The organism is Paenisporosarcina sp. (assembly GCF_057785155.1).
The window spans coordinates 1-57,671 of record NZ_JBYNRN010000023.1 but is presented as its reverse complement, the minus strand read 5'-3'; the positions used below and the strand labels follow the sequence as shown (position 1 = coordinate 57,671).

The following is a 57,671-nucleotide window of genomic DNA, read 5'->3' as shown; positions in this document are numbered from 1 at the left end:
TCAATTTAACAAAATATTCTGTAAGATAGAATAAAAGAGATGAGGTCTTCACAATGAATCTTAAGTTAAGTGAAATTATGATGAGAGAATACGATGGAAATAAAAAAACGTATAAAAAAGAATTAAAAGCACTCCAATATGAAATGTTAAACCTTCAACAGCATTTATTCAACCAAAAAGTGGGTTTAATCATCGTTTTCGAAGGAATGGACGCTGCTGGGAAAGGCGGAGCCATAAAACGTGTGACTGAACGGCTAGATCCAAGGGGATTATTTGTTCATCCGATTGCAGCACCTCAACCTCATGAAAAAAGATTTCATTATTTACATCGATTTTGGAGAAAGTTGCCTCAACATGGTCAAATCGGTATTTTCGACCGTTCGTGGTATGGAAGAGTTCTAGTAGAACGAATTGAAGAATATGCGACAAAAGCCGAATGGCAACGTTCATATCAAGAAATAAATGACTTTGAAAAATTATTAACGGATGAATCGTATATTATGGTCAAATGCTGGATGCAAATTTCGGAAGAAGAACAATTATCTCGATTTACCGAGAGACAAGATGATCCTTATAAACAATGGAAACTAACGGAAGAAGATTGGAGAAATAGAGAGAAATGGTCTTTATACATTGAAGCAGCACAAGACATGCTTGAAAAAACGCACACAAACCATGCTCCATGGATAGTGGTTGGTGGAAATGATAAAAATTATGCACGCATTTACGTGTTAAAAGCAATCATACAGCATATTATGCAAGTGTGTGCGAATCGAGACATACCGTATAGTCCTTACCAAGAAGATGTTTCGCAAGGCGAAGAAGCATGATATAATGACGTAGTATTTTCGGAAAATTTAGAAAGACATGGGGGATAATAAATTGACGACAAAAACGTATGCAGAAGTATGGGATTTAGATGTATTTTTCAAGGGAGGAAGTAGTTCTCCTGAACTTCGCGCTCATTTAGATACACTTAAAACTAAATTAGAATCGTTCGAGGAGCAATTGTCTTCGTTTTCAGTGCCCCAAAGTGGTTCTGAAGCAGAAAAGATTGTCTCTATAATTGATGGAATTAAACAAGTCGCAGAAAACTTAACTCAAGCAGGGGCAGTAGTAGGCTGTTATTTAGCACAAGATACAACAGATTCTCAAGCTAAATTACTTCAAGGTGAAATCGGTTCAATAGGTGCACGTTTTTCTTCTTCAATGCTAATTGTTCAACAACAGCTTTCTAAAACAGCTGATTCTGTTTGGGCTGAATTAATGAAGTCAGAAGAGCTAAATGAATTCTCATTCGTATTGAATGAATGGCGAGATGAAGCGAAGGAATTATTGTCTGAAAAAGAAGAAGACATGATTACAGCACTTGGTGTGGATGGGTATCATGGTTGGGGTCAGATGTATGATCTTTTAGTTGGAGAAGTAAAAGTTCGTGTGACTGTTGATGGAGAAGAAAAAGAATTCTCTGTTGGTCAAGCTAGCAACTTAAGTTCTCATTCAGATCCAGTAGTACGAAAAGAATCGTTTGAAGCGTTAGAAAATGCTTGGACAGAAAAAGAGGATTTCTTTGCTAAAACGTTAAATCATATGGCAGGCTTCCGATTAGCTGTTTATAAAAAACGCGGTTGGGATTCGGTTTTAAAAGAGCCTTTACATACAAACCGTATGAAACAAGAAACATTAGATGCAATGTGGGGAGCAATCTCTGCAAATAAAGGACCTTTTGTTAAGTATCTAAAACGTAAAGCGGAAATTTTAGGAACTGAACAAATGAATTGGCATGATTTAGACGCACCAGTTACGGCTTCAACTGAAAAGGTTTCATTCCAAGAAGGTGCTGAATTCATCTTAAAACACTTCGGTAAATTTGGTCCGGAATTAGAAGCATTTTCACGAAAAGCTTTTGAAGATGAATGGATTGAAGCCGAAGACCGTCCTAATAAACGCCCAGGTGGATTCTGTACAGGAATGCCACTATCTCAACAATCTCGCATATTCATGACATATAGCGGGACGATGTCCAATGTCGCAACTTTAGCGCATGAACTTGGTCATGCTTATCATTCGTATGCACTTCGCCCAGTACATTGGATGAATCGCAGATACGCTATGGGTGTTGCAGAAACAGCTTCAACTTTTGCAGAAATGATTGTGGCAGATGCTGCAGTTAAAGAAGCTAAGTCTGCGGATGAGAAACTAGCTTTGTTAGAGGACAAGATTCAACGCAGTGTGGCATTCTTCATGAACATTCATGCTCGATTCCTTTTTGAAACAAGATTTTACGAAGAACGCAAAAATGGCTTTGTTCCAGCAAATCGCTTGAACGAATTGATGGAAGAGGCACAACGTGAAGCTTTTGGTGACGGACTTGGAGAAGTTCACCCACACTTCTGGGCATCTAAACTGCATTTCTATATCACAAGTGTTCCATTCTACAACTTCCCATACACATTTGGGTATTTATTCAGTTTAAGTATTTATGCAAAAGCAATTGAAGAAGGAAGTAGTTTTGAAGAAAAATACATTGCTTTACTTCGTGATACAGCCATTATGTCTGTTGAAGATTTAGCAATGAAACATTTAGGTGAAGATATTACTCAACATGCTTTCTGGGAAAAAGGAATTGCTTTATGTGTTCAAGATGTTGAAGAGTTTTTAGAGCTTACTTCATCTAAAGGATGATGATTGATGATTTTATTAGAAGGAAAGACTTGTTATTTAAGGACGCTTTATGAAGAAGATGCTTGGGTATTTGCCAATCTAGTTCATAGAAACCGGGAATATTGGTCCGTTTTTGAACCTAGACATCAAGACTCTTATTTTACAGAAGCTGTCCAAAGAGAAAAAATTCGTGAATCTTTGCATCATATGAAAAATAAACGCGAATATAGTTTCGGTATTTTTGATCAGTTCACTAGTGAACTACTTGGTCATATTTCCATGTATAGCGTCAAGAGATTACCATTTTCTAGTGCATTTATCGGTTACTCTATCGATGAGAAACATGCTGGGAAAGGTATCTCTTCTGAGGCTGTCCAACTTGTCGTCAAATATGGAATGGAATCACTCCAACTCCATCGGATTGAAGCGTATGTATCACCAAGAAATGTTGGATCAATTCGTGTTTTAGAAAAAGCGAAAATGCAACAAGAAGGGTTGCTACGTAAGTTGTTATTTATTAATGGGGTCTGGGAAGATCATTATCTTTATGCAATTATTGAAGATGATTATTGAAAGGGTAAGACCGCTTGGCGGAAATATCGGAAAACGATAAAAAACTGGTTTCTCACTTGAGAAGCCAGTTTTTTTGTCGATTTCCCGGGAAATAAATCGAATCTAAGGGTACATTGTGTACAGATTGAAAAATATATCATATACTATATTCATTAAAACCAATAAGAAAAGTAGGGATTAAAATGAACACTATTCCAAAACCTCTTGTACTAGCAAATCAGTGGACTATTGTCCTTGCTGTCGTAATAGCACTCCTAACACAGAACGCATGGATTTTATTCGTACCACTAGTTTCATGTGTTTTAAGTGTTTTTGTTGGGATTCACCCAGTTATGCTGATCGTAAAGAAATTCTTAAGAAAACCTTTAAATGAATATATACAAGAAGACAAAGATCAATTGAAATTTAATCAGTGGATGGCTATTTCATTTTTAGCGATTGCAGTTATTAGCTATATGTTCAACATGATGACAATCTTTAATATTGCGACTATCATGGTTGGCATCGCTGCAATGGTTGCTATTCTTGGATTCTGTATCGGCTGCTTCATTCGCTTCCAATATCAACAATGGCAGTACAAACGGAAAAAAATTGCATGAAAAAATCGCTTAACCGATAAATTGGTTAAGCGATTTTTTAAATTCTCATATTTGACTATTCATTTCCGTCAACAACAACGTCCAACTTTCCAGTTGCCGGATCAATGACCAATCCATGAACAGGAACATCTTTGACCATTAATGGATGATTTACTACCATGTCAACGCTATTTTTTACGGCTTCTTGTACTTCATTAAAACCTCGAAGCCAATCATCTAATTTGACCCCGGAATACTTAAGCATTTGAATCGTTTCCTCAGAAATACCTCGATTCACCATCTTTTGCATCATTTTTTCTGGATCTATTGCACTCATTCCACAATCGTAATGACCAATTATGTATATCTCATCAGCTTGGAGCTCATACACAGCGACAAGCAGGCTACGCATAATGCCGCCAAAAGGATGATTGATGACTGCACCTGCACTTTTGACCATTTTAACATCACCATTTTTTAAATTCATGGCCTTCGGTAGTAGTTCCACTAATCGTGTATCCATACAAGTTAGGATGACGAGACGTTTATCAGGGAATTTTGTTGTAATAAACGGCTCATACTCTTTATCAGTTACAAATGTTTCATTGTGAATTAAAATTTCGTTTAATAAGGACATATATATACTCCTCCTTTTTTAAGTTCCTCTTTATTGTAATTGATTTCACGTACTACTTGCTACTCTCACGTCACAGATAAGTCACACCTATTTGTCGAATAGGGGGTTATTGATTGAGGCATAGAACTTCCTTAATTAAAATAAAGACATAGTCAAACTGAGGTGAAGGTATTGAATGATCAATTAAAACAAAAAGCGATGACTTTTCTAACTCAATATATAAATGAAAACAATATATCACAGGAAGTTTTTAAAGAGAGACAAAATGCAATCCTTTCTTCTATAGAAAATACAGGTACATATGAACTTAATATGGAAGAACTAAGTTATGGTGCAAAGCTCGCTTGGCGAAATAGCACGAAATGTATCGGTCGTCTATTTTGGGAAACGCTTGATGTATTTGATGCGAGAGATGTAAATTCAGAAAAAGATGTGGAGCGTCATTTGTTACATCATATTAAACACGCCACAAATAACGGCAAAATAAAATCTACGATTACGATTTTTCCTGCACTTCATGAAAGTGAAATACAAAAGGTGAAAATATGGAGTCAGCAATTAATACGATATGCAGGCTATGAAAATAATAGTGGATTAAAAATAGGAGACCCAGCATCTATTCCATTAACGAAAGTAGCTCAAAGGTTGGGCTGGGAGGGGAAGGATGATCATTTCGATATTCTTCCTATTATTTATCAGTGGAATGAACAACCTCCAATAAAGATTGATATTCCTAAGGAATCACTTTTGGAAGTATCAATCGTACATCCCTATGAAAAGAATTGGGATGAATTACAGTTGAAATGGTATGCAGTTCCTATTATTGCCGACCGTTTACTTGAAATTGGTGGATTGTATTATCCTGCACCTTTTAATGGGTGGTATATGGAGACGGAGATTGCAGCAAGAAATTTAGTGGATCCTTATCGTTATAACCGATTGCGAGAAGTAGCCGCAATATTAGGAATGGACACATCTAGTACTACCACATATTGGCGGGATCGAGCATTAGTTGAATTACAACATGCGGTCTATCATTCGTTTAAAAAAGCTGGAGTACAAATGGTGGATCATTATACGGCTGCACAGCAATTTCAAACTTTTAGAGAGAAAGAAGAGAATAAGGAGCGAGAGGTAAGAGGAGACTGGACGTGGCTTATACCACCAGTATCACCTGCACTGACACCGATCTTTCATCAAAAAATTAATTCTGAAGAACTTTCACCAAATTTTGTACCACAGGTTAAACCAGATTTGCTCAAAAAAATAAGCGGGATGAATGAATCATCCCGCGGTAAAAGTTGCCCGTTTCATGTTTGATTAACGGGTAACTTTTTGTATTTTATCCATCATTACTAAAGATCGACCAGTACCGATTGCTACCGATTCCAAAGGATTTGGAGCTAAATGTACAGGTACAGATATTTCATTCGATAACCATTCTTGCATGCCTTTTAATAATGCGCCACCACCAGTTAAAACCACACCTTGGTCGACGATATCACCAGATAGTTCTGGAGGACAGCTTTCAAGAGTAGCACGGATGGCTTCTAAGATAGAAAGTAATGATTCTTTTAACGTTTCTTGAATTTGATCAGAACTAATTGAAATCGTTTTTGGCAGACCAGTCATCACGTCACGTCCACGAACTTCAAGAATTTCAGTCTTGTGAGGAATAAGTGCATATCCAATTTCCATTTTAATGCGTTCAGCAGTACGTTCGCCAATTAACACATTGAACTGTTTACGCACATATTGAATGATATCTTCATCCATGCGATCTCCAGCAACTTTCACTGTGTTGGAAGATACAACACCTCCAAATGAAATGATGCCTACTTCAGTTGTGCCCCCGCCAATATCAACTATGACACTAGCAATTGGTTCACTGACAGGTAAATCTGCACCAATAGCTGCAGCCACAGGTTCTTCTATCAAATGAACCTCTTTTGCACCACTATTTTTCACAGCGTCATGAATCGCACGGCGTTCAACTGAAGTAGCTCCTGAAGGTGTACAAACCATCACATTCGGTTTACGTACGGAACTTCCTAGTTTTTTTCCTACTTTTTTCATTACTAGTTTTAACATTTCGGTTGTGATGTCAAAATCAGCAATTACGCCGTCTTTCATAGGTCGGATCACTGTAATCGAACCTGGTGTTTTTCCAATCATGCTCTTAGCTTCTTCCCCAAAAGCGATAACGTGTTTCGTTTTCGTATCTACCGCTACTACGGAAGGTTCATTTAATATAATGCCTTTATTTTTTGTATATACAAGGATATTTGCAGTACCTAAGTCAATTCCTATATCAAGTCCAGAAAACATTTAGACTCCCCCTTAAACAGTTTGCTACATAAGTATAGAGGATATTAGGTATAATGCCATATGGTACTTACTGGGAAATATCATTTATTTCAAGCGTTTATAGGTCAATTGAAATAGATATTGTGAAATAATTAAGTCGCACTAACTATTTTGTTATATGACTGTTACTTCACTGACTAACAAATGTAATGAAAACGTTAAGTAATAACAAAAAAACAATCGCCCCTAGGGACGATTGCTTAAAAACGAGTTTCAGGTTTTGGATCTATTATTTCTGCATCACGAGATACCATTGCTTTTGTAAGATAATGCATAATTGTAACTCCAGTAACTCCTATTGCAATCATAAATCCAATGACGATGATAATTCCGAAAGTCAAATGAATTCTCCTTTCTACTTAACCAAGTATTTATTACTTAAAAGTATACATGATTAAGAGAAAGAACGATAGAGAAAGAAATTGGATTCTTTGGCAACGATTAAAATGCCCAGTTTCCTTGTTTGAATACTGCTTCTTTTGTTCCGTCTTCCAAGATTCCGTCAATATCCATTGATTCAGAACCAATCATGAAGTCTACATGTGTAATACTTTGGTTTAAACCATGTTCTGCTAGTTCTTCTTGAGACATTTTTTTGCCGCCTTCAAGACAGAAAGCATACGCACTACCAATCGCTAAATGGTTAGATGCATTTTCGTCATAAAGTGTGTTGTAGAACAACAGGCCAGATTCAGAAATCGGCGACTTATGAGGTACTAATGCTACTTCTCCAAGATATTTAGCGCCTTCATCAGTTGCAACAAGTTGCTCTAAAACTTCTTGACCTTCTTTCGCTTTTACACTAACAATTCGACCATTTTCAAACGTGATTTTGAAGTCTTCGATTAAATTACCGCCGTAGCTTAAAGGCTTCGTGCTTGAAACATAACCATTTACACCTGTTTTCAATGGAACTGTAAATACTTCCTCAGTTGGCATGTTTGCCATGAAAGCATCGCCTTTTTCATTGATACTTCCTGCACCACACCATAGATGACCTTTAGGCAATTCGATTGTTAAATCAGTGCCAGGAGCTGTGTAATGTAATTTGTGGTATTTCTTTTCATTTAAATAATCAACTTTTGTATGCAATGTTGCATCATGGTCAGTCCAAGCTTGGATTGGAGATTCGACATCTGCACGAACCGCTTTAAAGATTGCTTCCCAAAGAGCAGGGATTTGTTCTTCAGTTGGAAGCGAAGGGAATACCTTAGCAGCCCAAGCTACTGATGGAGCTGCTACCACAGTCCAGCTGATTTTATCAGATTGTACATATTGACGGTATTTCGACAACGCAGTACCTGATGCTTTTTGGAATGCAGAAATGCGAGAAGATTCAATCCCTTTTAGTAAGTCAGGACTTTGCGACATGATGCTCATAAATGCAGCACCGCCATCAGCTAACGTCATACGTTCTTGAACTTTCCATTCTGGGAACTCAGAAAAAACTTCTTCAGGTGCTAATTCAAAGCGAGTGCGAGTGATCACATCATCAGACCAATCAACATATACATTTTTAGCACCAACTTCATAAGCCGTTTTAACCAATAAGCGAACGAATTTTGGATTATCGATTGTTGCAGCAATATATAAGTTTTGACCAGGTTGAATATTTACGCCAACTTTAACTGCTAACTCAGCGTAGTTCGTTAATTTTTCATTAAAATTTGTCATTCAGTAAAAACTCCTTTTCGATCAGTCTACTTCTATAGTAGCAATTTTCTAAGGAGTAAATCAATTGTAAAATTCGTATGTCGAAATAAATAAGAGAATGTTGTTTTTTTTGCCTACTTTACTTCAAAAAAATGCTTAGAATCCGAAATAAGTAGAAGAAAGAGAATTTTGGGGGTACAGAAATGGATTTATCATCAGTTGTTGGACTTATTTTGGCATTTATAGCCTTACTTGCAGGGATGATTTTTAAAGGAGCAGGACTACATGTATTAATAAACCCTGCGGCTTTCTTAATTATAATTGTTGGAACAGTAGCGGCAGTTACAATTGCCTTTCCTATGAATGAATTAAAGCGAGTTCCAAAATTATTCAAACTAATATTTAAAGAACAGAAACTACAATCAGACGGTGAAATCATTCAACTATTTTCTCAATGGGCTGATTTAGCAAGAAGAGAAGGGTTATTAGCTTTGGAGGGCAAAGCTGGTGATGTAGATGACCTGTTTTTAAAAAATGGTCTTACGCTTGCAATTGATGGACAAAATGCGGATTATATCCGAGACGTTTTAACTGAAGAAGTAGAAGCAATGGAAGAACGTCATTTAAGTGGTGCACTTATATTTACTCAAGCGGGTACATACGCTCCAACCTTAGGGGTATTAGGAGCGGTTATTGGTTTAATCGCGGCATTAAAAGATTTAAATGACATCGATAAACTTGGATACGCCATCTCAGCTGCTTTTGTGGCAACATTGCTAGGAATTTTCACTGGATATGTGCTATGGCATCCATTTGCAAATAAATTAAAACGCAAATCAAAACAAGAAGTACGTCAAAAAATGATGATGATTGAAGGGATTCTTTCGGTTTTAGAGGGAGAAGCTCCACGTGTTATTGAACAAAAGCTTTCTTCTTACTTATCTTTGGAAGAACGACAAAAAATAATGGGCGAAAGCGGGGCGGATGGCCTTGGCAAGGAAGCATAAGAAACATCGGCATGAAGAACATATAGATGAATCTTGGCTAATTCCCTACGCAGATTTATTGACACTGTTATTAGCATTATTTATCGTGTTATTTGCTTCGAGTACAGTAGATGTTCAGAAGCTTGAAAACTTATCCGTTGTATTTAATGAAATTTTTGATGGTGGTATGGGTGTTATGGAAAACCCATCACCAGCTCCACTGCCTATTCCAGAGGCTCCAAATGAGTCAGATCAAGAAAGTTCAGCATTCATTGAAGATCAAAAATCACTCGAAGAAATTCAAAATAGAGTCGATGAGTATATTGCAGTCAACGAACTTGAGAGTCAATTAGCTACTGAGTTAACAGACGAAGGTTTACTATTAACCATTCGTGACAGTGTTTTATTTGACCCTGGTAGCGCAAATATCAAATCCGAATATAGTCAAATTGCTGAAGAAATAGCAACTTTGTTAGAATTCGATCCTCCAAGAAGCATCATCGTTACAGGACACACTGATAATATTCCAATGAATACATCAGAGTTTGCTTCCAACTGGGAACTAAGTGTTATGCGTGCTGTGAACTTTTTGAAAATGGTTGTTGAAAATCCAGATTTAAATCCATTGCTATTTAGCGCAAAAGGATATGGAGAATTTAAACCGATCGCATCAAATGACACAGCTGAAGGTAGAGCACAAAATAGACGTGTTGAAGTTTTGATTCAACCATTAGTATTGAAAGATGGAACTGAGTCGAATACAAATTAATAAATAATATTCAAAATAAACACGGGGCTGTTCCAAGAGTCCCATCATAGAAACAGGTAGAGAAAAATATGAATTTTTCTCTACCTGTTTTTTGATGATTGTATTAATGGGAGAGGTTGGATTTTAATAAAAATATATAAGTACGACTGATTTACTCCTGCCATGCTTTTATAATATCCCCCGTCTTAGTTGGATATTTATGTTAAAATTATCATGAGATTGTAAAGGAATATGGTTAAAATAACCCAGCAGGATAGTTCAATTAATCATGAGATTTTTAGGGGGATTTTTTATGAATATAGTTAATATGTCAATTGTAATATCTATTGTAGTATCCATTGTTGGATTATTAGCTCTTTATGGAGTTATCGAAGCAGCAGTTAGAAATGGAATTAACAGTTCAATTATCGGGCAATTTCTTGAAAAAAAGAATGAAATTGAAGAAGATAAAAAATCTTTTCTAGATGATGATTTAGATAACAAGAATTAACGCCATCTTCCACCAACTTCTTCAACTAACGGTGCAGGTTAGTGAAAGATGTAATTTTAAAAGAGAATTGGGGAGAATCAGATGTTGCCAGATGGAATTGTTTTAGTAGCAAGTGTGTCAATTTTTAATGACGATAAAGTCCTGATTATAAAGGAGAATAAACCTACTGCAATTGAGAAGTGGAACTTTCCAAGTGGTCATGTCGAAAACGGTGAGGACATTCTTTATTCAGCTAAGAGGGAAGTTAAAGAGGAAACAGGGTTTGATGTAAAACTAATTGGTACTACTGGTGTATATAATTTTGTTAGTAATACAAACAATCAAGTTATTTTATTTCATTTTGTTGGTGAGGTTACAGGAGGTTCTCTAAATCTCGAAGAAGATATAATTTCTGACAGCAAGTGGATAAAAGTAAATGAACTTGTAACATTTGAAAATAATGACTTACGAGAACCCAGTGTAATGAAACAAATAATTAATAACTTACTACAAGACAGAATATACCCAATTAGCGTGTATAATGAGCAACTAATTTGAATCGCCGTTGTTCAACTCCCATGAAAGAACGTAATATTCTTTCATTATCTGTGGTGTAGATATTATTTTTGAGATACATGGATGGCTAACGGGTGCTTTACTTGAAGAAGGATATAGGTTTGTGTTTGTGGAATTCTTTTTGAATAGAGACAGGGGGTATTTTAAATGTCAGACATAATAAAAAATCAAAAATGTATTATTCGAACAGTAGAATTAGAAGATGCTGAAGCACTTATAGAAATATCAGCTTCCGTTATTTCTGAAGGAGATTATTTTATCGTAGTATCTGAGGAATTAGAAAAAATGTCAATTGAACAAGAAAAGGAACAAATTCAAAAGATAATAAATAATGATAAAGAAACTTTAATTGTTGCTGAAATAAATGATGTCGTTGTAGGATCAATAGTATTTCGATCTAATAACAAAAAAAGATTATCTCATACTGGTTCAATTTCAATGTCTTTAAGTAGAGACTATAGAGGTGCTGGAATCGGGAAAATTCTTCTGCAAACATTACTGGATTGGGCTAAAAAACACCCTCTTATTGAAAAGGTAAGTTTAGGGGTATTCGCCACTAATCATAGAGCGATATCTTTATACAAGAGCGTGGGTTTTATTGAGGAAGGACGTTTAATAAAAGAATATAAGATAGATGAAGATAAATATGTAGATGATATTCTTATGTATAAGTGCGTTAAATAATGTTTTGTTTATACTTATTTGGTATTTAATTATTGGGATTAAATTTCACTAACGGGTGCTTTACTTCATTAAGAAGTAAAGCTTTTTTCTATTTCAATAAAAGCAACGAATCAGTAGAATTAGAAGGGTTTTTTAGGGTGAATGTGGAATTAGTTAATATATGTAAAATTTTTTAGAATGAATAAATATGATGAAGATCTAAACTGCCCTAAGATTACAGTGGAAATTGCGGAGTATATACAGAACTTTTCATCTACAATGAAGGGATTGAGTGAAATGGAAGAATCGCTGAAAGCTGCTTTGGAGATGCGCCGGGACGGAGATTTATTTGGGTCAAACAAGCTTCTCATAGAACTTGTTTTACAGAACCCGGATCATGCGATACTACATTATGAGTGCGCGTGCAGCTACGATGTTTTGGCACAAGAAGAGGAAGCGATCCCTTTTTACGGTCGAGCACTCGAACTCGGTCTGTCCGATAAGGAAGCAGTAAATGCCTATACCCAGCTCGGTTCGCTATACCGGCTGCATGGCCGGCTCATGGAATCCGAAAACGTTTTAATGACAGGGATGATGCGGTTTTGGGATGTCGGTCTTCTTAAAATCTTCTACGCATTTACCATGTATGACCTGGGGAAGCCAGGAGAGGCAATGAGTTGGATGACACACGCTATTCTGGATGCCGCGGTAGATCAAGAAATCTTCTTGAACCACCGGGTAATTAGTTATCTTGGAAGCAATCTGGATGTTCAGAATATCATGAAAAGTCCTATCACATGGGTTAATAGTGGAAGCAAGACTTTAGAAAACGAGAAGAGCATTGTAGAAAAAGTGGAGGCAGTTTTAAAGGTTTTTGAACCGACGTATTTCCACGGAGCGTGGGTATTCGAGTTTGATCGCTATGACCTGCATTTTACGGACCTAGACGATGAAACCCGACGAGCGGCAGTCGCTGCTTTCGCAATTATGGTCGGTATATGGGAGACTGAGAGCGCCCTTTCGTTCATGCCACAGCATGAACGGAAGTACTCAGGTGACTACGATCCGGGCGAACCTCATTTCGAGCTTAATGGCTACATCAGCTCCTTTTATTCGAATTATAAAACCGTTCAGCAAGAGTTCCCAGTAATGACGGCATATATCATTGGTTGTTTGGACGCTATTGATAAAAAGAGTAAGATCGGGTTGGAACAAAAATTCCCTGAAATTGATTCAATCCTATTTAGACAATTCCGGGAAGAGATACTTCTGCCAAGTCGGCAAATAAAGAAAAAACTTCCTCCGTTCGAAGATTTCCTCGAGGAAATTGGATGGAACCTTTCATACAGAGCATGGTAATGGATTTCTCAAGGAAGAGTGCTCCAAATCGGAACTCTGGACGAAATCCGAGTGGCGATCATCAGGATGATTAGCAGCCCTTTTTCTTATTGAACTAACGCTGCAGTTTAGTTCAATAAGATGAAACCTTGTTTAGTTGATTTTCGACTGAAGAACATTGGAGGAATTAAATGAAAAAAGTTTATTTATTTTTAGCTGTATTCTTTATTTCCTTTTTATTGATTGCTTGTAATGAGCAGACAGTTAAAGAACACAAAGAAAATATCACTAAAGGAAACCCTACCGTTGCAGATATATTATTAGATAATACGGGTGCAGATATTTTACTGTTAAATGGAATCGTATATAAAAATGCGGTGGATATTGCCTGGGTTAACGAAGAGGACCTAACTTTAGGCAAAGAAGTAGCAGTAATTAAGAAACAAACTAAAGATGCGGAAGAATTTACGGATGGTGTTGCCACCAAACTAAACGTTGGAACTAAAATATACGAATCCGTTGGAAATGGAAATATCTATATTGCAGTTGTTAAGGGTAAAGAAATTCGTTATTTAGGTTTAATTGAAGGCTAATCCTTCCTTCACTAACGGGTGCGTTGATCTAAGAAGGATTAACGCTTTTTTTGTTGAACTTATTTAAATAACGCAGCAGGTTAGTTCAATTAGAGGTATTAAGCACATAACATTTATTGGGGGAAATGCTTTGAAAAAATTACTGAATTGGAGTTATTTTTGGGTTTTATTTGTCGGCATCTTAATAGGGTATTTTGGGATACCTATGCTAACTCGTTTATACTTTCTCATATTTAACTAACGAAGCAAGTTAGTAAGTTAGTTCAATAAGAACTAACCTTATTTTGAACAGAATAAAACAGTGAAAATAGATTGGATATGGGGGTATTAATATTGGATGAAATGGAAACAAAAATTCAAAGAAGTATAAAGAAAAAAAGAATTTTAAATTTTATAATTGTTGGTTTTATTTTGATTGGGACCTTATTTTATTTTATTAAGTTGCCAGTAAATATGGCAGGTTGGTTTGTACCCTTCAAAGTAGAAATACCTAACTATATTCCATTGAATGTTGACAATAGTTACGTTAAAGTAGTTGGTATTAATAGGGTTAAGATAGTGTATGAAAATCTAGACGAATCTTTAACTACCTGGGCAACAAGCGAAATTGGTTGGAATAATGTATCTAGTTGGGACGAAAAAATAACCTTGGAAAATGGTACAACAGCATATTATAACGTTAAAGATGATGTACAAATGATTAGTTGGCGAATGGACAAAGTAGAGTATGCAATTGATTACACAGGAGATAAGTCGTTACCTAAAGATGAATTGATTAAAGTAGCTTCTTCTATAAAAGAGAAAGTTAAAAAACAGTAAAATCTTCGTTCTTTTTTAACTAACGGGTGCTTTACTTGAAGATCATTGAGCTGCTTAGACAGCTCTTTTCTTATTGAACTAACGCAGCAGTTTAGTTCAATAAACAGGTAGAACCTGAAGGTATATCGAAGTAGTTAATGGAATGGAAGTGATTTTTTGAAAAATGGTTGGATTTCGATAGTTAGTGGCTTAATTATAGGTTTGATAATTTCACACTTTACACTTGAATATAACGGGTTGACTATTATTCATATGAATAAAGATGGTGAAGTTAAAAAAACTATAAACGATTTAGATTTTAACCTTATAACAAATTCCTTTTTAATAGTTGTGGCTTCAATTATTGTGATTTCAATACTTCTAAATATACTTGATAAATATAGAAACAATAAAATTCCTTATTAAGCTAACGAAGCAGGTTAGTTAAACAAAGATTGTAAAAAAATCTATTATTGGAAAAAGTAATAGGTAAATCGGGAGGTAAATAAATGGAAAATTCATTGCAAATGAGAACAGAGGCTACTTATTCGTTGAACTTTTTGGTATATCTCCAAAATATATTTCTTAATCAAAATCAGAGTAAAGAAGAGTTCAAATTCCCATACATACCAATTAAGTATATCTTTCAGGAGGATTTTGAATTTTGTTTTAAAAAGTTATGGGATGAAGTATCACTAAGAATTTCTGAACATCCTATGAATGATATAAAAATTTTCAATGAAGAGAAGGATTTATTTTATCAAAGATTATTCAAAGAAAGTGACGATAATCTAACGGGTTATACTGAAATATATCAATCTTATAAAATTTGGTGGGACAGCTTTGCTGGACGTTTTCCAGTAGAAAGGTCTATTGATGATGTAGGACAAAAATTATATATCGAATTGACGAATTCACTGGTACAAAAAGAAATTGCACCTCAAAAAGAATTGAATATTAGTTTAATTTATGATGAATGTCTATTAGCTAATTTAGATGTCTCTTCTTATTTTGCAGTTTTTTCTACAAAAGATTTTTTTGTTAATTACAAAGAGATGGTTCCTAAATTACTTAAACATTTTTAAATTAACTGGAGCTTAAGTTAATGATCATTGGGCTGCGTAGTCAGCTCTTTTTCTTACTGAACTAAAGCAACAGTTTTGTTTAAGAAGGATTAGACGAACAACCATAAACAATCATTATTGACTAAGGAGGAAAACGCTATGTTCTTAGGGGATATCATTTATCAATTTATCATTTTCGGTGGTTTGGCAATAATTTTAGTTGTTCTAGGTTATTTGTTTTTTAAAAAGACTAAGAAAAACTAATAATTTTCTTACTAACGGGTGCTTTACTTCAAGAAGAGGTAAGGGCTTTTGCATGTTGAACTAACGCAGCAGTTTAGTTTAATTAAAGGTATTAAGCACATAAAGAAATGCTTTGAAAAGTTTACTGAAATGGAGTAATTTTTGGGTGTTATTTGTCGGTATCTTAATAGGATATTTTGGGATACCTATGCTAACTCGTTTATACTTTTTCATATTTAACTAACAGGGCAGTTTAGTTGAACAAGAAATAAAAACTAATGAAAATTGGATGTGTAAAAGTGAAGAGACCTATAGGCGTTTCATTGATAAGTTATTTTTATATTTTTGGTGCAATTGTTTTATTATTTTCAGCTATTTTTTATAGTGCTGATGCTAATCCTATTGGTATAGGCTGAAAGGTTTGGACTGCCGAATGTACCTGAACGATTGATGTTAGTAATTGTAGCTTTATTCTCATTGGGAATGGTCTATGGTTATATAAGATTGAAAAAATGGGGTTTTTGGACAATGATAATCTATTCTGTTCTTTTTGGAATAGTCAGTTCTCTACTTATAACTAATCAATCACATCAACCATATTTAGGGAACTTAATTTGGTCAATTATCGCATTAGCTTATACAATTTATGTAAAAAAAGAATTTTTCAAAACAAACTTTTAACATTAGATAAAAACATATTACTCCTTCTTCCACTAAAGGGTGCTTTAGTAATAATAGACACTTAAAAACTTGAGCTTAGTATCTTTGATTTCATATCGGGGAGCAAAGCGAGTGCCAGAATAGGTTTGAAAAAAGAGGCTATCCCAAAAAGTCATCATCGATGACCTTTTCGGACAGCTTTTTTGTTTATTCAAAATTCAATTCAGTTCATGCGTAGCTTCATTCAAACCGTCAGCAATGCTTGCTACTTGTGCAGAAGCACTTGAAATTTCCGCTATTACCGAACTGAAAGAATCAATTTCTTTTTCAATCAAATTATTTTGTTCTTTATTCAGAAGCATAGATTTGATAATTTCTTTAAAAGCTTGATTTGTTTCGTTCATAATAGTAGATCCATTTTGAATGATTTCCTCCACTTCATAGACAGAAGCTGAAACATTACTTACTTGAATGTTTGTTTCAGTAATCAATTTGGATACATCTAATATAGATTTTTTTGTTAGGTCTGATAACTTACGTATCTCATTTGCAACTACACTAAATCCTTTTCCATACTCCCCAGCTCGGGCAGATTCAATGGAAGCATTTAAAGCTAAGAGATTCGTTTGCTCGGAAATGGACTTAATAATAGAAATGACTTCAAAAATCTGCTTTGATATTCGTTCTAACTCATTAGAGTTTAGGATGATTTTCTCCACACTTTTTTTAGTGAAGTCTAAACTTTCCTGAGATTTTTGTAAGTGAATCATCCCATTATTTGAATAGGTTTCAGCTTTGATAGATAATTCCGAACCGTGTTTGGCTAAATTTACAATAGCAACAGATTGACCTGTCAAATATTCAATGGAAGCACTGGTTTCTTCAGCAATTGCAGCAAGTTCTTCAGCAGTAGTTCCAACTTGTTTAATTTTATTTCTTTTTTCTTCTTGAAGTCTACGATGATTTTCCATCTCTTCCTCATAGGCTTCTAAAACTAATTGCTGTTCTAAATTCAATAATTTACTCACTGATTTGATTGAGTTAACGAAATCCACTCTATTCTCAATTTGTCTATCGAAAAGATCTACCAAAGAATTTAATAGGTTTTGAAAAGCACTAATATACCATTTCGTATTTAAGCCAACTTTTACGTGCACATGAGCAATTTTAATTCTCTTTCCAATAAATTCTTCATCAATGATACCTGTGAAGAGTTCTAGTATATGTTTTTTAAAGGTCATTTTTAGCTTGTCCACAGAACTAAATGTATCAATAATAAGTTGCAAATTAGGTTGTTTTGTAATGTTTTCATAAAACTGATCTACAATGAAATTGATATGATCTGTAACAATTGGCTCTAGCTCTTTTATAAAGGTTAAATCTAATGCAGTAAGAGAAATAACATCTGTTTGTCTAGCCAATTCACTTCCTGGAGGAATGTCAAAATGAATTTGATTAGCTAAACTTTTCTCAGTTAAAGTTTGATGTTTTTTCGACTTCATTATAAACAACATTTAATTTTACCCCCAGGTAATCAATTTTCTATTGCTTTATTTAAGATGGAATCAGGAAATGGTGAATTTAAAACATCCTCAAACAAATGGAAATCTCTTTTGTTTAATAAAAGTTCAGTAATAGTCTCAACATCTTTAGGATCTAAATAATAATAGCCTTGCATGAAGTCACAACCTATTTCATTTAAAAAGAGGTGTTGGGAATTCTCTTCAACGCCCTTAGCTGTTACACATACCTCTAAATCATGCGCGAGGTTAACAATCGATTGTATGATTTTACGGCTTTTTGGATTTTTATCAATTTCTTGAATGAACTTTTGATCCATTTTTATCAAATCAATTGGAAACTCTGATAAATAATAAAGGGATGAGGGTCCAGTTCCAAAGTTATCAATTGAGATTTTAACGCCAATTTCCTTCAACTGTTTTAATTTAACTGCCGTTTCCTCAGGACTATGCATGAATAGACTTTCCGTAATTTCAAGCTCCAAGAATTGAGGTTCAACTTCATATTCTGTAAGAAGCTTTGCTAAATTTTGAACTAAATCATCTTGCTGAAAATGACTTTTCGATAAATTTACAGCAATTGCTATAGGGGGTAACCCCATATCTAACCACTTACGGAGCTGCTCGATTGCAGCTTTTAATACCCGATCACCTATGGTAGTATTTAAGCCATTTTCCTCTGCAATGGAAATGAATTCTTCTGGCTGAATAAGTTGTCCATCATGTGTTTGCATTCGAATTAAGGCTTCTAATCCTTGAATCCCACTTGATGGTTGAATTTTCGGCTGATAATGCAAGACAAATTCATTATTTTCAATAGCTTGTCTAAGGATCGAATTAAATTCCCAGCGTTGAAGTGATTGATTTCGTAAGTGAAATTCGAAGATCTGATAATCATTTTTAGTGTTGTGTTTCGCACAATACATAGCTAAATCAGCGTTTTTTATAAGTTCTTCAGCTTCAAACCCATGCAATGGAGCATACGCAGCTCCAACGCTCATTGTGACAAAAAACTCTTTTTGCTGTATTAAAAATGGCTTTTTAATATGATTCACTAATTCAGAACAACGTGAATCTAACGCATACTTCGAATCAATTGTTGGGATAGCTAATACAAACTCATCGCCCCCTAAACGAGCGAGGGTTTCACCAGGTTTTACGAGTTCTTGCAGGCGCATTGAAACCATTTTTAAAAATTCATCACCAGTTTGATGGCCTAATGTATCATTAATCATTTTAAAATTGTCCAGGTCAAATAATATAACAGTTGGCATTTGCAAATCAGTGCGGTCCGATAACATTCGAGTTAGTCTCTCGTTAAGAAGTCTACGGTTTGCCAAGCCTGTTAATGAATCGTGGTAAGCCATATGCGTAATCTTCTGTTCCACGTGTTTCCTTTGTGTGATATCGGTCCGAATCGCCACATACTGATAAGGTTTCCCGTGCTCATTTAGGAAAGGCACAATGGTCGTGTCTACCCAATACGATTCTCCGTTTCGATTTCGATTCTTTAATTCACCACGCCAAACCTTGCCGCAACTAATCGTATCCCACATTTCTTTGAAGAACTGTTTGGAATGATGTCCTGAGCTCGTAAAACTGTGTTTTTTACCAATTAAAACTTCACGAGAATAGCCAGAAATTTTGCAGAATGTTTCATTGGCATAAACGATTTCGCCATTCACATCCGTAATTGTTACTAAGGTGGATTCATCAAGTGCGAATTTTAAATCTGCTAAATGTCTTAACGTTTCTTTCAGTCGAGTTTCCGTTTTTCTTTGCATCGTTATATTTTGAGAAATACCACTAATTCGATTTTGAGTGATATGTGTTTCATGAATTGTCACAAGTACATGAATAATGGATGCTTTTGAATCAATTAGTTTGTATTCAAAGCTATCGATGTATTCGGTGACGGCGGCATGGAGTAAGTGGTGAAATCGATGCATTTTTCCTTGATCCTCGGGATGAACATAGCGTTCAATATAATCGGATAGAAAGAATTTATCGCTAATTTCACCCACTTGATACCCCATCATTTCAATATGTTCTGCACTTAAATTTAATATTCCAGTATCCAGTTCTAGTTCCCACACGCCCAATTTCGCCAGTTTTAATGCGGTTGAATATTTAGTCTCACTCATTGTTAAAGGAGCTGTTTCACTGATTGGTGATTGAATATCCATTTTCTTAAAATACCTCATCCCAGAGTTTTATGAATATAGTAATATTACCTATTATTTTCCGATAATGATGTGATAAAAGTCACAAATACGGCACTTTAAGTCAATTTATAAGTAAGAGGGAGGCTTCTAGAAAATCCTTATGGGATTCACCCAAATGAATGATTTGAATATGATGAATGGATAAGATAGGAGGGAACTCAAGACGTGAATCCGTTCAATTGTTGGTATACTTCTTGCTTTAGTTTGCAAGATCTTGGCTTACAAAATGAAATGCGATTGCTTTGGGAACAACATGTTTACTGGACTAAATCAGCTGTTCAAGCTTTAATTTTGAATTCGCCGAATAAAGAACAAGTACTCAATAGGTTGTTACGAAATGCAACCGATATGGGTACGATTTTAATTCCTTATTACGGAAAAGTGAGAGCAGATGAATATAGTGCTCTAATAAAGACTCATTTAACCATTGCGGCTGATTTGGTAGGTGCTGCAATTAAAGGCGATAATGAAGAGTTTGAAAAACTCAATAAAAAATGGCTACAAAACGCTGCGGATATCGCTCATTTTTGGAGTGCTATTAATCCATTTCTCTCACAAAGTGAAACCGAAGAAATGTTCATCAATCATTTAGATTTATTGAAAGCTGAAGTCGTCTACTTATTGCAAAAAGATTATACAGCTGCAATTGACTTATTTGATGAGATTGAAATTCAAGCCCTTCACATGGCAGATGAATTTTCATTAGCCATGATTAAACAGTTTTCGTATCCAGCCTATTATATGTAGACAAAAACCTTCCTTGTGAAGGTTTTTTAATTGGCATTTAAAAGAGATCGTATTGCGATATGCGAAATTAAATCTCTGTAACGCCACTAGTTACTTTAAACGCTAGATTATGAGTGATTACCGCTAATCTAACACTTGAACTCGCCATATTGACTAGCGATTCGCCCATATTATGTCACTATGCTTACCAGCAAAGCACTGATAAGTTTTGGATTCATGGCCAAGAGGAACTATATAGAGAGGGAGGGATTTGCGTGAAAACGGATGTGTTTATAACAGGTGGTGGAATTGGTGGACTCACTCTTGCTTTAAAGTTAGTTAAGGCAGGAATTGATGTCGTGATGGTGGAGAAATTACCGGGAAAGCAACCCGTTTATAAAGGGGAGTTATTACAACCCAAAAGCATGCAAATTTTCGATGGACTACAAGTATTTGAAGAGGTCACTTCTCAAGGGCAAATCATTGAAGTTCTCGATTTAATCGAGCTTTCTAAAACCCTTAAGGTAAAAGACCAATCATTTATGGATTATACGGTTATTCCGGGCAAGTACAATGCTGCCTACATGATTCATCATGAAGTGTTAAAGGGGATTATTCGAACGAAGGCTGAAAGCTATTCTAATTTCCATTACTTTAGTGGATCTTCTTGTAAATCCATTGACGGTAAGGTTGCGACTGTTCAAAAAGGGAAAGAACAATTTGACGTCGAAGCCTCATTTTTCATTGGAGCTGAAGGACGAGCTTCCGTAACTAGACAAGCAATGGGCCTTAAAGTTGAGCCGATAAAATACAATCATCATTTTATAACTGTTACCTTTCCAAGACCTACAAACTTTGTAGGAGGACAAATTTTCTCGAGTTATAACCGATTCTTAGGGTTATTTCCATTGCCGAATGATGAAGTACGTTCGGTTTATTTAATTCCAGCAGGGGATTACAAAAAAATTAAAGAAAAACCAATTGATCATTTTCACAAACTATATACAGAGCTTGCACCTTCGATCGATGGATACGTACAAAAATTAGTGGATTGGTCTAAAATTCAATTGATGATCCCGATTATGTATCATGCTGATACGTATGTAAGTGGCAACATGGCGATTATCGGAGATGCCGCACATGCTGTACACCCAATGGCTGGAGAAGGGATGAATATGGCTATTCAAGATGCTGATATTCTAGGTGAGTTACTGGTAGACATGTATAAACAACAAAAGTTAAATCCGGAAAATTTAAATCAATATGAAGCGGTTCGAAAAGAGCGCGCCGATTATTTAATCCAATTAAGTCATTTGTCTGCACTGGCTTATTCATTTCCATTTCAACCTGTAAGTTGGTTGCGAAGTAAAACGTTTGAGCGCATGGAGGAAGATCCGGTTCTTCATTTTAAACAAATGTTAAATGTTTCAGGTCTTGGTATGTGGAAAGAATCGGTTAGAGACCGTTTCATACAAGGCGGTATGATGCCAACTAGAAAGAAAGAGTTACCTAAAGAACAAAAGGAAATGAAACTTTTTACTGCAGAGGATGATTACCCATGGAAATGGCGTGGGCTCCGCTAGCACATCGGAAGGTTTATGTGAATCTGCTAACGTGTATGTAAATAGTAGAGATAAAAATGGGAGGAATTACGAATGATTGATGTTATGAAAATGCTTAGAGCGCGTATGTGGATGAAGCGAAATGTCCCATTTTTATATTCTTGGCATGCCTATGTAGGATATGAACTAGATTTATTTAAAGCGTTTGAACGAGGAGTTTCGATTGAAGACGTTGCTGATGCCTATCAAATTGATGAACAACTACTCAAACAATGGGTGAATGTCGGAGTGTCTATTGGACATTTAAAGGCAATGAGTCGTTCACGGTATCGCACAGGATCCATGTGGAAGTTGCCACGTCCAAAAGGTGAATCATCTTCAGGTGTTATATTAAAAGAAATGATGGAATTACATATACCGAGTCTACTTAATTATCCAGATATGATGAGAGAAAAAAAGAGAAATCATTTCGACTCCGATAAACATGCAGATACAGTTGCAAAAACGAGTCGTTTACTTGAGGTCATTGCACTTCCAAAAATGGCTAAGTTATTGAAACTAAACGAAGAACAACATGTTTTAGATATTGGGTGCGGTGAAGGTGGTTACATCAAACGACTGGCAGAACGTTTTCCAAAGTCTCATTTTCTTGGAATTGAAGTGAGTGAGACCGTGGCAAAAACTGCACAAAAAATGACTGAGTCGTTAGATAATGTGGAAATTGAACAAGCTGATTTATGGGAGTATGAACCGAATAAAAAGTTTGATACTATTTTCATGAACAATATTATTCATTATATTCCTGGGGAACAACGACAGGATTTATTTAATCGATTAAGTGAATGGTTGAAGGATGACGGCGTATTATCGGTCGTGACACCAATATCAGGTGGACAAAGTAATCCGCCATTTGTAGCAGCCTTTGATAGCTTTTTTCACTCCTTTGAAAATCTTCATTCATTACCAGAAAAAGAAGAGCTTGCTGAATGGGGAGAAAAAGCGGCATTAACCAACCTTGGCATTCAAACAGTTATTCGTGAAGGTAGCTGGTATATTGTGCAATACAAAAAAACCTCTAGTAACTAAACTAGAGGTTTTGGTATGTAGACATTTATGTTGATTTCCATTGTGGCGGACGCTTTCCGCAGGAGTCTTCAGAAATAGCCCACCACATTCCTACTAAATAGCATGCAGATTTATGTTTACAGAAGAGAATAGAGATGCAAATTTGATGTGCATAAATGATTGTTTAAGTAAGTATCTATTTAATTTCGTCTTTTATAACTTTCTACATGTTGAATATGAACACATTTGTAGGTGGAAATGATATTTGAAAAGTCTATATCCTTATATTATGTTTACTTTCAGATTTACTTGCATTCCTGTTGATTGGAATGGAGACGGCGACTCCGGCGGAATCAGCAAGAACTGAAGACCCTGGACTGAGCGCATGCGAGGGAAGCGGCTGAAGTCTTGCCCGCGGAAAGCGTCCGTCGTAATGAAAATCAACATTTTCTATCTGTCTACAAACTAAAACCTCTAGCCATTAAACTAGAGGTTTGTCTGTATAAATTATTTTCGTAATGAGCCAATTTCTGAAGCAATAGCTTGCATTTCACTTGGGCTGAAGGACTCGCGCTTCATAACCATTGTATATAAATAATGTAAATCTTCATAAGCTGACTCATCAAATGATTCGGCTCTCATAGCATCAACATTAACCATGCGAAGTTTTTCTTTTATTTGTTCAATCATGTATTCCACATTTTCTTGTGATGGTTGTGTTAAATTCATTTTTAATTCCTGCCTTTCAAACGGTATAGTTAATCATTTCATGATGAGCATAGAAAGTCAAATTGATGAGTACCATTGTTTTAATATGTACATACTTGGGTATATTAAAACACAATTGATTTTTACAAATAGGAGGTAATTTTTATGAAGGAAAGCATGTTAGTTAAAGGAATTTTATTTGGTGCAGTAGCAGGAGCGGGAATTAGTTTATTAGATCGTACTACACGTGAAGATGTGAAATACAGACTTAATAATTTATCATCAGATATTAAATATTATTCACAAAACCGTGAGGATTTTAAATTAAAATTACAAGAAAAAGCAGATAAAATACAATCTGTGTACAATCAATTTTCTCGTGACGCTCAATACCTATCAGGTAAAGTGGACGAGCTAAAAACACTATCTCCACAAGTTAAGACGTTAGTGACAGATACAAAAGAAGCTTTTGTGCATTCGAAAGAGGAGTACAAAACAATCGTGAAGGAAGAGGAAGAGTTCACTATGCCTGTTTTACCAGAGCATGTGTATGAAGAAAAAAATTCTCTATAGAAGGGATTTGGTTCCATGGAGAACGAAGACCAACCAATTAAACCAAGAGGAAGTCAAAAATCGAGTTCCTCTTTTAATTTTTTTAGTAAGCTAAAAATGATGCAATTTAAAAAGAAGAAGACAGATCCTGATTATCCTTTTGATGTTACCTCATCGAAAGGATTCTTTAAGGAATTACTTGCACGTATTCAACATGTTGATGTCACTGCACTTGGTGCGCAACTGGCCTTTTTCTTTTTACTTTCATTATTTCCTTTATTAATTTTTATGGTGACATTACTACCATATCTAAATCTACAAGAAGATCAGTTATTTAATATATTGCGTACATATGCTCCGGGAGAAGTATATACCTTAATTGATGGGACGTTAGATGAAGTTCTGTCAGATCGCAATGGGGGATTACTTTCAGTGGGTATTATAGCGACGATTTGGTCAGCATCAAATGGGATGAATGCTTTAATCAAATCTTTAAATCGGTCATATGATTTAGATGAAACAAGACCCTTCTTTATTGCAAGAGGGATCTCGGTAATTTTCACGTTATTACTTATTGTATTATTTGTAGTTGCACTCGCATTGCCGATATTTGGGGAACAGATTGGTACCTTCCTGTTTTCTTACTTAGGGTATGAGCAAGGATTCTTAGGTGTTTGGAATCAAGTTCGTTGGACGATTCCCCCAGTGATGATCTTTATTGTCTTTATGTTGCTTTACTGGATTGCACCGAATCGAAAATTGTACTTGAAGAGTGTCATTCCAGGTGCAATTTTTGCTACTGTAGGATGGATTGTTGTTTCTCTTGGTTTTTCTTTGTATGTTAGTAGCTTTGCTAATTATTCTGCTACTTATGGAAGTATCGGAGGAATTATTGTCTTGATGATGTGGTTGTATTTCTCAGGGACGATCTTGATGGTTGGTGGACAAATAAATGCAGTGATGCAAGAACGTAAAGAAAAAATAGCTATGAAAAAAGCAGGGGCCGTCATATGACAGCTCCTGCTTTTATACGTTTCGTTGAAGAAGTCTTAATCCATTCAATATAACAAGAATCGTACTACCTTCATGACCGAGTACTCCTAATGGCAAATTAATCACTTGGAAGAAATTACTTATGATTAATAAAACAATAACGGCAATAGAAAAAATGATGTTTTGCTTAACAATGCGATTCATTTTTCGAGATAAACGAATTGCAAAAGCAATGCGAGATAAATCATTTTTCATAAGAACCACATCAGCAGTTTCAAGTGCGACATCTGTACCGCCGCCCATTGCAATACCTGTGGTTGCAGTTGCAAGGGCTGGTGCATCATTAATGCCATCTCCAACCATGCCGACCGTACCGTATTTTTCTAAAAAACCTTTCAAGTGAATGACTTTTGTTTCCGGTAAACACTCTGCAAAATACGCATCTACGCCTGCTTCTTCCGCTATTGCTTTTGCTGTTCTTTCATTATCACCAGTGAGCATAATGGTGGTAATGCCTAATTTTTTCAACTCTTCAATTGCGACTTTAGATTCTTCGCGTACCGTATCCTTCATAGCTACAAGTGCGACAATTTCATTTTCATTGGCCATGAAAATAACGGTTTTACCTTCGTCTTCGAGAGATTGAGCAACCCCGTTGTTGAAGAGTTTTGCCTTTTCTTCTCCGACAAATTTTGGTTTACCTACTTTCCATTCAATCCCATCAATGGTTGCTTTAATTCCCCAACCGGCGATGTCTTCTATTTCAATCGATTGTTTAATAATTGTTCCTTGTAATTTAGAATATTGGACAATTGATTGGGCAAGAGGATGATTCGACTGTGCTTCAATGCTTGCTAGAAGACTGAGCACTTCACTTTCTGCATAACCTTCTGACACGAGGAAGTCGGTCACTTCGGGTTTGCCTTTAGTTAATGTACCTGTTTTATCAAGTGCGATTGCTTTCATATCCCCGACATTCTCTAAGTGAACCCCGCCTTTGAATAAAATCCCGCTCCGAGCTCCGTTCGATATTGCTGACAATGTTGCAGGCATGACGGAAGCTACTAAAGCACAAGGTGATGCTACTACAAGAAGCACCATTGCTCTGTAAAAAGTCGTGGTCCAGTCCCATCCAAATAGGAAGTGGGGGAGAAATAGCATAACCCCGACTGTGAATAAAACAATTTTCACATAGCGACTTTCGAATCGTTCGATGAATTGTTGCGACGGTGATTTTTCACTTTGTGCAGATTGAACTAAATCGATAATCTTTTGAAATAAGGACTCTGAATTCGGTTTGGTCATTTTGATGGTTAAGGAACCATTCATATTCACGGTACCTGCAAAAAGCTCGCTACCGGTTTGTTTTGTTACTGGGACAGATTCTCCGCTAATAGCAGCTTCATCAACATTTGAATGTCCTGTCATTACTATGCTATCAACAGGAATTCTTTCTCCAGGTTTAACGTAAAGAATATCTCCAACCTGCAAGTCTTTAACAAGCACTCTTTGAGATTGTCCAGAGGCATCCATTAACCAGGCTTCTTCGGGTTGTAATTTCATTAAAGCTGATATTTCACGCTGGCTTTTATTCATCGTATACGTTTCGAGGGCACCACTTAAGGCGAAAATAAATATGAGAATAGCGCCTTCTACCCAATAACCAATAATAGAAGATCCAATGGCAGCAAGAATCATCAGCAATTCCACATTTAGTTCTTTTTTGTGAATAGTAGCTTCAATTCCTTCTTTTGCTTTTGCGTAACCGCCTATAAAAAATGCAAGGAGAAAAAGAGTAATGGAAATTGCACTATCCCCATTTTTACCAAACAACCATGCGATGACAATTAAAACACCAGATAGAAGGGCTGCAATCAATTCAATATGCGGCAAAATTCTAGTGATAAAGAAAGACTGATTTTGTTGTTGAATGGCTTCCATGTGGCACCTCCTGATAATGATAGTCAATATCATATGTCCCATAATGTACGAAAAGCTGGCATTCCCCTAGGGAATACCAGCATTTTAAATGACAATTATTAGATTAGAATGATTATAACATAGAAATGTTTTCAAAGACAATAGCGTGAATTATTTATAGACGCGTTCGCTATATTGCGCTAATTTTTCAAGTGAAGATTTATCTACATCCGCGTGCAAACTATTTCCGTGAGAGTCCATTGTTACGACAGCGGTGAAATCTTCCACTCTTAAATGCCACATTGCTTCAGGAATCCCGAATTGCATAAGGTCTACTCCTTCAACGCCTTTAATGCAATCAGCATAGTACTGAGCTGCACCACCAATCGCATTTAAGTAAACGCCGCCATGTTCATTTAACGCCGCCAAAGTTTTTGGTCCCATGCCGCCTTTACCCATAACTGCACGAATCCCGAATTTCTTCATAATATCACCTTGGTAAGGCTCTTCACGAATCGATGTAGTAGGTCCAGCTGCTTTAATCTGCCAGTTACCTTCATCATCTTTCATAACAACAGGACCACAGTGATAAATAATTTGGCCGTTAAGGTCAAGAGGAGCATCATGATCTGACAAATATTTATGAATGGCATCGCGACCTGTGTACATCATGCCACTAATTTTAACAACATCACCAACTTGCAATTGACGAATTTCTTCTTCTGTAATTGGTGCACGAAGTTCAACAATTCGTGTTGCCGCTTCTTCAGCAGATTGGTCGGCTCCTTGATCTTTAAACTCAATTTTTTCTCCGTCTTGATAGTGCCATTCATTAATTTCACCAGTTGTTGGATTAATGTTGATTGCTAAACGACGATATGCCCAGCAATTATACGCAACTGAAACGAAGAAGCTAGCAGGAATACGATGCATGACACCAATTTTACAGCCAAGTAAAGTTGCTTCTCCACCGAATCCCATCGTGCCGATTCCAAGTGTATTTGCTTTTTCAACAATGTAATTTTCTAGTTCTGCTAATTGTGGATGTGGGTTAACATCTTCAACAGAGCGGAAAAGTTGTTCTTTCGCTAAATCATAACCTGATGCGCGATCTCCACCAATTCCAACGCCTATGAAGCCTGCAGAACATCCTTGTCCTTGCGCTTGATAGACAGAGTGAAGAATACACTTTCTAATTCCATCTAAGTCTCGACCAGCGCGTCCGATTCCTTCAAGTTCGGCAGGAAGACTATACTGTATATTTTTATTCTCACAGCCGCCACCTTTTAAGATGAGCTTCATTTCAATATAATCTTTTTCCCACTGTTCGAATTTCACAACTGGAACACCTTCTCCTAGGTTATCACCACTGTTTTCACCAGTTAAAGAATCCACAGCATTTGGGCGAAGTTTTGCATTTTTCGTAGCCGTTACGATAGCACGACGAATAGCCGCTTTAATTTCTAATTGATTCACACCTACAGGCGTTTTAATTTTAAATGTAGGCATTCCTGTATCTTGGCAAATGGGTGATACATTGTCATCAGCCATTTGTATATTATTTGTGATTGTATCTAAACTCATAGCCGCACGTGTGCCAGCATTTTCTGCAGCTTTCGCATTGCGTACTGCGCGACGGACATCTTTAGGTAAATTTGTTGATGTTTCTGTAATTAAATCATATATGCTTTTTTCTAGTGTTTCTAAGTACATGGTTTTGCCCCTCTCAATCATTCTCCAAATTGTTTTCATCATCTATTATACGCCTAAATAATCTTTTAAAAAAGGATAGGGGATGATAGATTAGTTGGCTATTGTAAATTAAACAATACGGACTGTTTTTATAGAGATCAATTCGTGCATCTCCACGCAAAGTCTAGAATTCCCCAGTTAAGATACAGGGATATAAAAAGGGGCTGTCCCTAAGTCACCAAATGACTTTTGAGACAACCACTTTGTTTTTTTATTTTGGACTGTTTTTAAATTGTTCCATTTTATCTTCTAAATCATCCATCATTGAAATTAGACGATCGATATCTTCCAATTTCGTTGTTTCTGGTTCGATTGAATCAAGCACTTCTAAAAAAATGTTCAAACGCTCTTTAAGATAAGTGACTTGTTGTTCTTTATCAGTAATTGATTTGCCCATTTTAAAACACCTCGCTTATTGTTTTCCATACTAGCGGATTTTTAATTCTTTATCAACTTCAGGTAGGACTTTAGAAATATTTTAATATTTAATGTATTTAGAATATTTACAAAATTCAATTAAGATGTTAAGGTTAACTTACTTCAACAAGAGAGGGGAGGCCGTAGTGAAAAGTCGAAACCATTCAAAAGTTTAAAAGGAGGGGGTTCGAACATTTCACCGGCACTATAAGCCGTGAATCGATATATGGATACTCAATTAGATAACAGCGATATTTAGAAGGCTCAGCCAACATCTGAAATCAGATATGGTCTGAGCCTTTGCTAATGGAATTACATAATCTCAAACGTTTCGTGTACGTCGATTGATTGGTCAACAGAACGAACCATCGAACAATTCTTCGTTGTTAAATTCATGGCCTTTTGTAATTTGCTTTGTTCGAGATTCGATCCTTTTAATTTAAAATGAATATGAACTTTTTCAAGTCGATTTGCTATTTCTTCATTTCTTACGACTTCTTTTACTTCGATTTCCATTTCCTCAATCGGCATCCTCATTTTCTCGCAAACTTTTTTTAATACGCCTCCACTACAACTAACCAATGATGAAACCAATAATTGATAAGGTCTAAAACCATAAGTTTCATTTGAAGAAATCGTAAGCTTTCCAAATTCAAGGTTTGTCTCAAAACCGTGTTCTGTCATGATATATTTCAACTTGTATTCCTCCCTTATGTTAAAATTGTATCGAATCTTAAAGGAATTGAACACGATTTTAACTTGAATAGAGGAGAGCATCATGAAGCAATTTACACCATCAGAAAAAAGAAGGTTTTGGATTTTAGTTACCATTGTGTCCATTTCCGGATTTTCACAAGGAATGTTACTTCCGCTCATATCAATTATTTTCGAACAGGATGGACTTTCTGCATCGTTAAACGGATTAAATGCAACAGGCTTATACATAGGAACGCTTTTAGTTTCCCCATTCATGGAACAGCCACTTCGTCGATTTGGTTATAAACCAATCATCATGATTGGTGGAATATTAGTATTTATGTCATTGCTTCTATTCCCATTATGGAAAAGTGTGATTTTTTGGTTTGTGCTTCGACTGTTTATTGGAATTGGAGACCATTTACTTCATTTTTCAACTCAAACTTGGATAACGAGTTTTTCGTCTAAAGAACGTTTAGGCCGAAACATTGCCCTTTATGGGCTGTCATTTGGAATTGGTTTTGCAGCTGGCCCATTATTTGTTCCGCTAATAAATATTTTTGAAGGCTTACCATTCATCGTTTCCGGTGTTTTATGTTTGTCAGCGTGGTCACTTGTTTTCTTACTTGATAATGATTTTCCTGGACATATGCATGAAACTTCTACGATGAGGGGGACATGGGCAAGGTTTGGCGCAACGATTGGATTTGCATGGGTAGCCTTTATTCCTCCGTTTAGTTACGGTTTTTTAGAGTCTAGTTTGCATGCCATTTTTCCTGTTTACGCCTTACGCAATCAGCTGGATGTAGGAAGTGTTTCGATTATTTTAGCTGCCTTTTCAACTGGAGGAATATTGTCTCAGTTACCACTTGGAGCATTAAGTGATCGAATCGGAAGGAAGAAAGTGGTGCTTCTTTCGTTATTCGGTGGTGCTTTTTCATTTAGTGCAGCTGCTGTGTTGGAAAATAACAGCTTGGCACTTATTGCGGCATTTCTAATAGCTGGCTTGTTTGTCGGATCTACTTTCTCTTTAGGGATTTCTTATATGGCTGATTTGACACCAAAGGCTTTATTACCCTCTGGAAATCTTTTATGCGGTATTTTCTTTAGTATTGGGAGTTTAACTGGGCCATTTATGGGAGGCGTCTTTTTAGAGTTCTTTAACCAGTTTAGTTTTTTATGGCTCATTTCTTTTGTGTTATTTGTCTTTAGTTTAATCAGTCTGATTACGCCAAAAAAACAGCAGATACTTTCGAGTTAGTCTCGAAGTAATCTGCTACTTTTTTATAACTCCTTAGCATTAAACGTATCACCGTCTTCAATCGTGCCTGATTCATATCCTTTTTTAAACCATCTCATACGTTGCTCAGACGTACCATGTGTGAAGCTTTCCGGTACGACATACCCTTGAGATTTCTTTTGAATATTGTCGTCACCAACTGCACTTGCTGCGGTAATTGCTTCTTCAACATCACCTGCTTCAAGATAACCTTGTCCTTCAGCGTACCTTGCAAAAACACCTGCATAGTAATCTGCTTGTAATTCTAATCTGACTAGGTATTGATTGAACTCTTCTTCACTTACTTGATTCCGCATGGCCATTACTTCTTTGTTTGTCCCTAGTAATGTTTGAACGTGATGTCCAACTTCATGCGCAATGACATAAGCCATTGCAAAATCACCAGGTGCTTCAAATTTTTGTCTTAATTCATCGTAAAAACTTAAGTCAATATATAGCTTGTAATCTCCTGGGCAATAAAACGGTCCTACTGCTGAACCGGCTGTACCACATGCAGATTCGACTTGGTTTGTATAAAGAACCATAACAGGCTCTTGGTATTCTTTGCCTTGCTCTTCAAAAAGTTCTGTCCAAACAGTTTCTGTATCAGCGAGAACAACTGAAACGAAATCGGCGAGTTCTTTTTCTTGTTCGGTCTCTTCATATGTTCCATTATCTGTTGTAGATGTATCGGTGATATTATTTAGGATGTCTCCAGGTCCTCCACCACCGATTAGTGTCATGATAATAACAATGACAAGACCAATACCGCCACCAGCTATTCCAACACCACCAATCCCTTTTCCTCTACGATCTTCAACATTTGCGCTTTGTCCTCGACCTCTCCACTTCATCAGAATTCCTCCGTCATTCGAATTTTCTATAATATAATTGCATAAACATTACTGTCTTTATTCCCTAGAAACAAAAAGTTCAATCCTCTTATAAATAAAAAAGAGAGTCAATTTCATAAAAAAATGTAAAATCCAAACAAAGTTGAATTTCGCTCCATGCGTACGCTTTCCGTGGGCACGGCTTCAATCTCCTCGTCACTTCGTTCCTGCGGGGCTTTCAGCACGTGCTGTTCCCACTGGAGTCGACGCCTTCCGCTCCAAACTACGATTTACTTAAATAATGAACGAACAATTCACATTGAAATCAATTAAAGATTCGTTTTATTATTTAAAGATTAATTATGAAGTTGATTCAAATAACAAAGAACTTGTTAATTTACAAATGAAGGATTTTTAATGAATTATTTAGTTGGAGATTACGCCCGTGAAATAAAAAACTGCAGACACCTTCTGAAAATCAGAGGTTGCCTACAGTTTCAGACACACTTTAAATGAGCGTGTCTCGGATATCGAATTATTTACGAACTAATAATGTGACGCTTTCAATTTGAGCTGTTTGAGGGAACATATCAACTGGTTGAATATATTCTATATCGTATACTTTGCGTAATTGACTCAAATCTTTCGCTAAAGTAGATGGGTTACAAGATGTGTAAACAAAACGTTTCGGTCTCACATTTATAATCATTTGCAATAAGCTATCTGCAAGCCCAGTACGTGGAGGATCGACAGTTAAAACATCAGGCACAAAACCTTCTGTACTCCATTTCGCCAGCCATTCTTCCGCTGTACCTGTTTCATAAGTTGCGTGAGTAAAGCCGTGTTTTTCTGCATTTTTCTTCGCGTCATAAATGCTATCGCCAATGACATCCATTCCACGAACTTCTTTTGCTTGATCAGCTAACCACAAACCAATTGTACCTACTCCACAATAAGCATCCACAACCGTTTCATTACCTGTTAAAGCTGCAGCGGACTTGATTTCATTATACAATCGTACGGTTTGAGAAGGGTTTAGTTGGAAGAAAGCACGTGCTGATAAATCAAATGACAGTTCACCTAATTTTTCATGCAATGTTTTTTTACCGTGAAGAACGATTGTACGATCGCCAAATATTAGTGACGTTTGTTTTGGATTGACGTTTTGGACAATTGACACGATTGCTGGATCAATTTCAGCTAATTTATCAATAATTAACTGACGCTTTGGCATTTCAGCTCGAGTCGTTACGAGAACTAATTGAATTTCGCCAGTTCGTAAACCGGTGCGAACAACAATTGTTCGAACAAGCCCATTCGGTGTTTTTCCGTCATAAATAGGAATTTGCAGCATTTCTAGAATGCGTTTTACTTCATTCGTCACGCGAGTGGTATCAGGATGTTGAACAATACACTCATCAATGTTTAGTAATTCATGTGTGCCTTCTGAGAAAAGACCAGCGTGTACTTTATTTCCATCTTTACGAACTTGGAATTGACTTTTGTTTCGGTACTGCCATGGGTTATCCATGCCAATCGTATCTCGAACTTCAATGTTTGGCGCTAAATCTCTTACGTATCGCTCCAGTGACTGAACGACCATATCGCGTTTTTCTACAAGTTGTTGTGCATATGTCATATGTTGTAACTGACACCCACCACAAGCCTCATAAATCGGGCAGGGAGCTTGTTGGCGATGGGGAGAAGATTTACGAATTTTAAGGATTTTCGCTTCCGCAAAAGTAGGTTTTACTAATTCTACTTGCGCAGTTACTTCTTCTCCGGGAAGTGCGCCTTTTACGAAGACTACATTTCGTTTAAAGTATCCAATTCCTTCGCCGTTAATGCCAAGCCTTTTAATCGTCAAAGGAAATTTTTGACCTACTTCAATAAGAGTTTGTTGAGACAAATTCATTCACGTCCTTTACTACTGGTGTCTACAGTATATAGGACACGGGAGTTAATGGAAAGACAAGGGGGAATCATCGTTTTTATTTACAAGCGATTCTAAGGACTCAAATGTGTACCCTTTCTTTTTTGCATCTCGAATAAAATCAGGGAGTGCCTCGGCATTATCTGGTGAAACAGTATGCATCAAGATAATCGCTCCAGGATGAATTTGATTCATCAAATGGTGATAGGCATAAGCTTTTCCTTGAGGTCGGTCTGCGTACCAATCAACAAAAGCAACTGACCAAAACATATGTCTGTATCCCAGTTCGTTCCCATAAGCGAGTAACTTTTCGCTAAATACACCTTCTGGTGGGCGAGCGAAACGTGTTCTCTTAATTCCTGTTTCTTCTTTTAGCAGCTGATCAAACTTATGCCATTCCTCTTTCATGCGTTCTTCTGATAAATTTGCCATATTCGGATGATCATAAGAATGATTCCCGATTTCGTGACCTTCATCAATCATACGTTTGACTAAGTCTTTAGCACTTTTAACATAATGACCTGTTAAAAAGAAAGTAGCAGGTACTTTTTCTTTCTTTAGTGCATCTAATATTGGCGCGGTGTGTCCATTCTCGTATCCATTGTCAAAAGTTAAATACATGACTTTGTCTGTGTCATTCCCTTTATAAAAAGCACCATGTTTTTTTAATAGCTGGTCAAATGCACTTCCTGCTTGTGCTTGTTGCTCTTGTGAACCCTTTTTGAAGCCCCAATTAAGTGATTCCGCTTCAGCTTGGAATGGATTAACAACTATTCCGATTAGTAAAATGGAACATGCGGCGACGATTCCTAAAATATGATTTTTCCACATAAAAACGCAACCTTTCTTTTTAGATAGGTTGCGTTTTCCATATCGAATTATGCGTAAATGTTTTGTAATGCTTGTTTTAAATGAGGGTAATTAAACGAAAAGCCGTTGGTTAATAATTTATCAGGCATAACACGTTGACCTTCTAAAACTAGTTGACTCTTATCACCAAGTGCCAGTTTTAATGCAAATGCAGGAACAGGAATCCAATGTGGTCGATGTAATACTTCGCCTAATATTTTTCCAAATTCATTCATTTGTTTTGGATCTGGAGCGGTCACATTAAACGGTCCTTTAATCGATTCATTCTCAATGGCATATAGAAGTGCTGCAGCTACATCTGAAACATGTACCCATGAGACCCATTGTTTACCTGAGCCTACTTGTCCGCCAACACCCATTTTATATGGTAAAGCCATAAGTGGAAGTGCGCCTTCTTCTTTACCTAAAATGATGCCAAATCGACCATATGCAACTCTAGTTCCATGCTGTTCCGCTTCATCTGCTTTTTTCTCCCAGTCTTCTACTGTTTTTGCAAGAAAGTCAGAACCTCGAGCTTCGGATTGTTCTGTATATAATGCATGTTCAGAAGGTGGGTAAATACCTATCGCACTTGCGTTAACTAGAACGGACGGTTTCTTTTCGACTTGATTGATAATGCGAAGCACTTCATCCGTTGCTTTCATTCGACTATCGTAAATTTTGTCTTTTTGTTCTTGTGTCCATCGGCCTTCATTAATGGACGCGCCAGCTAGGTTAACCCAAGCATCAATGTCTTGTAGATGGTTTTCAGGCTCAGAACCATCCGTTAACCATTGAACCATTTTTACTGACCCTTTTGAAGGGCGATCAGATCGAGTAAGAATAAAAACTTCATGACCTTTATTCACTAGAAGGGAAGATAATTCATTGCCAACGAATCCACTTCCACCTGTAATGGCGATTTTCATTAAAACTCCTCCTCTACTAAACATGTTATGCCTATATTACCCTTTCTTATCGAAGTGTACTCAAATGAATGTGCCAATAAATATGTGTATACTAGATAAGAACAGATTATGGGGTGAAATCATTGCCAATAATATCAAAAATCACACGTCAAAAAAACAATCCTGAACGTTACAATATTTTTATAGATGAAGTTTATGCTTTTGCTGTGGATGAATCACTTATCGTGAAATACCAATTGTCTAAAGGGAAAGATGTAGAAGATTGGGAGCGCGATGAAATTGTTTTTGATGATGAAGTTCGAAAAGCATTTAATAAGTCATTGCACTATTTAAGCTTTCGCATGCGAAGTGAGTATGAAGTAAAAAAGAAATTACTTGATGCAGAATATGGGGAAGCAGTTGTATTAGAAGCCATCCAAAAATTGCATTCTCTTGGATTTTTGAACGATGAATCGTTTTCAAAGGCTTTATTGGAAACACAAAAGAAAACGGGGAAAAAAGGTCCACGTGCAATTCAACAGGAATTAAAGAAAAAAGGCATCGACAAAAAACTTCAAAAGGAAGTGCTGGATACGTATACAGAAGAAGATCAAACTCAAATTGCACAAGCCTTAGCCGAAAAAATCGCGAACCAACAATCATCAAAAACACCACGACAAGTGAAGCAAAAAATTCAAGATACTTTGTTGCGCAAAGGATATTCCTATGACATTATTAGCAAAGCAATTGCCGAAATTGAATTTGAAACAGAGCAAGAAGAATGGGAAGAGATGATCGCCAAACAAGGTGATAAAATTTGGACCAAAGTTTCCTCTAAATTCACAGGATATGATCGTAAAAATAGAGTAAAACAAGCTTTGTATCAAAAGGGTTTTCCTTCTGACCAAATTGATATGTTTATTGAAAAAAAGGAGTTCGAAGAAGATGGAGACTGAAAAAAAGTATAGTTATATGTCGGAGAATGAACTTCGACAAACGATTGCTAATTTGTTAGAAAAGGCTAGGAAAGCTAGTCAGCTTGGACATGTTAATGAGTTTGCTGTTTATGAAAGAAAAGCAATCATGGCACAAGCATATTTAGTAGATCCAAATGATATTAAGCCGGGTGAAATGTATCGAATTGAAGGGGATCCAGGTGTATTCTTTCAAGTGGATTACCTAAAAGGTCGTTTCGCATGGGGCTATCGTTTAGGCGGAGAAAAACATACAGAAGCGTTACCAATTTCAATGTTAAAACCTTTGAAGGAGGGCAAATAACATGCAAGATAAAATCGATTCACTAGTGGAAGAACTAGCTTCAAAAAACGAAAATTTATCAGCAGGACGTGCACGAGTTTGGATTGAGTTATTATGGTCAGACTTTGAGTCATCTTATGCTAAAGCCGGATATGATTATAAGGGTGCTGAAGTGACCGAAAAAGTAATTCGTCAATGGATCACCAGTTATGGAGATCGTATTCATGAATTTGCAGGGAATAATCCGAAATATGCTTATTTATTAAAAATGGATGATGATTTAATTCAATAGTAGCGTAATTACTACAATTAAAAAGGACACGACCAATATTGCGTCGTGTCCTTTTTGTTTTTAATCAGTTGGGCATAAAGTCTAACTTTTTATGAAGTTTGTCTTCACTGAAAATCCATCCTGTATATGAGTTGATAATTTCTAGCTCTTCATTTAAATGAGCAACCGCAACGAATGGGTAATAGTCATTGCTTCGATAACGTAAGTCAATTAGTCGAACCTCAGTAACATGGTCGTGTTCGGTAATTTCCCAACGATAGATTGGTGAAAATGATGTGAATGCTTGTAAGTTTTTATCTTTTAAAGCAGCTTTGACGAGTGGAGAGTCAGGGATATCGATTCGGTCAAAGCGATCGTAAATATTAATGGAACGCCCATAAGCTCGTCCTACATAATGATGTGTTTTAGAAATTGCTGCGATTCTCCATTGGAAGAACTTAATCGTTGGTGCGATGATGATTTCTTCAGCGCTAGGAATTGTATTCTTAACGGCATGTCTTACAGCTGCTTGAACCGCAAACCTTATCAAATAATAAACAACAATAATCGAGTACATGAGTAGCATGGTGTAAACCGGATTAGATCCGAATGCCCAAAATAGCAAGCCCACGACATGCAAGGCGAATATGGTCGGGTCGAATGTATTGATGACCCCTAATGCAACCCACTTATTAGAAAATGGTCGTAATGCCTGGGTTCCATAGGAATTGAAGATATCTACAAAGACATGTAAGAAAACTGCCAAGAACGTCCATAACCATAAGTGTAAAAAGTCCGCCCCGGGAACAAAGAAATGTATAGTTCCAGCTATCGCGACTGGCCAAAGTAAGACCGCAGGAATTGAGTGAGTGATGCCGCGATGATGTCTAATGTATACTGCGTTGTTTCTTAATTTGAGAACCGTATCAACATCAGGTGCTTGGGAACCAATAATGGTACCGGCCATTACAGCAGTTGCTGTCACCGAATGATTTGCTACCACTGGGTCAATCATTGCTAGTCCACCCAAGGCGATCCCCATGACAATATGTGTGCCAGTATCCATCTTTATCAACTCCTTATGTAATTCGAAATTTATTTTGTAGTAGAGATTTCGGTAGGAAGAATGAGTTAACATTCAAAAAGTAATTTAATATTTGTATTGGTGCATATCAGCTTTCAATCTAATAATTTGTTCAGTGGAGCGTAAGGCGGCGACTCCAGCGGGAAAAGCGCGTCCAGGTGAGACCCCGCAGTGAGCTATGCGAATGAGGAGGCTCACGGACCGCCCGCGGAAAGCGTCCGCCTGAAGCGAAACAACAACACTTAATAGGTTACATATTTTTATTTAAGAATGTTAACCTATATCAAAAAGGTGTTAAATATGAATTGAACTCAATTATAAAAAAAGATTATTTTTGTTTATTATGATTTAAATTTGATAAGATAACAACGAGAAACAGTCATTCAATTGACTCGTTCATTATATACCCTTAACTTATTGTCCTTAATCAAATGAATGTAGGTGTTTTTTTGAATCAAACATTAAAGGAATCATTTCGTCAGTCACTGATCGAGTGGTATTTAGCTGAAAAACGGGATTTACCATGGAGACGAACTCATGACCCTTATAAAATATGGGTATCCGAAATTATGTTGCAACAAACACGAGTAGATACAGTCATTCCTTACTATGAACGATTTATTGAAGCTTTTCCCACTCTTGAAGACTTAGCATCTGCAGAAGAAGAAAAATTATTAAAGCAATGGGAAGGACTCGGATACTATTCGCGAGTTCGGAATTTACAAGCTGGAGTGAAAGAAGTTCAAGTAAAATACAACAGTGTAGTTCCGCAAACACGTGAAGAAATATCTTCACTAAAAGGCGTAGGTCCGTACACTGCGGGTGCTATTTTAAGTATTGCCTATCAGAAACCAGAACATGCAGTGGACGGGAACGTCATGAGAGTTTTATCACGTGTGTTGTTAATAAAGGAAGATATCGCCAAACCTAAAACGAGAAAAGTTTTTGAAGAGGCTGTCAAAGAATTAATTGATCCGATTGATCCTTCTTCTTTTAATCAAGGATTGATGGAACTCGGTGCCACCATTTGTACGCCAACTTCTCCAAAGTGTTTACTATGTCCTGTCCGTGAAAACTGTGCAGCATTCTTTGCAGGAGAACAACACAATCTACCAATAAAAACAAAAAATAAAAAAACAAAATCGCTGCAGTATGATGTATTTATCATTCAAAATGAAAACGGCGAATTTTTAATGGAGAAAAGACCTTCGAGTGGTTTGCTCGCAAATTTATGGCAATTCCCAATGGTCGAAAAGGTTACTATAGAAGATGCAAACATTCCGTTAATGCAGGAAAGATACGGTATTTATTTCACAAAAGAAAATGAATTAGGACCTTTAAAACATATCTTTTCTCATTTAACATGGAATATGAATACTCTATCTGGACAAGGAGTAGTGGATTTGGGGATTCCATCGTCCTGTAAATGGTTAACTATAGAAGAAGTGAACACGGTACCGATGCCTGTACCCATGCTAAAAATGTGGCAGGTTTTTCAAGAAAGGGGATTTGAAAATGACAACAAATAAAGTAGCACTTGTAACTGGTAGTAGTAGAGGTTTAGGAAAAGCATTAGCGATTGAGCTAGCTAAAAACGGATATGATATTGTCGTGAACTATGCACGCAGTAAAACAGCAGCACTTGAAACAGTAAAAGAAATTGAGGCACTTGGTCAAAAAGCACTTCTTGTTCGAGCGAACGTTGGCGATATCGAAAAACTAAAAGCAATGTTCGAAACTATCCGTGAAGAGTTTGGACGTTTAGATGTGTTTGTTAGTAATGCAGCTTCAGGTGTTCTTCGTCCTGTCATGGAACTTGAAGAATCACATTGGGACTGGACGATGAATATTAATGCAAAAGCTATGTTATTTGGAGCACAAGAGGCTGCCAAATTAATGGACAAGGGTGGGAAAATTGTTGGGATTAGTTCTCTTGGTTCAATTCGATACCTAGAAAATTATACAACTGTAGGTGTTTCCAAAGCGGCAATTGAATCGATTACACGATACCTTGCTGTCGAGTTAGCGCAAAAAGGAATTGCTGTTAATACGGTTTCAGGTGGAGCGTTAGACACGGATGCATTAAAGCATTTCCCTAATCGCGAAGAATTACTTGACGATGCTCGAAAAAATACTCCTGCTGGTCGTATGGTTGAAATTGAAGATATGGTTAAGACTGCGATGTTCCTTATTTCAGATGACTCTGATATGATTCGAGGGCAAACAATTATTGTGGATGGTGGACGTTCAATCGTCATGTAAGAAAAAATTTCCTGTGAATATTATTGCCTTTCGTGCACATCTTAATGAGCACGGAGGTGAAAAATCCATGGCAAACAAAAACAACAGCAACCAACCAACTAACGCAAATAACGTTAGACAACAAAACCAACAATCAGAAATGAAAAAACAATATGCTTCTGGTACTCCAGGAACTTATGGTCAAACTGAGTTTGGTACTGAAACAGATGTAACTGAAGTAAAACGCCAAAACCAACAATCTGCTCAAAAGAAAAATGGAGCAGCAAACCGCACAAACCAAACGAAATAATGGATTAGAAACCACCGGTCAGCGAGGGCATTAGCCTTCGCTGATTTTTTTTGCTATAGTTTTATACATTGGATTGTTATAATGGGGACATAACAACAAACTGTATATAATTGTGCTATGACAAAAGGTGGTCTTAAAAATGCCAATACCGGCAGAAGGAGAAACGATTCAAATACACAGCTACAAGCATAACGGCCGAATCCACCGCGTCTGGCAAGAAACAATGGTTCTAAAAGGGACGAAAAATATTGTCATTGGCGCGAACGAAAAGACTCTTGTTACAGAGTCAGACGGTCGTACATGGTTAACGCGTGAACCATCTATATGCTATTTTCATGCAGAGCACTGGTTTAATATTATTTGTATGTTGCGCGAAGATGGTGTTTATTATTACTGCAATATCAGCTCTCCATTTGTTTATGATAACCAATCGCTCAAATATATTGATTATGACTTGGACGTAAAAGTGTTCCCGGATATGTCATATACAATATTGGATGAAGATGAGTTTGAAGATCATAAAAAACTAATGAATTATCCAGATGAGATCGATTGGATTTTGGAACGAAATGTCGACAAGTTAATCGGATGGATTAAACAAAGGAAAGGTCCATTTGCCCCAGACTTTATCGAAGCATGGACAAGTCGTTACCAATTCCATAAACAACTGCGAATAAGCGAGTAAATGATACCTGTTGACTATCAACAGGTTTTTCATTTCTCGGAAAATGAAAGATAAGAAAGGTGATCGTGTGAGTAGTACAAAAAGATATATGAAATTCGTAAAGCCTTATAAATGGCAAATTGTATTTACGGTATTAATCGGATTAGTGAAATTTGCGATTCCCTTATTTATTCCCATATTAATAAAAATCGTAATTGATGACATCATTATTAATGAGGCATTAACAAATGATGAAAAAATCAAGCAGCTCTTTTATTGGCTAGGAGGAACCGCATTGGTATTTTTTGTGGTCCGACCGCCAATTGAATATTATAGACAATACTATGCACAATTAGTAAGTAATAAAATCTTATATGATATTCGTAAAGAGCTTTATGGTCATCTGCAAAAATTAAGTATGCGTTATTATTCGAATACGCGAGCAGGTGAAGTAATATCCAGAGTAATTAATGATGTAGAACAAACAAAAAACTTTGTGATGATTGCTTTAATGAATCTATGGTTAGATTTAGCAACTATCCTTATAGCTATAGGAATTATGCTAACTATGGATGTTCCATTAACTCTAGTCACGCTTCTAGCATTCCCATTCTACGCATTCAGTGTAAAATATTTCTTTGGTCGTTTAAGAGATTTGACAGGCAAGCGTTCTCAAGCGTTAGCTAGTGTTCAAAGTTATTTACATGAACGAGTTCAAGGGATGAGCGTTATTAAAAGTTTTGCTCTAGAGAAGCATGAACAAGCGATTTTTGATGAAACGAATGGCGAATTTTTGAATAAAGCCGTTGATCATACAAAATGGAACGCTAAAGCATTTGCCGTAGTTAATACGATTACTGATGTTGCGCCTCTATTAGTTATTGCCTATGCAGGTTATCAAGTTATTTTAGGTAATTTAACTGTGGGAACAATGGTGGCTTTCATTGCTTATATTGAACGACTCTATAATCCATTAAGACGTTTAGTGAACTCATCAACTACATTAACGCAAGCATACGCATCGATGGATCGTGTTTTTGAATTAATGGATGAAAAATACGAAATTACAGATCGTGAAAATGCGAAGGATTTGCCAGCTATTCAAGGAGAACTTCGTTTCGATCGTGTCTCTTTTAGATATGAAGCAGAAAATGAATTAGTTTTAAACAATATTAACTTTACAGTAAATCCAGGGGAGACCGCAGCATTTGTTGGGATGAGTGGTGGTGGGAAGTCGACCATCATTAGTATGATTCCTCGCTTTTATGATGCGACGAGTGGGTCGATCAAAATCGATGGAAAAGACATTCAAGATGTTCGAATTGAATCCCTTCGTGAACAGATTGGAATAGTATTGCAAGATAGCATATTGTTTAGTGATTCTGTTAAGTCGAATATCCTAATGGGGAATCCAAATGCTTCGGATGATGAAGTAATTGAAGCCGCAAAAGCAGCTAATGCACATGAATTTATTTTGTCTCTTCCACAGGGGTATGATACAAAGGTAGGCGAACGTGGAGTTAAGCTTTCCGGCGGACAAAAACAACGGGTTGCAATTGCTCGTGTATTCCTAAAAAACCCTCCAATTTTAGTTCTAGATGAAGCAACATCAGCGCTAGATTTAGAGAGTGAATCCTTGATACAAGACTCATTGGAGCGATTAGCACATAACAGAACTACTATTGTCGTCGCCCACCGATTATCAACTATAACTCATGCAAATCAAATATTTGTTATTGATCATGGTGAATTAAGAGAGCAGGGTACACATGAGCAATTGATGGAAGCAAAAGGAATCTATTTTAACCTATTCCAAGTTCAACAATTAGATAGTTAACAAAACAATCGACCTACCAATTTGGTAGGTCTTTTTATTGGACTTTATTATTCACAGAAAATAAAAAACTATTGCAATTATTATTCTAGTTTGTATAATAAAGAACATATCAAATTTTCTGAATATAAAAAAGCTGTGTAAAAGGAGGAGCATCATGAGTGAGCGTAAAGCGATACTTCAAGTAAAGGGTTTACAAACATCCTTTTTCACAGATGACGGTGTAATACCTGCTGTAGACAATATTGATTTCAATGTACACGAGGGTGAAGTACTCGGGATTGTTGGTGAATCAGGTTGTGGTAAAAGTGTAACTTCTCTTTCAATTATGGGTCTTGTACCAAGCCCGCCGGGAAAAATTACAGGTGGTGAAATTCTATTTAACGATCGGGATTTAACAAAAATGAGTGATCGTGAGATGAGAAAAATTCGAGGTAATGATGTGGCCATGATTTTCCAAGAGCCAATGACTTCTTTGAATCCACTTTTCACAATCGGAAATCAATTAACGGAAGCAATATTAATACATAAAAAAGATTGGTCAAAAAAACAAGCTAAACAACGTGCAACTGAGATGCTAACGTTAGTAGGACTTCCACGAGCTGAAGAACTTTTAAAAGAATATCCTCATCAATTATCCGGTGGGATGCGACAAAGGGTCATGATCGCAATGGCGCTAGTATGTGATCCAAAAGTATTGATCGCAGATGAACCTACCACTGCCCTGGATGTAACCATTCAAGCTCAAATATTAAAACTAATGAAGGATTTAAATGAACGTTTAAATACAGCTGTATTATTAATAACGCATGATTTAGGTGTTGTCGCAGAAACGTGTGAACGAGTTATCGTTATGTATGCAGGTAGAGTTGTAGAAGAAGGTCCAGTTCAAGTAATTTTCAAAGATCCACAACATCCATATACAAAAGGTTTGCTGCAATCTGTACCAGATATGCGTTATAAGAAACAGCGATTATATTCGATTCCTGGGAACGTACCAAAACCAGGAACGATTAAAACAGGATGCCGATTCGCAGCGAGATGTGAATTTGCTTTTGACAGGTGTTTAACTGAAGACCCTGACTTGTATCAAACTTCTCCTGTTCATAAAACTAGATGCTTCTTATACGAAGATCAGGAGGTAGCGTCAAATGACAGAACCCTTATTGAGAGTTGAAGGACTAAAAAAATATTTTCCTATACGAAAGGGAATTCTAAGTCGTGTTTCTGGTCATGTTAAAGCAGTTGACGACGTATCCTTTTATGTAAACGAAGGTGAAACTTTAGGAATTGTTGGAGAGTCTGGATGTGGTAAGTCCACAACAGGCAGAATGCTTATGCGTTTGCTAGAACCTTCAGAAGGTAAGGTCATCTTTAATGGGAAAGAACTAACAAGCATTTCGAATGACGACATGCGTAAAGCACGTCGTGAAATTCAGATGGTATTTCAAGATCCATATGCTTCTTTAAATCCTCGACATACAATTGAGAAAATATTAGAAGAACCACTCATTGTTCATGGAATAGGAGATTCAAAGTCTCGTAAAAAGAAAGTACATGAATTCCTTGAAATTGTTGGCTTAAGTAGCTACCATGCCAAGCGTTATCCGCATCAGTTTAGTGGAGGACAACGTCAAAGAATCGGTATTGCTAGAGCACTTATGACAAATCCAAAGCTGATCATTGCAGATGAACCAGTATCTGCATTAGATGTATCCATACAAGCTCAAGTCCTGAACTTAATGCAGGATTTACAAAAAGAGTTGAAATTAACGTATATCTTTATTGCTCATGATTTAGGAGTTGTTCGTCACATAAGTGATCGAGTAGGGGTTATGTATCTTGGCAAAATGGTCGAGTTAGCAGAAAGTGAGATGCTGTATGAAAAGCCTCTTCACCCTTATACACAGGCGCTACTGTCTGCTGTACCAGTTCCGGATCCTAATTTCCAAAGAGAACAGATGTTAATTAAGGGAGATATTCCGAGCCCTTCTAATCCACCATCCGGGTGTACATTCCACACGCGTTGTCCATTTAAAATGGATGTATGTACGCAAGTGGTTCCAAAGCTACAAGAAGTTGAACCAGGTCATTCTGTTGCATGTCATCTTTACGGTGAAACCGTGCAACATTGATAAATATATAATTTGGAGGGGTCAATTTGAGAAAGAATAAATCGTGGTTACTTGCTCTATTAGTAATGTTAGTCTTGTCGACGGTTCTTGCTGCATGTTCATCTGACGGCGGAGATAGCGGAGACAGCGGAGACAAGTCTGATCCGAAAATTTTAGTATTTGGTCGTGGCGGAGATTCAGTATCACTAGATCCTGCTGCAGTAACTGATGGAGAGTCTTTCAAAGTTACTCAAAATCTTTTTGAAACACTTGTAAACTTCGGTGCTCAAGATACTACTATCAATCCTGGTCTTGCTAAAGAGTGGGAAGCATCTGAAGATGGTTTAACTTATACATTCCAATTAGAAGAAGGCGTTAAGTTCCATGATGGTACTGACTTCAATGCTGAAGCAGTAGTAGCGAACTTTGATCGCTGGGCTAATGGATCTGGTGAAGACTTCTACTACTATTCATCAATGTTTGGTGGATACAAAGAAGATGAAGGACATGTAATTGAGTCTGTTACTGCAGATGGAGATTACACGGTCGTTTTCAAATTGAAACGTCCACAAGCACCATTCTTGAAAAACTTAGCAATGAGCCCATTCGGTATTGCTAGCCCTGCTGCAATTGAAAAATCAGGAGACAAATTTGGTGACAATCCAGTAGGTACTGGTCCATTTAAATTTGTTGAATGGAAACGTAATGATTCAATCACTATTGAAAAGAACGAAGATTATTGGGTAAAAGATCTTCCAAAACTTGATCGCGTAGTATTCCGTGCGATTCCTGATAACTCTGCTCGTTTAAATGCATTAAACGCTGGTGAAATTGACTTAGCAGACGGTGTTAACCCTGCTGACGGTGCAAGCGTTGAAGGAAATGCTGACTTACAATTATTTGAACGTCCATCTATGAACGTTGGTTACTTAGGTTTAACAACTACACGCCCACCGTTTGATAAAGTAGAAGTTCGTCAAGCAATTAACCATGCAATTGACAAACAAGCTATTGTTGACGCTTTCTTCGAAGGCCGTGCAGAAGTAGCTAAAAACCCAATGCCACCAGTTATCGGTGGATACAATGATGATATCGCTGGTTACGATTACGATCCTGCTAAAGCAAAAGAATTGTTAGCTAAAGCTGGTCTTCCTGATGGATTCGATATGGAACTATGGGCTATGCCTGTACCACGTCCATATATGCCAGATGGTCAAAAAGTAGCTGAAGTTATTCAAAAAAATCTTTCTGAAGTTGGTATCAATGCAGAAATCGTTTCATTCGAATGGGCTACTTACCTTGAAAAAGCTCGTAACGGAGAAGCGGATGCATTCATGTTAGGTTGGACAGGTGACAATGGTGATGCAGATAACTTCCTATATGTATTACTTGATCAAGACAATATCGGAAGCAATAACTACACTTACTATAGCAATGACGAGTTACATGACATCCTAATTGAAGCTCAATCTGAAGTTGATGAAGACAAGCGTAATGAGCTATATGCTCAAGCTCAAGAAATCATCTTTGCTGATGCTCCTTGGGTACCACTTGCTCACTCAACTCCACTTCTTGCTGGTAAAGCAGATTTGGTAAACTTCTTACCACATCCAACAGGGTCTGATAAGTTAGGCGAAGTAGACTTCAAATAATCAATTGATTAATGGGGAGAAGTCTTCGTGATTTCTCCCCATTTTTTATACATAACATAAAACATAATGCATCAGATGGAGAGGTGAAGACAATGCTTCACTATATCGGTAGAAGACTATTACAATTAATCCCAGTTTTGCTGGGCATGACATTTGTCGTTTTCATGATTATTCGTGCGATCCCAGGGGATCCAGCTCAAGTAATTTTAGGGCAACAAGCGACGAAAGATGCGATCGAAGCATTACGAGCAAAGCTCGGATTGGATAATCCGTGGTATGTCCAATATTTCGATTACCTAGGGGATCTATTAAAAGGGAACTTAGGAGAATCGTTACGAACATCAACGCCAGTACAAGAAGAAATTTGGCCATATCTAGCAGCAACATTTGAATTATCTTTATTTGCAATAGTTATTGCTGTTGTTATCGGTGTAAATGCAGGCATTATCTCCGCCTGGTTCCAAAACTCTTGGTTTGATTACACTGCTATGATTCTTGCATTAGTTGGGGTATCCATGCCTATTTTCTGGCTTGGCTTAATGATGCAGTACGTATTTGGTATCGAACTTGGAATTCTTCCGACTTCAGGTCGAGAAGAAGTAAGGAGTCCGGTCGATTCTATAACGAATTTATACGTATTAGACACCATTTTACAAGGTCGATTTGATCAACTAAGTGTTGTATTAAAGCATTTAATTATGCCAGGTTTAGCACTTGCTACAATTCCTATGGCAATCATTGCACGTATGACACGTTCTAGTATGTTAGAAGTTATGCGCTCTGATTATGTCCGTACAGCTCGTGCTAAAGGGCAAAAAATGTTCTGGGTTGTATACAAACATGCATTGAAGAATGCGATTATTCCGGTTCTAACAATTATTGGACTTCAAATGGGATTATTATTAGGTGGTGCCATTTTAACAGAATCCATCTTTGCATGGCCTGGTATCGGTCGTTACATCTATGAAGCTATTAATTTCCGTGACTATCCAGTTATACAATCTGGTATTTTAGTTGTTGCCTTCATATTCGTAATGATTAATTTACTCATTGATATTCTTTATAGCATGATAGATCCACGTATTAAATATGATTAAGAAGGAGGCATCTCGACATGGCCAATCAAGCCCCAAACACACAACAAGTAGCACCACAAGCAGATAAAGTGGCAGGTCCGTGGCGTGAAGCATGGCGAAGTTTCAAAAAAAGTAAAGTCGCTATTGTTGGCGCAGGGATTGTCATCTTCTTTGTCATTTTGGCTTTCATTGGACCGTTAGTTGCTCCGCAAGGAATAAATGATCAATTGCTTGGTGACCGCTTACAAGCTCCTTCTTCAAAATACTGGTTCGGTACAGATGATTTTGGACGAGATATATTCTCGCGTGTTGTCCTAGGTGCTCGAATCTCATTATGGGTAGGGTTCTTTTCGGTAGTTGGTTCTGTTATTGTTGGTAGTATTTTAGGAATTATAGCTGGTTATTATGGCAAATGGGTCGACATGATCATTTCTCGTATCTTTGATATCATGCTGGCGTTTCCAAGTATTTTATTAGCAATCGCAGTCGTTTCAGTTTTAGGACCTTCTTTACAGAATGCATTAATCGCGATTGCGATTATCAACGTTCCAAACTTTGGTCGATTAATTCGATCGAAAGTATTGAGTATCAAAGAGGAAGAATATATTACCTCTGCAAAAGCGATTGGGATGAGAGATGCTCGTATTCTGTTTTCGCATATTTTACCGAATTCCATGGCACCCGTTATTGTGCAAGGAACTTTAGCGATTGCAACAGCTATTATTGAAGCTGCTGCTCTTGGGTTCTTAGGGTTAGGGGCACAAGCTCCTACTCCAGAGTGGGGTAAAATGTTAGCAGATGCTCGTGTCAATTTCATCAATGCTCCATGGACGATGTTCTTCCCTGGATTTGCGATTATGTTAACCGTTTTAGGCTTTAACCTAATGGGTGACGGTATGCGTGATGCACTAGATCCTCGAATGAAGAACTAATTAAAAAAAAGGCTACTATTCAGTTAGTTAAAACTAACTGAATAGTAGCCTTTTTCTATTGAAATGAATTAATACTATTACATAGTTGAATTAAGAAGTTTTATAAAAACCGTTCAACTTATTAATAAAGAAGGTGGTCGGCTATTTCTCTCGCTTTCCGCGGACGAAACGCCAGCCTCCTCGGCATAGCTGTCTCCGACAGTTACGCCTGTGGGGTCTAGCGTATTTCGTTTTTCCGCAGGAGTCTTCAGAAATAGCCAACCACTACCCTGCAAAAATAGTTTGCAGAATCATGTTTATCGTAGCAATTAAATTCTCCTTACAACTTTCTTGAAGTGACATATAGATAGCAAAGAAAGGAAGAGCAGTCATTTATTTGTCTGCACTTTCGGTAAAGTAGTGTAAGATTTTTGCTCTAGGTGAACTTAAGTTGTAAAAAAATATAATATTTACTGTGATTCCAGTTGATTGAAATGGAGGCGGCGACTCCGAGAGGATCAGCAAGAGCTTTAGACCCTGGACTGAGCATCGCGAGGGAAGCGGCTAATGCCTTGCCCTCCGGAAAGCGTCCGCAGCAATGAAAATCAACATAAATATGTTTCGACTACATCAACGATGTCCCAATGGTTAGCAAATGTTCTCTTTAATTACTAAAATTCTTCTTCCAACGTAACGTTAATTTCATCGCCATGATAATTTTGATGAGACACAATTAACGTATCTAAATGCTCTAATTGTTCCTCGTAATCTAGTATCGACGATAGAACATGTAGCAAATGATACGACGAGAAGTTTTCTTCACTGCTAGAATTGGCAATTTCTCTTACGAAAATCTCCATTACTTCATGTCGTGGCAAAATGGTTTCTCTGCCATGTCCAGTTGAATGATCCGGTTTCAGTTTACCTGTATATTTCAAATGGAGTTGTTCATGGTAGGTTAGTAAAAAATCTAAGCGTTCTTGAATCATCATTCTAAATTGCTCTGGTAAATGACTTAATTCATTTTCATGCAAATGCAATCTTTTTAAAACGTCATAACTTTTATTTGAAACGGCAATCATTTGTCTGTACACAACAAGTTTTCGAGCTTTCGCACGTTTTTCGCGGCGGAAATAGCTTCTTTCTTCTTGATAGAACAAATAAAATTGATCCACTTTTATGAGTCGCTCACGTAGCTTTTCAAGTATTTGTTTCGTTGAAGTATGTTCAGATGCTTGTCGGACCGCTAAACGCGTCCAACGTATCAATTCTTCCTGAGTAACATGGATAGAATTGAACAATTTGGTTTCATATTTTGGTGGCATGAATAATAAGTTCACAACAAACGCAGCTAATACACCGACAACGATTGTCGCAAATCGAATGAGTGCAAATGTTAAGAAGTCATCCGTTTGCACTTCCATAATCGCAATTATGGTAACAAGTGCAAGCGAGATGGATTTTTCTAGTTTAAGTTTTAGCATAATTGCTATCGTAATAACACATGCCAATCCTACAGCAACGTATTGATGGCCAAAAATAAGAGCGAAAATGACTGCAACACCGGCTCCAATTAAATTCGATTGAATTTGTTCAATAATCGTTAAGTAGGATCGATATATTGACGGTTGAATCGCAAATATGGCTGCGATTCCAGCGAATATAGGAGCTGGTAAATTCAACAAGTCTGCTAAAAACAAAGCAAACACAATAGCCACACCAGTTTTAACAATTCGTGCGCCTAATTTCATAAGGGTTTTATTTCCTTTCGTAAATCAACTTTTGGCTACTTTACAACAACGTGGTCATAAGGTCAACTATCATTTAGATAGCTGTGAGAAAGCTTTATCTACTGCTTCAAGAGACACACGAATATCTTCTTCTGTGTGAGCTGTTGTTATAAACCACGCTTCATATTTTGAAGGAGCTAAATTGATCCCTTGTTCAAGCATTAACTTAAAGAAGCGACCGAAAATTTCTCCATCTGTAGCTTCCGCTTGGTCATAGTTTTCTACTTTCACATCAGTGAAGTATATGGTTAAAGCACCTTTTAAACGATTAATGGTAATTTTAATGTTGTGTTTTGTTGCTGCTAATAAAATACCTTCTTCTAATATTGCACCTAAACGATCCATTTCCTCATAAACGCCTTCTTCTTTTAATACTTCTAAGCAAGCGATTCCAGCTAATATAGACGCAGGATTTCCGGCCATTGTTCCCGCTTGATAAGCAGGACCTAATGGAGCGACCTGTTCCATAATTTCTTTTTTACCACCATAAGCGCCAATAGGTAATCCGCCACCAATGATTTTTCCTAATGCAGTTAAATCAGGAGTTAGTCCTAGTAAATCTTGAGCACCACCGTAATGGAAACGGAACGCTGTAATCACTTCATCGTAGACAATTAACGCCCCTTTTTCTTTTGCTATGTCATGTACAAGTGGAAGGAAACCTTCTAATGGTTCAACTATCCCGAAGTTACCTACAATTGGTTCAACTAAAATACAGGCAATTTCTTCTCCCCATTTATCCATGGCTTCTTTAAAAGCTTCAGGATTATTGAAGGGAATGGTGATGACTTCTTTGGCAATGGATTGAGGGACGCCAGCTGAATCTGGTGTACCTAATGTTGCTGGTCCTGAACCGGCAGCGACTAAAACTAAATCAGAATGCCCATGGTAACAACCAGCAAATTTCATGATTTTTGTACGACCTGTATATGCTCGAGCTACTCGAATTGTGGTCATAACAGCTTCGGTCCCAGAGTTAACAAAGCGAACTTTATCCATTCCTGGAATTGCTTCTTTTAACATTTTTGCAAAAGTTAACTCGTGAGGGGTAGGTGTGCCAAATAAAACCCCATTTTCCGCTGCTTTCGTAATCGCTTTTGTAATATGAGGATGTGCGTGACCTGTAATAATCGGCCCATAAGCAGCTAAATAGTCGATGTATTTATTACCATCAACGTCCCAAAAATATGCGCCTTGCGCTCTTTCCATTACTGTTGGAGCACCGCCACCAACCGCTTTATATGATCGAGATGGGCTGTTAACGCCACCGACTATATGTTGTAATGCTTCTTCGTGTAATCGTTCTGATTGTGTTTTGTTCATGTAAAAAAATCCTCCGTTCTATTTCTTCCATTCCTTATTCTAGACAAAAAAGCATCTAAACGCCAAAGAAATTGAAAGTCAGTGCATTCTTAGGTACGATAAGACAAATAGAAGTGTGGAGGGATTACCATGACAACACTCGAAGGTTTACATGCACCTGAATTTACATTAAAAAATGAAAGTGGCGAAGATGTTTCGCTAAGTGATTTTGCCGGAAAGAAATACATAATTTTATACTTTTATCCAAAAGACGCGACTCCTGGATGCACGACGGAAGCTTGCGATTTCAGAGATGCCTACGAGTCATTTGAAAATTTAAACGCGGTTATTCTTGGAGTGAGTCCAGATGGTGAGAAGGCGCATACGAAATTCATTGAAAAACATGGTTTGCCATTTTCGTTGCTAATTGACGATCAGCATCAGGTTTCTGAAGCATATGGCGTATGGGTACTCAAAAAAATGTACGGCAAAGAATACATGGGTGTTGAGCGGTCAACGTTTTTAATTGATCCAACGGGCACCGTAATTAAAGAGTGGAGAAAAGTAAAAGTGAAAGGCCATGTAGAAGAAGCGTTACAAACATTACGTGGCATTATAGAGGGTTAATCAATGAAGGTTTTATTTACATTTCCAGTGAAGGATTATTTAATAGAAGATTTACATCATGAATTTTCAAATGTGAACTTCGTATTCTCAAATATAAAAGATGAAGAAGCATTGAAAAATGCAGAAATTATTGTGACATATGGGGAAGACATCACCACTGACACTTTGAACAAAGCAAGTTCCCTAAAGTGGTTGATGGTCGCATCTGCTGGTTTAGAAAAAATGCCGTTACAAGAAATAGGGGAGCGAGGGATTTTCCTAACCAATGTAAAAGGTATACATAAAACCCCAATGGCTGAATCCGTCATGGCTCATATTTTAGCATTGAAACGATCATTACCTTGGATATATCAACAGAATTCATGGAACCGCAAGTCGGGTTCTACTGAACTTCGAGGTTCCACTGCGATTATTATTGGCCCAGGTGCCATTGGCGGAGAAATTGGACGATTACTTCAAGCGTTCGGAGTGAACACCATTGGTTGCAACCGTTCTGGAAAAGCATCATCTCATATGAATGAAATGATTTCTTTTGAGAAGCTCAGTGAGAAGTTACCATTGGCAGATTTAGTGATATCAGTGCTGCCGAGTACGAATGAAACAAAAGGTTTGCTAAACTACGAGCATTTCGTTCAAATGAAGGACACGGCTATTTTTATGAATTTCGGCCGTGGTGATGTAATAAAAGAAGAAGAACTGATCCAAGCAATGTATGAACATCAAATTGAATATGCAGTACTCGATGTATTTGAAACAGAACCGTTAGCAGACGTTCATCCGTTTTGGACGATGGACAATGTTATTGTATCGCCTCACGTTTCAAGTCATTCTTCGGAATATGTACCTAGAGCTCTAGAAATTTTCAAACACAATCTTTCTGAATGGATAAAGAAAACGACTAATTTTCAAAATGTGATTGATACAGAAAAGGGGTATTAAGATGAAAATCTATACGAAAACTGGAGACAAAGGGACCACTTCATTGATTTATGGAACAAGAGTATCGAAGACTAGTCCTTTAGTTGAAGCTTATGGGACGTGCGATGAAGCAAATTCTATGATTGGATTAGCACTTAGTTATGTACAAAATGAATTTTTTGAAGAGAAAGAAGACTTCCAACAAGCCTTTCATCAAATTCAAACGACGTTATTCCACGTTGGAGCAGAACTTGCGACACCTAAAGGGAAAGAAGTAAAGTGGAATCTTGAGACTGCTGAAATTGAAAAGTTAGAAGGCTGGATCGATGAGTGGGATGCAGCTTTGCCATCCCTTACAAACTTTATTTTACCTGGTGGCCATCCTGCTGGAGCAGCATTGCATGTTGCTCGTACGACGGTAAGGCGTGCGGAGCGTTCGGCGGTAGAAATAGGAGAAGATGTATCTCCTAATGTATTAGCTTATTTGAATCGTTTATCTGATTTCTTGTTTGTTGCAGCTCGATTTATTAATCTTCGTCTTGGTCAAAAAGAAAAAGGACTTCATGAAGAGCTATAACCTATTGGAATGTGTATTTAATTGACATCTTGATAGCCTGTTCCTTATACTAATTATAACGATTATAAAATAAGAATCCTTATGAAGTGAGGTGCATGGCGATGACTGAAGTGCATTTACGCGACGCGTTGGATACTTTGAAGTCTACAGGAGTTCGAATTACACCACAGCGTCATGCGATATTAGAATTTCTCATTCAATCCATGATTCATCCAACAGCAGACGATATATATAAAGCATTAGAAAATAAATTTCCTAATATGAGTGTAGCAACTGTATATAATAATCTACGTGTATTCCGTGAAGCGGGTCTTGTAAAAGAATTGACATATGGTGATTCTTCAAGCCGGTTTGATTTTGTAACGAACGATCATTACCATATCATTTGCGACGCATGCGGAAAAATAGTTGATTTTCATTATCCTGGACTAGACGAAGTGGAACATTTAGCTTCACATGTAACGGGGTTTAAAGTGAACACCCACCGGATGGAAATCTACGGTACATGTCCAACATGTATTACGCAAGCTACTAAAGTTCAATAATACACTTGAAAGAAGCCATCAATTCATAAGAGAATTGATGGCTTCTTTGATGGAGAGAATTGAGAAGTAAATATAACGAATCGTTCTTCTCATAATCTATTACGTCATATAATAAAAAACAGCTTACATTATCGAACATGTAAGCTGTTTTTCTTTTGTTATTTTTTTCGGTTTAATTCAACATCAAATTCTTGGCCTTCTAATGAAGGATCTAATGTTAATGGTTCACGACAATACATGCACATATCGACTCTACCAAGAACTTTTGTATGTTTACCGCAATTTGGACAAACGACTTGAACAGCTTTTGTGGAAAGTAAACCAATCCAAGCATATACACCAGTGCTTCCTAAAATAGCTAGTAATCCGATAAACATGAAGATGGTCATGATAATTTGATTTTCTCTAAAGAAAATACCAATGTACATGATGACAAATCCGATGAAAATAAGAGATAATGCAAACGAACGAATTCGATTTATTTTGTTTTTATAAGGTTTCAAGTTGCTTTCCTCCTCAATCATGTTTACTATATCATAATTCAAAGTTAAAATCGCATGAAGGATTCTACAAAATAATGTCGAAAATATCTATACATAGATCTTAATTATTTAGGGGGAACAAAGTTGGAGCAAATATTACGTCCCATCTATCAAGAGCGTGCAAGTCAACAAAATACATTAGGTGTCATTCTCGTTGAAAAGAGAGAAAAGGTAAGCCAGATTACCGATACCTTTGATACGATATTGCTAATTATTGCGAAAGACTCAGAACAACCCGTTTTCACAAAACATTATACTTTTGAAGATAAAAAAGCAGCGATGCATATCATTACAGAGAAACAGTTACGTAAATGGTTATTGCTAGGAACAAATCGAAAAATTGTGGATTGGCTAATCTTCGGAAGAGTCATGTTTGATCGTAATGAATTTTTAGAGGAATTAAAAATTGAGTTAAAAGACTTTCCGTTTTATGGTCGTAAAATAAAGATGGGCATTGAATTTGCCAAACTAATTAGAAGATATTTAGAAGGTAAAAGTTTCTTTGAACAAAAGAACTATATGGATGCCTATAATCATATTGTCGATTCACTTCACCATTTAGCACGTTTAGCAGTCTTTGAAAATGGTATGCACCCAGAAGTTACAGTATGGTCTCAAGTGAAAATGATAGAACCAGCTATTTATAAATTGTATGAAGAGTTACTATCTAGTGAAGAACCTATAGATAAACGATTAGAACTGTTATTTTTAGCAAGTGAGTTCTTTATTCATTCGAGAACGAATGATGGCTCCCGTCATATATTAGAAGTAATGAGTCAAAAAGAGCACTGGGCAATTCAAGAGCTACATGAACAAGAAGAACTGAAAAACTACTCAGTTGATCTAGAAGTTTTTATAGAATTTCTTGTTGATAAAGGAATAATTAACATTAAGCGCATTGACGCAAAGAGCAACAAGATCTACCACAGATACTATCAAGCTAGCCCTTTAGAGGATAATCAATAATACAAAATCAGACGCAAAAAAAAGCGTCTGATTTTTATGTTGACTTTACAATATTGAAAGAGCTATAATAGAAAACGTCGCTAAGAGAGATTCAAAGAAAATTAGATTTAAAAAGTACTTGACTCACATACTCTGCGATGCTAAATTAGATAAGTCGCCAAAACAAGCGGCTAACATTTGAACCTTGAAAACTGAACAGCAAAACGTCAACGAAATATAGCGATGATCGCTTTGGTGATCGGAGCAAAAACGTTTTCTTCCGCCGACACCTGTCGGTATTGAAAACAAACTTGAACTTAAACGTTCATTATAAACGTCAAAATTTTTGACGCCAGCAACAAAGTCGAGCTAATCGACTCACCTATTATGGAGAGTTTGATCCTGGCTCAGGACGAACGCTGGCGGCGTGCCTAATACATGC

The 57,671-nt window shown here is 36.9% G+C and carries 58 protein-coding genes and 1 rRNA gene; 40 read left to right on the top strand and 19 right to left on the bottom strand.

The window, feature by feature from the left end; translation table 11 throughout:
* The first annotated feature begins 53 nt into the window (after positions 1 to 53).
* The 4 genes from AC3EA5_RS09045 (at position 54) to AC3EA5_RS09030 (ending at position 3,836) form a co-directional block, all read left to right on the top strand.
* Positions 54 to 830 (top strand): polyphosphate kinase 2 family protein, encoded by a 777-nt coding sequence (locus AC3EA5_RS09045; protein ID WP_488608027.1) that lies wholly within the window; start codon positions 54 to 56, stop codon positions 828 to 830.
* Positions 831 to 882: 52 nt separating this feature from the next.
* Positions 883 to 2,685 (top strand): M3 family oligoendopeptidase, encoded by a 1,803-nt coding sequence (locus tag AC3EA5_RS09040; RefSeq protein WP_488608026.1) that lies wholly within the window; start codon positions 883 to 885, stop codon positions 2,683 to 2,685.
* Between the two features lie 6 nt (positions 2,686 to 2,691).
* A complete protein-coding gene (locus AC3EA5_RS09035; RefSeq protein ID WP_488608025.1) occupies positions 2,692 to 3,237 on the top strand; it encodes a GNAT family N-acetyltransferase in 546 nt (181 codons plus the stop codon).
* A 182-nt stretch (positions 3,238 to 3,419) separates the two neighbouring features.
* A complete protein-coding gene (locus AC3EA5_RS09030; RefSeq protein WP_488608024.1) occupies positions 3,420 to 3,836 on the top strand; it encodes a DUF4395 domain-containing protein in 417 nt (138 codons plus the stop codon).
* 55 nt (positions 3,837 to 3,891) lie between these two features.
* Here AC3EA5_RS09030 and AC3EA5_RS09025 read toward each other — a convergent pair whose 3' ends face one another.
* Positions 3,892 to 4,452: a beta-class carbonic anhydrase gene (locus AC3EA5_RS09025; protein ID WP_488608023.1), complete on the bottom strand. Its 561-nt coding sequence runs from the start codon at positions 4,450 to 4,452 to the stop codon at positions 3,892 to 3,894.
* Positions 4,453 to 4,623: 171 nt separating this feature from the next.
* On the opposite strand from AC3EA5_RS09025, the gene AC3EA5_RS09020 reads away from it, so the two are divergent.
* Positions 4,624 to 5,772, top strand: coding sequence for a nitric oxide synthase oxygenase (locus AC3EA5_RS09020; protein WP_488608022.1), 1,149 nt, complete (start codon positions 4,624 to 4,626; stop codon positions 5,770 to 5,772).
* Here AC3EA5_RS09020 and mreBH read toward each other — a convergent pair whose 3' ends face one another.
* From mreBH to AC3EA5_RS09005, 3 genes are all read right to left on the bottom strand, one after another.
* The gene (mreBH, locus tag AC3EA5_RS09015) at positions 5,773 to 6,780 is read right to left on the bottom strand and encodes a rod-share determining protein MreBH (protein ID WP_488608021.1); all 1,008 of its coding nucleotides are present in this window, start codon (positions 6,778 to 6,780) and stop codon (positions 5,773 to 5,775) included. It abuts the gene before it with no gap.
* Positions 6,781 to 7,019: 239 nt separating this feature from the next.
* Positions 7,020 to 7,160 (bottom strand): hypothetical protein, encoded by a 141-nt coding sequence (locus tag AC3EA5_RS09010; protein ID WP_394188994.1) that lies wholly within the window; start codon positions 7,158 to 7,160, stop codon positions 7,020 to 7,022.
* Positions 7,161 to 7,260: 100 nt separating this feature from the next.
* A complete protein-coding gene (locus AC3EA5_RS09005) occupies positions 7,261 to 8,493 on the bottom strand; it encodes an aminopeptidase (RefSeq protein ID WP_488608020.1) in 1,233 nt (410 codons plus the stop codon).
* Between the two features lie 182 nt (positions 8,494 to 8,675).
* Between AC3EA5_RS09005 and motA the strand changes: the two genes are divergently transcribed.
* From motA to AC3EA5_RS08955, 10 genes are all read left to right on the top strand, one after another.
* Positions 8,676 to 9,479 (top strand): flagellar motor stator protein MotA, encoded by an 804-nt coding sequence (gene motA / locus AC3EA5_RS09000; protein ID WP_394188998.1) that lies wholly within the window; start codon positions 8,676 to 8,678, stop codon positions 9,477 to 9,479.
* The gene (gene motB / locus AC3EA5_RS08995) at positions 9,463 to 10,227 is read left to right on the top strand and encodes a flagellar motor protein MotB (protein ID WP_394189000.1); all 765 of its coding nucleotides are present in this window, start codon (positions 9,463 to 9,465) and stop codon (positions 10,225 to 10,227) included. The genes motA and motB overlap by 17 nt, the downstream gene beginning before the upstream one ends.
* A gap of 292 nt (positions 10,228 to 10,519) precedes the next feature.
* Positions 10,520 to 10,717, top strand: a complete 198-nt coding sequence (locus tag AC3EA5_RS08990) for a DUF6019 family protein (protein ID WP_488608019.1) — start codon at positions 10,520 to 10,522, stop codon at positions 10,715 to 10,717.
* A gap of 81 nt (positions 10,718 to 10,798) precedes the next feature.
* On the top strand, positions 10,799 to 11,254 hold the full coding sequence (locus AC3EA5_RS08985; RefSeq protein ID WP_488608018.1) for an NUDIX domain-containing protein: 456 nt from the start codon (positions 10,799 to 10,801) through the stop codon (positions 11,252 to 11,254).
* Positions 11,255 to 11,419: 165 nt separating this feature from the next.
* Positions 11,420 to 11,956: a GNAT family N-acetyltransferase gene (locus AC3EA5_RS08980; protein WP_488608017.1), complete on the top strand. Its 537-nt coding sequence runs from the start codon at positions 11,420 to 11,422 to the stop codon at positions 11,954 to 11,956.
* Between the two features lie 177 nt (positions 11,957 to 12,133).
* Positions 12,134 to 13,294 (top strand): tetratricopeptide repeat protein, encoded by a 1,161-nt coding sequence (locus tag AC3EA5_RS08975; protein WP_488608016.1) that lies wholly within the window; start codon positions 12,134 to 12,136, stop codon positions 13,292 to 13,294.
* Between the two features lie 170 nt (positions 13,295 to 13,464).
* Positions 13,465 to 13,866 (top strand): hypothetical protein, encoded by a 402-nt coding sequence (locus AC3EA5_RS08970; RefSeq protein WP_488608015.1) that lies wholly within the window; start codon positions 13,465 to 13,467, stop codon positions 13,864 to 13,866.
* A 342-nt stretch (positions 13,867 to 14,208) separates the two neighbouring features.
* The gene (locus tag AC3EA5_RS08965) at positions 14,209 to 14,685 is read left to right on the top strand and encodes a DUF4367 domain-containing protein (protein WP_488608207.1); all 477 of its coding nucleotides are present in this window, start codon (positions 14,209 to 14,211) and stop codon (positions 14,683 to 14,685) included.
* Between the two features lie 156 nt (positions 14,686 to 14,841).
* A complete protein-coding gene (locus tag AC3EA5_RS08960; protein WP_488608014.1) occupies positions 14,842 to 15,090 on the top strand; it encodes a hypothetical protein in 249 nt (82 codons plus the stop codon).
* An 83-nt stretch (positions 15,091 to 15,173) separates the two neighbouring features.
* Positions 15,174 to 15,749: a hypothetical protein gene (locus AC3EA5_RS08955; protein ID WP_488608013.1), complete on the top strand. Its 576-nt coding sequence runs from the start codon at positions 15,174 to 15,176 to the stop codon at positions 15,747 to 15,749.
* A 1,100-nt stretch (positions 15,750 to 16,849) separates the two neighbouring features.
* Here AC3EA5_RS08955 and AC3EA5_RS08950 read toward each other — a convergent pair.
* Together AC3EA5_RS08950 and AC3EA5_RS08945 are read right to left on the bottom strand one after the other, a co-directional pair.
* Positions 16,850 to 18,145: a protoglobin domain-containing protein gene (locus AC3EA5_RS08950; RefSeq protein ID WP_488608012.1), complete on the bottom strand. Its 1,296-nt coding sequence runs from the start codon at positions 18,143 to 18,145 to the stop codon at positions 16,850 to 16,852.
* Positions 18,146 to 18,165: 20 nt separating this feature from the next.
* The gene (locus AC3EA5_RS08945; protein ID WP_488608011.1) at positions 18,166 to 20,337 is read right to left on the bottom strand and encodes a sensor domain-containing protein; all 2,172 of its coding nucleotides are present in this window, start codon (positions 20,335 to 20,337) and stop codon (positions 18,166 to 18,168) included.
* A 204-nt stretch (positions 20,338 to 20,541) separates the two neighbouring features.
* Here AC3EA5_RS08945 and AC3EA5_RS08940 point away from each other — a divergent pair, with 204 nt between their 5' ends.
* From AC3EA5_RS08940 to AC3EA5_RS08930, 3 genes are all read left to right on the top strand, one after another.
* Complete coding sequence (locus tag AC3EA5_RS08940) at positions 20,542 to 21,123, top strand: acetylglutamate kinase (RefSeq protein ID WP_488608010.1); 582 nt, start codon at positions 20,542 to 20,544, stop codon at positions 21,121 to 21,123.
* Positions 21,124 to 21,377: 254 nt separating this feature from the next.
* On the top strand, positions 21,378 to 22,685 hold the full coding sequence (locus AC3EA5_RS08935; protein ID WP_488608009.1) for an FAD-dependent oxidoreductase: 1,308 nt from the start codon (positions 21,378 to 21,380) through the stop codon (positions 22,683 to 22,685).
* 72 nt (positions 22,686 to 22,757) lie between these two features.
* Positions 22,758 to 23,750: a class I SAM-dependent methyltransferase gene (locus AC3EA5_RS08930; protein WP_488608008.1), complete on the top strand. Its 993-nt coding sequence runs from the start codon at positions 22,758 to 22,760 to the stop codon at positions 23,748 to 23,750.
* A gap of 486 nt (positions 23,751 to 24,236) precedes the next feature.
* On the opposite strand, the gene AC3EA5_RS08925 is transcribed toward AC3EA5_RS08930, so the two are convergent.
* Complete coding sequence (locus AC3EA5_RS08925; RefSeq protein WP_394189024.1) at positions 24,237 to 24,458, bottom strand: DUF1128 domain-containing protein; 222 nt, start codon at positions 24,456 to 24,458, stop codon at positions 24,237 to 24,239.
* 144 nt (positions 24,459 to 24,602) lie between these two features.
* On the opposite strand from AC3EA5_RS08925, the gene AC3EA5_RS08920 reads away from it, so the two are divergent.
* Both AC3EA5_RS08920 and AC3EA5_RS08915 read left to right on the top strand, forming a co-directional pair.
* Positions 24,603 to 25,010, top strand: coding sequence for a YtxH domain-containing protein (locus AC3EA5_RS08920; protein ID WP_488608007.1), 408 nt, complete (start codon positions 24,603 to 24,605; stop codon positions 25,008 to 25,010).
* Between the two features lie 15 nt (positions 25,011 to 25,025).
* Positions 25,026 to 26,003 (top strand): YihY/virulence factor BrkB family protein, encoded by a 978-nt coding sequence (locus AC3EA5_RS08915; protein ID WP_488608006.1) that lies wholly within the window; start codon positions 25,026 to 25,028, stop codon positions 26,001 to 26,003.
* Between the two features lie 12 nt (positions 26,004 to 26,015).
* On the opposite strand, the gene AC3EA5_RS08910 is transcribed toward AC3EA5_RS08915, so the two are convergent.
* The 4 genes from AC3EA5_RS08910 to AC3EA5_RS08895 form a co-directional block, all read right to left on the bottom strand.
* Positions 26,016 to 27,923: a heavy metal translocating P-type ATPase gene (locus AC3EA5_RS08910; protein WP_488608005.1), complete on the bottom strand. Its 1,908-nt coding sequence runs from the start codon at positions 27,921 to 27,923 to the stop codon at positions 26,016 to 26,018.
* Between the two features lie 150 nt (positions 27,924 to 28,073).
* A complete protein-coding gene (locus tag AC3EA5_RS08905) occupies positions 28,074 to 29,615 on the bottom strand; it encodes a fumarate hydratase (RefSeq protein WP_488608206.1) in 1,542 nt (513 codons plus the stop codon).
* A 250-nt stretch (positions 29,616 to 29,865) separates the two neighbouring features.
* Positions 29,866 to 30,051 (bottom strand): SE1561 family protein, encoded by a 186-nt coding sequence (locus tag AC3EA5_RS08900; protein WP_394189032.1) that lies wholly within the window; start codon positions 30,049 to 30,051, stop codon positions 29,866 to 29,868.
* Between the two features lie 332 nt (positions 30,052 to 30,383).
* Positions 30,384 to 30,767 (bottom strand): OsmC family protein, encoded by a 384-nt coding sequence (locus AC3EA5_RS08895; RefSeq protein WP_488608004.1) that lies wholly within the window; start codon positions 30,765 to 30,767, stop codon positions 30,384 to 30,386.
* An 82-nt stretch (positions 30,768 to 30,849) separates the two neighbouring features.
* On the opposite strand from AC3EA5_RS08895, the gene AC3EA5_RS08890 reads away from it, so the two are divergent.
* The gene (locus tag AC3EA5_RS08890) at positions 30,850 to 32,028 is read left to right on the top strand and encodes an MFS transporter (protein ID WP_488608003.1); all 1,179 of its coding nucleotides are present in this window, start codon (positions 30,850 to 30,852) and stop codon (positions 32,026 to 32,028) included.
* Between the two features lie 23 nt (positions 32,029 to 32,051).
* On the opposite strand, the gene ypfJ is transcribed toward AC3EA5_RS08890, so the two are convergent.
* From ypfJ to AC3EA5_RS08870, 4 genes are all read right to left on the bottom strand, one after another.
* Complete coding sequence (gene ypfJ, locus AC3EA5_RS08885; RefSeq protein WP_488608002.1) at positions 32,052 to 32,900, bottom strand: KPN_02809 family neutral zinc metallopeptidase; 849 nt, start codon at positions 32,898 to 32,900, stop codon at positions 32,052 to 32,054.
* Between the two features lie 514 nt (positions 32,901 to 33,414).
* The gene (rlmD, locus tag AC3EA5_RS08880; protein WP_488608001.1) at positions 33,415 to 34,788 is read right to left on the bottom strand and encodes a 23S rRNA (uracil(1939)-C(5))-methyltransferase RlmD; all 1,374 of its coding nucleotides are present in this window, start codon (positions 34,786 to 34,788) and stop codon (positions 33,415 to 33,417) included.
* Positions 34,789 to 34,839: 51 nt separating this feature from the next.
* Complete coding sequence (pdaA, locus tag AC3EA5_RS08875; protein ID WP_488608000.1) at positions 34,840 to 35,643, bottom strand: delta-lactam-biosynthetic de-N-acetylase; 804 nt, start codon at positions 35,641 to 35,643, stop codon at positions 34,840 to 34,842.
* A gap of 47 nt (positions 35,644 to 35,690) precedes the next feature.
* Positions 35,691 to 36,590 carry a TIGR01777 family oxidoreductase gene (locus tag AC3EA5_RS08870; RefSeq protein WP_488607999.1) on the bottom strand — a complete coding sequence of 300 codons (900 nt, stop codon included), beginning with the start codon at positions 36,588 to 36,590 and terminating at the stop codon, positions 35,691 to 35,693.
* A gap of 122 nt (positions 36,591 to 36,712) precedes the next feature.
* Here AC3EA5_RS08870 and recX point away from each other — a divergent pair, with 122 nt between their 5' ends.
* Genes recX through AC3EA5_RS08855 form a run of 3 tightly spaced genes read left to right on the top strand, consistent with a single transcriptional unit; the run spans position 36,713 to position 38,118 of the window.
* Entirely contained in the window at positions 36,713 to 37,525 is an 813-nt protein-coding gene (gene recX, locus AC3EA5_RS08865; protein WP_488607998.1) for a recombination regulator RecX, read from the top strand.
* The gene (locus AC3EA5_RS08860) at positions 37,515 to 37,847 is read left to right on the top strand and encodes a YfhH family protein (RefSeq protein WP_394189048.1); all 333 of its coding nucleotides are present in this window, start codon (positions 37,515 to 37,517) and stop codon (positions 37,845 to 37,847) included. The genes recX and AC3EA5_RS08860 overlap by 11 nt, the downstream gene beginning before the upstream one ends.
* A gap of 1 nt (position 37,848) precedes the next feature.
* Positions 37,849 to 38,118: a YfhJ family protein gene (locus AC3EA5_RS08855; protein ID WP_488607997.1), complete on the top strand. Its 270-nt coding sequence runs from the start codon at positions 37,849 to 37,851 to the stop codon at positions 38,116 to 38,118.
* A gap of 64 nt (positions 38,119 to 38,182) precedes the next feature.
* On the opposite strand, the gene AC3EA5_RS08850 is transcribed toward AC3EA5_RS08855, so the two are convergent.
* On the bottom strand, positions 38,183 to 39,163 hold the full coding sequence (locus AC3EA5_RS08850) for a metal-dependent hydrolase (RefSeq protein ID WP_488607996.1): 981 nt from the start codon (positions 39,161 to 39,163) through the stop codon (positions 38,183 to 38,185).
* A gap of 449 nt (positions 39,164 to 39,612) precedes the next feature.
* Between AC3EA5_RS08850 and mutY the strand changes: the two genes are divergently transcribed.
* From mutY to AC3EA5_RS08800, 10 genes are all read left to right on the top strand, one after another.
* The gene (gene mutY / locus AC3EA5_RS08845; RefSeq protein WP_488607995.1) at positions 39,613 to 40,710 is read left to right on the top strand and encodes an A/G-specific adenine glycosylase; all 1,098 of its coding nucleotides are present in this window, start codon (positions 39,613 to 39,615) and stop codon (positions 40,708 to 40,710) included.
* Positions 40,697 to 41,443 carry an enoyl-[acyl-carrier-protein] reductase FabL gene (gene fabL / locus AC3EA5_RS08840; RefSeq protein ID WP_488607994.1) on the top strand — a complete coding sequence of 249 codons (747 nt, stop codon included), beginning with the start codon at positions 40,697 to 40,699 and terminating at the stop codon, positions 41,441 to 41,443. The genes mutY and fabL overlap by 14 nt, the downstream gene beginning before the upstream one ends.
* A 67-nt stretch (positions 41,444 to 41,510) precedes the next feature.
* Complete coding sequence (locus AC3EA5_RS08835) at positions 41,511 to 41,732, top strand: gamma-type small acid-soluble spore protein (RefSeq protein WP_488607993.1); 222 nt, start codon at positions 41,511 to 41,513, stop codon at positions 41,730 to 41,732.
* Positions 41,733 to 41,871: 139 nt separating this feature from the next.
* Positions 41,872 to 42,417: a nucleoside tri-diphosphate phosphatase gene (ntdP, locus tag AC3EA5_RS08830; RefSeq protein WP_394189060.1), complete on the top strand. Its 546-nt coding sequence runs from the start codon at positions 41,872 to 41,874 to the stop codon at positions 42,415 to 42,417.
* A 67-nt stretch (positions 42,418 to 42,484) separates the two neighbouring features.
* Positions 42,485 to 44,233 carry an ABC transporter ATP-binding protein gene (locus AC3EA5_RS08825; protein WP_488607992.1) on the top strand — a complete coding sequence of 583 codons (1,749 nt, stop codon included), beginning with the start codon at positions 42,485 to 42,487 and terminating at the stop codon, positions 44,231 to 44,233.
* Positions 44,234 to 44,387: 154 nt separating this feature from the next.
* Positions 44,388 to 45,407, top strand: a complete 1,020-nt coding sequence (locus AC3EA5_RS08820; RefSeq protein WP_488607991.1) for an ABC transporter ATP-binding protein — start codon at positions 44,388 to 44,390, stop codon at positions 45,405 to 45,407.
* Positions 45,382 to 46,365, top strand: a complete 984-nt coding sequence (locus AC3EA5_RS08815; RefSeq protein WP_488607990.1) for an ABC transporter ATP-binding protein — start codon at positions 45,382 to 45,384, stop codon at positions 46,363 to 46,365. The genes AC3EA5_RS08820 and AC3EA5_RS08815 overlap by 26 nt, the downstream gene beginning before the upstream one ends.
* Positions 46,366 to 46,391: 26 nt before the next feature.
* Positions 46,392 to 47,996 carry an ABC transporter substrate-binding protein gene (locus AC3EA5_RS08810; protein WP_488607989.1) on the top strand — a complete coding sequence of 535 codons (1,605 nt, stop codon included), beginning with the start codon at positions 46,392 to 46,394 and terminating at the stop codon, positions 47,994 to 47,996.
* A gap of 92 nt (positions 47,997 to 48,088) precedes the next feature.
* Positions 48,089 to 49,093 (top strand): ABC transporter permease, encoded by a 1,005-nt coding sequence (locus tag AC3EA5_RS08805; protein WP_394189070.1) that lies wholly within the window; start codon positions 48,089 to 48,091, stop codon positions 49,091 to 49,093.
* Between the two features lie 17 nt (positions 49,094 to 49,110).
* On the top strand, positions 49,111 to 50,004 hold the full coding sequence (locus tag AC3EA5_RS08800) for an ABC transporter permease (RefSeq protein ID WP_488607988.1): 894 nt from the start codon (positions 49,111 to 49,113) through the stop codon (positions 50,002 to 50,004).
* Positions 50,005 to 50,654: 650 nt separating this feature from the next.
* Here AC3EA5_RS08800 and AC3EA5_RS08795 read toward each other — a convergent pair.
* Both AC3EA5_RS08795 and AC3EA5_RS08790 read right to left on the bottom strand, forming a co-directional pair.
* Positions 50,655 to 51,734 carry an FUSC family protein gene (locus AC3EA5_RS08795; protein ID WP_488607987.1) on the bottom strand — a complete coding sequence of 360 codons (1,080 nt, stop codon included), beginning with the start codon at positions 51,732 to 51,734 and terminating at the stop codon, positions 50,655 to 50,657.
* A 69-nt stretch (positions 51,735 to 51,803) separates the two neighbouring features.
* Positions 51,804 to 53,096, bottom strand: a complete 1,293-nt coding sequence (locus tag AC3EA5_RS08790) for a glutamate-1-semialdehyde 2,1-aminomutase (protein ID WP_488607986.1) — start codon at positions 53,094 to 53,096, stop codon at positions 51,804 to 51,806.
* Positions 53,097 to 53,225: 129 nt separating this feature from the next.
* Here AC3EA5_RS08790 and bcp point away from each other — a divergent pair, with 129 nt between their 5' ends.
* The 4 genes from bcp to perR all read left to right on the top strand — a co-directional run bounded on the left by bcp (position 53,226) and on the right by perR (position 55,742).
* Positions 53,226 to 53,702 carry a thioredoxin-dependent thiol peroxidase gene (bcp, locus tag AC3EA5_RS08785; RefSeq protein WP_488607985.1) on the top strand — a complete coding sequence of 159 codons (477 nt, stop codon included), beginning with the start codon at positions 53,226 to 53,228 and terminating at the stop codon, positions 53,700 to 53,702.
* A 3-nt stretch (positions 53,703 to 53,705) separates the two neighbouring features.
* Positions 53,706 to 54,641: a D-2-hydroxyacid dehydrogenase gene (locus AC3EA5_RS08780; RefSeq protein ID WP_488607984.1), complete on the top strand. Its 936-nt coding sequence runs from the start codon at positions 53,706 to 53,708 to the stop codon at positions 54,639 to 54,641.
* 1 nt (position 54,642) lies between these two features.
* Positions 54,643 to 55,197 (top strand): cob(I)yrinic acid a,c-diamide adenosyltransferase, encoded by a 555-nt coding sequence (locus AC3EA5_RS08775; protein ID WP_488607983.1) that lies wholly within the window; start codon positions 54,643 to 54,645, stop codon positions 55,195 to 55,197.
* Positions 55,198 to 55,298: 101 nt separating this feature from the next.
* Positions 55,299 to 55,742 (top strand): peroxide-responsive transcriptional repressor PerR, encoded by a 444-nt coding sequence (perR, locus tag AC3EA5_RS08770; RefSeq protein ID WP_394189084.1) that lies wholly within the window; start codon positions 55,299 to 55,301, stop codon positions 55,740 to 55,742.
* Positions 55,743 to 55,900: 158 nt separating this feature from the next.
* Here the strand turns inward: perR and AC3EA5_RS08765 are convergent, their stop codons facing one another.
* Entirely contained in the window at positions 55,901 to 56,245 is a 345-nt protein-coding gene (locus AC3EA5_RS08765; RefSeq protein WP_394189086.1) for a YgzB family protein, read from the bottom strand.
* A gap of 123 nt (positions 56,246 to 56,368) precedes the next feature.
* On the opposite strand from AC3EA5_RS08765, the gene AC3EA5_RS08760 reads away from it, so the two are divergent.
* A complete protein-coding gene (locus tag AC3EA5_RS08760; protein ID WP_394189088.1) occupies positions 56,369 to 57,250 on the top strand; it encodes a nucleotidyltransferase-like protein in 882 nt (293 codons plus the stop codon).
* Between the two features lie 363 nt (positions 57,251 to 57,613).
* Positions 57,614 to 57,671, top strand: a 16S ribosomal RNA gene (locus tag AC3EA5_RS08755); the annotation flags it as partial.

What these genes read in the sequence shown, in the direction of transcription:
- ntdP (WP_394189060.1), top strand. Translation starts at nt 41,872, where the DNA reads ATGCCAATACCGGCAGAAGGAGAAACGATTCAAATACACAGCTACAAG.
- AC3EA5_RS08975 (WP_488608016.1), top strand. Translation starts at nt 12,134, where the DNA reads ATGAATAAATATGATGAAGATCTAAACTGCCCTAAGATTACAGTGGAA.
- AC3EA5_RS08905 (WP_488608206.1), bottom strand. Translation starts at nt 29,615, where the DNA reads ATGTACTTAGAAACACTAGAAAAAAGCATATATGATTTAATTACAGAA.
- ypfJ (WP_488608002.1), bottom strand. Translation starts at nt 32,900, where the DNA reads ATGAAGTGGAGAGGTCGAGGACAAAGCGCAAATGTTGAAGATCGTAGA.
- AC3EA5_RS08860 (WP_394189048.1), top strand. Translation starts at nt 37,515, where the DNA reads ATGGAGACTGAAAAAAAGTATAGTTATATGTCGGAGAATGAACTTCGA.
- AC3EA5_RS08930 (WP_488608008.1), top strand. Translation starts at nt 22,758, where the DNA reads ATGATTGATGTTATGAAAATGCTTAGAGCGCGTATGTGGATGAAGCGA.
- AC3EA5_RS08910 (WP_488608005.1), bottom strand. Translation starts at nt 27,923, where the DNA reads ATGGAAGCCATTCAACAACAAAATCAGTCTTTCTTTATCACTAGAATT.
- bcp (WP_488607985.1), top strand. Translation starts at nt 53,226, where the DNA reads ATGACAACACTCGAAGGTTTACATGCACCTGAATTTACATTAAAAAAT.
- AC3EA5_RS08780 (WP_488607984.1), top strand. Translation starts at nt 53,706, where the DNA reads ATGAAGGTTTTATTTACATTTCCAGTGAAGGATTATTTAATAGAAGAT.
- AC3EA5_RS08965 (WP_488608207.1), top strand. Translation starts at nt 14,209, where the DNA reads ATGGAAACAAAAATTCAAAGAAGTATAAAGAAAAAAAGAATTTTAAAT.
- AC3EA5_RS08945 (WP_488608011.1), bottom strand. Translation starts at nt 20,337, where the DNA reads ATGGATATTCAATCACCAATCAGTGAAACAGCTCCTTTAACAATGAGT.
- AC3EA5_RS08855 (WP_488607997.1), top strand. Translation starts at nt 37,849, where the DNA reads ATGCAAGATAAAATCGATTCACTAGTGGAAGAACTAGCTTCAAAAAAC.
- AC3EA5_RS08795 (WP_488607987.1), bottom strand. Translation starts at nt 51,734, where the DNA reads ATGAAATTAGGCGCACGAATTGTTAAAACTGGTGTGGCTATTGTGTTT.
- AC3EA5_RS08980 (WP_488608017.1), top strand. Translation starts at nt 11,420, where the DNA reads ATGTCAGACATAATAAAAAATCAAAAATGTATTATTCGAACAGTAGAA.
- AC3EA5_RS08775 (WP_488607983.1), top strand. Translation starts at nt 54,643, where the DNA reads ATGAAAATCTATACGAAAACTGGAGACAAAGGGACCACTTCATTGATT.
- AC3EA5_RS08925 (WP_394189024.1), bottom strand. Translation starts at nt 24,458, where the DNA reads ATGAATTTAACACAACCATCACAAGAAAATGTGGAATACATGATTGAA.
- AC3EA5_RS08900 (WP_394189032.1), bottom strand. Translation starts at nt 30,051, where the DNA reads ATGGGCAAATCAATTACTGATAAAGAACAACAAGTCACTTATCTTAAA.
- AC3EA5_RS08985 (WP_488608018.1), top strand. Translation starts at nt 10,799, where the DNA reads ATGTTGCCAGATGGAATTGTTTTAGTAGCAAGTGTGTCAATTTTTAAT.
- AC3EA5_RS08990 (WP_488608019.1), top strand. Translation starts at nt 10,520, where the DNA reads ATGAATATAGTTAATATGTCAATTGTAATATCTATTGTAGTATCCATT.
- pdaA (WP_488608000.1), bottom strand. Translation starts at nt 35,643, where the DNA reads ATGTGGAAAAATCATATTTTAGGAATCGTCGCCGCATGTTCCATTTTA.
- AC3EA5_RS08920 (WP_488608007.1), top strand. Translation starts at nt 24,603, where the DNA reads ATGAAGGAAAGCATGTTAGTTAAAGGAATTTTATTTGGTGCAGTAGCA.
- AC3EA5_RS08850 (WP_488607996.1), bottom strand. Translation starts at nt 39,163, where the DNA reads ATGGATACTGGCACACATATTGTCATGGGGATCGCCTTGGGTGGACTA.
- AC3EA5_RS08815 (WP_488607990.1), top strand. Translation starts at nt 45,382, where the DNA reads ATGACAGAACCCTTATTGAGAGTTGAAGGACTAAAAAAATATTTTCCT.
- AC3EA5_RS08890 (WP_488608003.1), top strand. Translation starts at nt 30,850, where the DNA reads ATGAAGCAATTTACACCATCAGAAAAAAGAAGGTTTTGGATTTTAGTT.
- AC3EA5_RS08805 (WP_394189070.1), top strand. Translation starts at nt 48,089, where the DNA reads ATGCTTCACTATATCGGTAGAAGACTATTACAATTAATCCCAGTTTTG.
- AC3EA5_RS09030 (WP_488608024.1), top strand. Translation starts at nt 3,420, where the DNA reads ATGAACACTATTCCAAAACCTCTTGTACTAGCAAATCAGTGGACTATT.
- AC3EA5_RS08790 (WP_488607986.1), bottom strand. Translation starts at nt 53,096, where the DNA reads ATGAACAAAACACAATCAGAACGATTACACGAAGAAGCATTACAACAT.
- AC3EA5_RS08955 (WP_488608013.1), top strand. Translation starts at nt 15,174, where the DNA reads ATGGAAAATTCATTGCAAATGAGAACAGAGGCTACTTATTCGTTGAAC.
- AC3EA5_RS08835 (WP_488607993.1), top strand. Translation starts at nt 41,511, where the DNA reads ATGGCAAACAAAAACAACAGCAACCAACCAACTAACGCAAATAACGTT.
- AC3EA5_RS08950 (WP_488608012.1), bottom strand. Translation starts at nt 18,145, where the DNA reads ATGTTGTTTATAATGAAGTCGAAAAAACATCAAACTTTAACTGAGAAA.
- AC3EA5_RS09005 (WP_488608020.1), bottom strand. Translation starts at nt 8,493, where the DNA reads ATGACAAATTTTAATGAAAAATTAACGAACTACGCTGAGTTAGCAGTT.
- AC3EA5_RS08800 (WP_488607988.1), top strand. Translation starts at nt 49,111, where the DNA reads ATGGCCAATCAAGCCCCAAACACACAACAAGTAGCACCACAAGCAGAT.
- AC3EA5_RS08870 (WP_488607999.1), bottom strand. Translation starts at nt 36,590, where the DNA reads ATGAAAATCGCCATTACAGGTGGAAGTGGATTCGTTGGCAATGAATTA.
- AC3EA5_RS09045 (WP_488608027.1), top strand. Translation starts at nt 54, where the DNA reads ATGAATCTTAAGTTAAGTGAAATTATGATGAGAGAATACGATGGAAAT.
- AC3EA5_RS09025 (WP_488608023.1), bottom strand. Translation starts at nt 4,452, where the DNA reads ATGTCCTTATTAAACGAAATTTTAATTCACAATGAAACATTTGTAACT.
- AC3EA5_RS09035 (WP_488608025.1), top strand. Translation starts at nt 2,692, where the DNA reads ATGATTTTATTAGAAGGAAAGACTTGTTATTTAAGGACGCTTTATGAA.
- motA (WP_394188998.1), top strand. Translation starts at nt 8,676, where the DNA reads ATGGATTTATCATCAGTTGTTGGACTTATTTTGGCATTTATAGCCTTA.
- AC3EA5_RS08915 (WP_488608006.1), top strand. Translation starts at nt 25,026, where the DNA reads ATGGAGAACGAAGACCAACCAATTAAACCAAGAGGAAGTCAAAAATCG.
- mutY (WP_488607995.1), top strand. Translation starts at nt 39,613, where the DNA reads ATGAATGTAGGTGTTTTTTTGAATCAAACATTAAAGGAATCATTTCGT.
- mreBH (WP_488608021.1), bottom strand. Translation starts at nt 6,780, where the DNA reads ATGTTTTCTGGACTTGATATAGGAATTGACTTAGGTACTGCAAATATC.
- AC3EA5_RS08970 (WP_488608015.1), top strand. Translation starts at nt 13,465, where the DNA reads ATGAAAAAAGTTTATTTATTTTTAGCTGTATTCTTTATTTCCTTTTTA.
- fabL (WP_488607994.1), top strand. Translation starts at nt 40,697, where the DNA reads ATGACAACAAATAAAGTAGCACTTGTAACTGGTAGTAGTAGAGGTTTA.
- AC3EA5_RS08820 (WP_488607991.1), top strand. Translation starts at nt 44,388, where the DNA reads ATGAGTGAGCGTAAAGCGATACTTCAAGTAAAGGGTTTACAAACATCC.
- perR (WP_394189084.1), top strand. Translation starts at nt 55,299, where the DNA reads ATGACTGAAGTGCATTTACGCGACGCGTTGGATACTTTGAAGTCTACA.